Source organism: Mesorhizobium sp. M0062 (assembly GCF_040323125.1).
GTDB lineage: Bacteria > Pseudomonadota > Alphaproteobacteria > Rhizobiales > Rhizobiaceae > Mesorhizobium.
The window spans coordinates 57,672-103,259 of the sequence record NZ_JAMYUO010000023.1; the positions used below are offsets into that span (position 1 = coordinate 57,672).

A 45,588-nucleotide genomic window follows, 5' to 3' on the forward strand; every position below is an offset into this window, starting at 1 on the left:
ATCTGGATACAGCCAAGGCCTATGTCGCGTCTCAACGCTTCTTCTGGAACGCCGGCATCTTCTGCTTCAGTGCGCAAACCATGCTCGACGAGATGGCTTTGCATTGTCCCGAGGTGCTCCAGGCCGTCGCCGACAGCTACGAGAACGGCCGCGCCAGTCAATGCCAAGGCTTTGCCAAAATCGAACTCGCGCCTGAGCATTTCGGTTCCGCGCCGCGAATCTCGCTCGACCACGCTGTCATGGAGAAGACTAACAGACTTGCCGTGATTCCCTGCGACATGGATTGGAACGACATCGGATCTTGGAACGCAATGGCCGATTTGATCGCCCCCGACGAAAGCGGGAACAGGATACGCGGCGATGTGCACATGGTCGACACGACCGGCACCTATGTGAGCTCCGACAAGCGCGTCATCGGCACGGTGGGCGTAAGCGATCTGGTGATCGTGGATTCCCCGGACGCTTTGCTTGTCACATCCCGCGACCGCGTTCAGGACGTTAAGAAGCTCTTCGAGGGCCTCAAGGCTTCGGGACATGAAGCTCATCTGGTCCATAGCACGGTACACCGGCCCTGGGGTACCTATACGGTTCTGGAGGAAGGCGAGCGCTTCAAGATCAAACGCATCGAGGTGAAGCCCGGTCGCCAGTTGAGCCTGCAGATGCACTATCATCGTTCGGAGCACTGGGTCGTGGTCAGCGGCTCCGCCAAAATCGTCAATGGCGAGCAGGAGTTGTTCCTGGGGACAAACGAATCTACTTACATCCCCTGCGGCCATAAGCATCGGCTCGAAAACCCAGGCAGAATTGACCTGGTTATCATTGAAGTGCAGAGCGGCGATTATCTCGCCGAGGATGATATCGTTCGCTTCGACGACGAATATGGTCGAACGTAGATAACAGTACAAAAAACGTTAACGGCGAGCCGTCGCTCAAGGATCTCTGTCGTGGGTGCTGGGCCTGACATTGGCAAGCAGCGGGCCGAGCGTGTCATAGTATCCGCCCCGCACTGTCATCAGGCACTCGATCGTGGTCGAAACATCGGTGAGCGCTTGACAGCGCGCCGTCCGCGGTAACGAAAACTTCAGATCTTTCTTAGGCGGACCCATTGCTCAGCTGTTCAACGGCACAGCCGTATTTCAGCCTGTAGGCGGCAACGAAATCCTCATCGCTGCAGATGCAGCGGCCGCTGGAATCTTTGGCTTTCGGATCATGGAGGTAAGAACCAAAGGGGCGCGGTAGATTCACGCGAGTGCTGGTCGTCGGACTCATCGGAAAACCCGCACTATGCTTGACCAGGTCTGCGGCAAGCATGATCCCGGCAATCGCTGATTGAAAGGCCATCGGCACGGTTCGAAGGAGACGACTTCCATCGCCAAGCTGGGAGTCGGCCAGTTCCTCGAGTGGTGCCAGGCGCAGGGCGTGCGCGACATTCCTGACGGACCGCAAAGCGCCCACTTTCGATCGTTCAGGTCGGCGCAACCAACTCCCGAAAGCTGCCAGTCACGATGGCCGCACGTCAAAAATCCCAGGGACTCTCATCGAAATCGGAGGGAACTTGGAGCTCTGGTCAACACCATAGTGCCTGGGTGCGTGCTTTCAGCCTTGCGCCCCAAAGCGGCCCTTTGTTTTGCGATCCGCGCTGCGGCAGCGGCTGAGTTCAACGAGATCATAATCAGAAAGTTCGGCGTACGCGGGAAGTCACATCATCGGTCGAAAGTTCGTAGTCATGTGCATATGGGCGCGCCTCGACAAAGCCATCCGCATTTTCACCCTCTGCGATCTCATATCCAGATGGATCAAGCCAAACCATCCGTCCATCCCTCAGAATTGGGAGAACAGCGTATGTGCCTCGATTGCCCGTCGTTCCCGTCAGATTGACATCGACCCTACGCACTGGAAGGTTGGGGCCCGCAGCGGGACGACGGCTACGCGCCCATTCCAGATAATGATTTGGATCGATGAGATCGTCGCCACCAGCTTCCTCAAGTCCGGGCTGCTGATTCAACCAATCGACAAAAGCGGGTCGCAGTTGCTCGGCCTCAGCGCGTGATCTTGCCATTCCCTGTGAGAGGATAAACGCGACGAGGGGCTCGAGTGTACCCCAGCGTAGCAGTTCCTTAGCCCAGAACGCGAACCATGGGAGCTCTGTTACATCCTTCCAGTTTGCGAGACTCGGAACTTCAAACGGATCTGCAGACCGCTCCGTCCAGCGTCGCGCAACAACAGCACCGACAGCCACACCGAGACGAAACTCAAAATTGTCAGCTACGAAAATCTGCCAGTCGCGGAGATTGTCCGGCTGTGGGCCGGCCGCCCCAGCTGCCTTCATCCACCAACCAAGCACTCCCCGCCAGTTATTGAAGAGATTCTGTGATGTGATGCTATCGCGCACCAGATATCCGTAACCTTGATCGGTTGCGACTTCTCTGCCAAGGCCATTGAAGATTGCAAGCCGTTCATTGTCAGGGAGGTCGCCATACGCATCGGCATCTTCGAGTAGCTCAAGCAGCGTGTCGGCGACGATATCAAAACGTCGGCCCACCTGTGGCGTGAACCCATAACTATAAAGCTTTTTCCGTTCTGCTGCATCCGGGTAGACAGTTTCAACGACGCCGCGCCCGCGTTTGACGAATGCCCGCTCCATCCAATCTTCCAGACCGCTTGATACAAGTGCAAATGTGCGCTGCCAGATACTGGCAAGAATGCCCTCTGCCTGATCGCCGCTAAATTCTGCGCCATCTATTGCGCGAATTTCCTCGATCGCCGACAGGATTAAGCCATCGAGCTCATCTAGGGTGTCGGCCAGCTGCGCATGTCCAGACTCCTGAGCCGTTCCAGCATCTGGAGAAACATCAAGTGGAGCTGTCTCTTCCAGCCACGTGAGAAAATCGTCGTCGCTGTCGATACCTTCCAAGCGCGAAGCTTCGTCGTGTAACGTCTGGAGCAGTAGTGCCAGCGGGCTGTTGTGCTCGCCTCCGCCTGCGGCGTCTGCGGTGAGGCGACGGAGCAGTGCATCGTATTCCCGTTGACAGGCATTCATCTGATTGATCTGTGTCTGCCTCGGCCCAGCAGCTGTCGTAGATATGCCCACGGGTATGGCGACAAGGATCATACCCTCCATGCCGTTTGCCGCTCCCGGTCGCCCGGCCCGGCCGGCGAGGTTCCTGAACTCGAACGTGGACAGCGGGATCTCTTCCTGCCTCGGACGGGGCCGGCCGATGAACCGTGTCCGTTTGAGCGTGGGGAGGAAAATGATATCGAACGGCAGATTAACGCCCTCGGTCAGAGTGGCCGTTGCGACCGTAATGCGGCAGATGGACCGTTCGATGAGAGCAACCATCATGCGGCGCAGGCGCTGTGGCATTTGGCCATGGTTCGTCGCGATACCGTGGTCGAGTAATTTGACTTCGTGAGAGTCTTCCCCGCAGTAGTCTATGCATACGACGCGTGCCTCAGCGAAGAGCGCGGCGTCGTCGCCATCCTGCGGCGGAGTAAAGCGCGGTGCATCCGCCCAGTCGTCGAGGGAAAGGGCCTCCGCGAACCATCGCATGGTATCTTCGGGGCTCTGCGGAATGGATATGAGAATGCGTCGGTCCGTGAGATGCAGCGCGTACCATAGAAGGGCATTCTGGGTGTTGTGGTTGAGACTGTTGCGTATACGCGGTGGGGCCTGCGGCATGGGTGGTATGCGAAGCGAGATGTACAGGCCTTCCTCTCGCCCGCGCACTGCGAGCAGCCTGTCATTCAGCATGTCGAGAGTGAGACGCGGGGTCCTGTTATTATTGCGCACTTCAAAGATGCCAACCGCCTGGCGGGTGCTGCGATAGTAACTTCCAACTGCTTCCGCCTCGGCATCAGATTGTATCCAACGTGCCACGGGGTCCGCAGCTCCGCCTGCAACAGCCGTCAGTGCGATCCGCACGATATCCGGCTTACGCGCGATGATTTTCGAAACCAAATTTTCGAGGCGCAAAGCACGGCTACTGTGGTTAGCCAGATTTTCCTGGTCACGCACACTGCCCTCGACCACGACCTGGTGTGCTTCATCCACAATAAGCAGACGGAGCCTCGCGAGAAGCATGGGGCCAACATAGCGAAGAAGCGCATCGGCCTTTTCAACCGTCGCAATCAGGACGGTAGGCAAGTTTGTTATGAGCCATGCATCGGTGATGCCCCAGTCGGCGCCGCCGTATAGCCCGGTGACCAGAAACTCACGTCCCAGTTCTGACGTGAGCTTGGCCTCGACCTCACCTGCAAGCGCACGGGACGGCACAAGATACAGCGCAAGAGGGGCTATTCCATCGTTCGGCGCCATGAGCAGAAGTTCTTTGACGATTGCCATGTTGGCGATCATCGTTTTGCCTGATCCGGTAGGCGTGCATAAGGCAAAAGACGACTCATTGAGAAGCCGTTCAATGCCCTGCTGCTGTGATGACCAGAGGAGTCCGCGACCGCGTTCATACTGCACGCGCGCGAAGCGCTCGAGATAATTACTGTTTACCGGTCTGAGTGCACCCAGGGCTCGCATGGACCCATAGATCGTGGATTTTCCATAGCGCTCACACGCTGATCGCAGGAAGAACGCGAGGACCGCCACGTCATCGGGCGCTGCCCGTACGAGGAATTTTTCAATGCGCCGAAGGTGGCTCAGGGCCGCGTCGAAGCGAGCGTCATCTCCTCTCCGGAGGGAATGAGAAGCAAGACCAAGGCAGCGCACGAGTTCGACGGTTGCCAGCCATGACATGTCTTCGGCGCTGGCATCTGCGAAGTAGGTAGCTCCGGCTTCGCGTGTTGTCAGCTGCGGATGGGCGTCCCAGAAAGCTGCGCACTTTTCGACAACGACATTGAAATTAGCGCTTAGGAAGGTCGCAAAGAGTTGAAGTCCGATGTCGGTATAATCCGTCTGACGAAGTAGGCCGGTGGCCATCGCAGGAAGACCGCCCAGCTGATATGCGCCGGCCCCAAAGAGCGCGAGCGGGATCGTATTGCGGAGTTCGTCGTCTGATCGTGCCAGCCACTCGAACAGTTCGCCAGCACGTCTGTAGGCGAGCTTTGCCTCAGAGTCGCTGCCTCCTTCAAGTGTGCCCAGAATCTGAGCGGCGTGTATTAGGCGCATTGCCTGGGACAGGGTTTCCGCAGAGTCCGCCGCGGGCCACTCGAGAGTATCCACCCGCCAGCTGGTCTGTATTGAGCGCACAAACGAACGCGCCTGCAGCGGTGTCAGAACCTGGTCTTCTGCAAGGGCCGCACGGACGTTCTCGGCAATTTCGACACGGGCAGCGTCAGTCATCGTCATCATCATCGGCCCAGAGGCCATCATAAATGGCATCGATCAGCGCATCACCGTCCTTCAGAAGCAGCTCTACAACCTGAAGATCGCGGCCAGCGGTATATTCAGTCGGCATTTCCTCCCAGTCTATCAGTGGGGAACCTTTGGCACGCGCGGGCCCGGTTCCGCCAGCCAGGAGGATCAGGTCGGTTCGCTCTGATGGATCGGGATCAGTCGGGAGCAGGATGCGGTCGAGTGACTCGATCACGGTCTCAAACTCAGCCTTGGCGCACTCTTCAAGGATCATCTGGAGTTGCTTCACACCAGTAGGCACCTTGATGGCACGATTGATTTCAAACCAGACACCTCGACCATCCCGAATGACCTTGCCGTCGTCGTCGCGTTGCGCTTTCTTTGTATCCGGGTCCTTCACGGTATCGCCCAGCATAACCTTGTCGAGTTCGGAGTTATTCCACGTCGCACGCCACTTCGCTTCCCCCGCGATAAACCTTGTGACTTTTCCATCTTCATCAACGCAGATGGCAATAAAGTCATCGCCCTTGCGACCCTGTACTTGGCGTTGGCGGGCGGGGTCACGCACAAGCTGGAACAGATATTGCCGTGCGTCCTCGTGATTGCGGAAGAGGAAGACTGGCAGGAGCCATTCATGCTCCCCGACAAAACTGTAGGCCTGTGTTACCAAGCCAGAAATAACTTCGCCAAAAAGTCCACGCCTCGAAATTGGAGGAAGTGCGTTGGGGTACTGTGCGTTACAGCCGGACTCGCCATCGTCGGGGTGAAGGCTGATGCTGGCGAATTCGTGGAAGCACGTTCGTGCATCCAGATGGGCAGATTCAAAATACGGTGTGAGCCCCGCACGAACATGGTCGTCTGAAGGGATCAGCTGTTCGAGAAGGGTGTGGCCGTACTGCCCTTCAACAGACGGGAAGGGTTCCAGCCACTCATCGAGTAGCTCCTGAGGAGGTTTGACAGTATGCATATTTAATATTCTCGTCAGTATTCACCTCAGTCGTACTTACATAAAGGGCAGAAAGATTGCCATACTTGATGCGAAATTGACTGCGCCGATTGAGTGCGCGCGACGAGCCCACGGGTTTGTTCAACCTGCACCACTCTACCAGAAGGGCGGCTCGGCATCATCCGTTTCCGGGTTGAACAGTGGCGGCTCCCATGGCCGCACCTCTTCCTCGATGTGACGCTTAAGTTACTCTAACGGCGTGCGTGCCTTGTCGTAAAAAACGAATTATATCGGTACGCTGGCGCATTCAATAGTCGAGATTCATCTATGCCGCCCCAAAAGCATGTCCATCGACGACTGTTGCCATGCCGACTGAGGGCATAGATCAGGGAAACAAATCGCGCACTCGGACGAAAGGCTTACGCTCTTCGATCGAAATGCGCAGCTTGGCGGCGATGATCTCGTCCAAGGACAGCCGCCGGCTTAGCGCATCCACAATGTCCATGCCGTCAATCAGAAGTATCCGCTTCGCGGTGAAGTCACGGAGGCTGGGCGGTGTGAAGCCCGCATAGGACACATAGAGACCGCGGGCACCCTCCAACCGCTCACCGACCTTGCCTTGAAATGCATGCAATGCGCCGGCGTCCGTCGCGGCGTTCTTCCATTTCGCTTCTATGAGGAAGACCGAATTCCGGTGGACGAACGATCCATCGATCTGCTCGCCATGGCCGATCTTAAAGGATTTGCGCGCTTGCAAGCCCCAGGCGTCGAACCAACTTTTGAGGAAGCCTTCGAAGGCATAACCTCTGGAATGTGGCGCGTCGTTGATCGCGTGCAACATGTTGAAGCCTGCTTCCAGCGCGGCCTGGACACTCTCCCCTGGGGCATTCGACTTGGGTGGCGGCGCATGTGTCGACGTGGTGTCAACAGCTCCCGGGATGGGCTTGCCGCCGAACCTGACAACTAAGGCGTTCAGCCGCTGGCGACCTTGCGGCACTGGATCGTCGTGCCCGGCCATGTAGGCGACGAGATACTCCCACAGACCATGGAGCGCTTTGACGATGGCCCCTTTCTGCGCCTTCTGCATGAACGCACGCAGACGCTTCCCCTTCGAGTTGCCGTCGTTAATCAAGTAGGCGTCGTTGTAGATGTCGACACCAACTTCATCTCGGAAGAACTCCTGGTAGGTCCGGTTGGTGAAGTCCATCACGTAGCCGTCGCCGAACAGATCGCCTACCAACTTCAAATCTACCGCTTTGATATCCTCTACCACCGACTCGTCCTACCTATCCTCGCCCCTCTTTGATTTTGGACTGGCGGACGTCGGCCGCGCAATTCGGATACGCGAGTCTCCAGGGTCACTTACACGCGACGCACTGACCACTGATCGGCTATTCTGCTTTCGGGATACAGCGAGATCAGCTTGGACGGCGGAAAGGGGTCGGATGCAGAACGGCAACTTTCCTCTGTGCAAAACCCGAAACCCGACAGTCCGCTTCCGGCCTAAAAGCTCCCGCATCGGCGAGGTAAAAGCAAGCAGATCGCTCAGCCTCGAAGTGGCCGACCAAAGCGCCGTCCCGCCGTTAGGACTTTCCCGTTGTCAGCGCCACGAGATTGTCTTTGAGAATTCCAGCGGCTTCCGCTTCGGGGATTTGCCAGATGTCGGATAGCATCTTCAATGCTTGCCAGGAATCCCTTGGCTGAAGTGGCCGGCTGCCTTCTAGAGCGAATGGACCGTCGGTCTCCGTGAGAACGCGGTTGCGCGGCAAGGCTCTTGCAATCGCCTTCCCATTTTCTGACTTCAACATGGAAGGGCCGCAGCTGAACCAGCACCCTTGGTCGACCGCCCGCCTAAGCTGTCGTTGAGATCCGCTGAACCAATGCAAGATGGGAATGCCGGCCGCGGCCTGTTTGGATAGACAATCCAGAACCTCGTCAGCGGCTCGGCGGCTGTGAATAGACAGGATCTTGCCGCCGAGGTCAGCTGCGATGGCCAAGATAGCGGAGAAAACGCGCTCTTGAGCCGCCTTCGAGGTTCGCAGGTGCTCGGAGCCATCGAGGCCGACTTCGCCAAAGTACCTTGTCTCGGATGCAAAATGCCTGAACAGGGGCAATTCCCCCTCGCGCTCAAGGGCGAGCTCGGGGTGCAGTCCCAAGGCTGTGCGGATTCGTGCCCGGTTCGCGCACAATGCTGACGTTGACTTCCACGCCTTTGGCGTCGTGGTCACGCAGAGGACATAGGCCCCTGATTTGTCCGCATCTTCGACCGCAAGCTCGGGATACCGATAGAGATCGAGATGGCAATGAAAATCGATCACATCTTGAAGCCACTGTCCGTGAGGTATCTGCCGACCTCCATTAGACCGCGTCGATGGACATCGACAAGGGCCGATCGGCGATCGATATCGGCAGGCAGAGGCCCTGACTGGGCGACCCAGGCGTCAAGATTCGCACCGTCGAGGCGTTTGACGGCAGTAAGCATGGCGACCAGGTCGTCACGAGTATCCTCGACGGTCATCACGTCGAGAAGGCTGGCAGATTGGTAGAGTGTCCTGTCATCCACGTCGCCTTCGTAGAGAGACGCGCGCCTGATGAGACAGGGAACGCAGCGGCCGCATTGTTGGCCCTCCCGCTTCCATTTCCCGCACGAGACCGTTTCCGAGGCAATGGCTTGGAAAAGCTGTACGCCATTCACCGATCGCACCATCTGGCCTTTTGTCCAGGTCGCATATGGATTGTCGATCGTAGCCGGAATGCCGACCACCCCAAAAATAGCCTGGACGCCGTCTAAGAAAAAAGGATGCGTCGTCCGCGTGCTGTGCGACCCGATCCGTCTCGGCGTTAGTGGTGCGTTCAGTGCAATCAGACCGTTTTCCGGGACTTGCAGCGGGATCGGCCGGCCGCCAACCAGCCTTGATTTCACGTCACAAACCAATGCAGCAATAGCTATGAAGAGAAAGCTTCGGGAGCGCATCGATATCTCCGACGTGCGCTCCGAGTTTGGCCAGGCATTGACCGATACGTGTTGAAGGGTCTGCGGCAAGCGTCCAACGATGCCGTTTTGGACCGATTTGTCGCCGGTGTAGGCATGAGATACCAGGATCGGGCGGGCGCTGTCCTCGACGAGGCGGAACGTAGCAATGGTGCTGTCCAGACCGCCTGAGAACAGAGAAACGAGATCACCGGCAACAAGGTTTATCCGACTTTGATGCTGCCGGATGACTGAGGGAACGGGAGGAGCCTCTCCGCCGCCTTCAAAGTGAAAACGCCACTGATCGCCGCTCAGAAAACTGAGCAGACGCTGGAGCCGGGGTTTTACCGCATTCCACGGTCCTGGAGTTCTCAGCGGCAGGCAGATTTCGATATCCCTGCTCCAGCTGTCCGCGGCGTCCTCTCTCAGCACGAATGTGTCGGCCGCAGTGACGGCAAGCGCGATAGATACAAAATCCACCGCCGTCGCAGACGGCTGCACTCCGAAACGTAAAAAGAGGTCTTTGACCTGGTTTCCGATGGCGACGGCGCCTGCAATTGGGGCTGAACCGCCATAAAGGAGAACGTGCAATTCATTGGGCGGGCAGTCGGCGGGAAAAGTCTTCTTGTCCAAAAAAAAGCGGCACAGCGTCACTCATTGCCCTCCCATTCGGCCCAGATGGCGTCCATGGCTAGCCGCTCTTTCGCCTCAACTTGTGCCCGCGTCATGTTCTGTATCCCGTTGGCCAAAGCAGGCGACAAGTGCCGGTCGACCGCGGCATGGACAATGTCGAAGAGTTCGTTCTCCGCCTCTATCGTGCGATCCTGGTCGGGAGCCTTGTTCCAGGCGTCGCCCGCGTCGTTGACAATGTCCTGAAAGATGATCCTCGTGAAAAACTCGATTAGGACGGCGATCAACGCATCGTCGTCAAGGTCGGCAGGTTCGAACGACGCGGTCTCGGGCAACACTTCGGCCAAGGCCTCTTGTACCGCTATCCGGATGAGGTCAGCGTCTGCATTCTCCGGGGCGAGTGCCTGCGCAATGGCCTGAATCGCCTCGGCCAAGGGACGGCCATTGAGCGATGATAGGTCTATTCCCGCAAACTCAGCGCCAGTCCCGCCTTGCTGAAGATCGTTGAGCACCCCGACGAGCGCGCCGCCGGCCGTGTATGCAGTACCAAACCGCCTCGGCCCGACTGCGACACCTCCTGTTGCGTTTCGCGCATATTTGCCCAGCGCGGCTGAAAGCGAACCGCCACCGGCGCCGGCCAAAGCCCGGCCGAACTCTGTACGAAAGCCCCGGAACCGCTGTCCCTCTGGCGCAGGCACTGGTTGGCCTGGATTGGCGTCGGCGTGCGGCGGGACCATTGGGCTGGTGCTCTTGCGCCCCTTAGCTGATGAAGATGTCCCCATGCCCTTTTTTCACTCCTCCCACCACGCCTTGTCCTTGAGCATCGTTGAGACCCATCCCGGGGTCTTTGGAAGCTGCAATGATCTGAAAAAGCGGTTGAGCAATTCGGCCGAGGCTGCAGATCTGTCGGCAACCAATGTCGCTCCCCGAAAATCCATTCGTGCCCGCGACCAATCAGAGTCTTTTCTCATCACCTCGATGACCGCTTCCATCACCAGGATCATGTCCCCTGGCTGCAGGCTGTCCAACGCCGCCTTCGCAGCGGGCGAAGACACTGACCGGATCTGAAGGAGCGTTTCGACGGCTTTTGCAGCGCCGCCGGCGAGAGAACCGGATCGCATGCGAAGCGGAACAGTCTCACGGGCGAGGTAGACTGCAGGCCGCAGATCAACACCAGCCAGGCCAGGAGCCAGCTTCGCCCATTCCATCAGAAATGGCGCATGTTTCGTCCATTTCTCGGGCAAGTCAGCGATCGTTTCGCCTGGCTTGGCTTGTTCAAGGCTGGCCAGGACAGCGGGCTTTCCGCGGGGGCTGGCGTTGATCAGATTATGGAGCTCTTCCGTCGCATCGATGTCGGTGCAACGCTCGAACAACGCCAGTTTGGTGATCATCGCCTCATCGATAGGCATCGCGCGGCGACGAGCAACGTTGGCCCGCATCCTCACCACGTTGAGCATGCGCTTCACGGTGCGGGGGTTGCCTAAGACGCCGGGCGACAGAGCCAGGATCGGCGCCATTCTGTCGGCCATGTCCCACGCAGCCGCCAGCTCCTTCGACGCCTGCACGCCTGACTGAGTCAGCATCTCCTCGATTGTGAAGTCGCCATCATCCTTCCACGAGGTCCGGAGCCGGTCGATGAGGTATTGCCGTAGTTTCTCGACTGCCGCGTCGTCCAGATCGGACCGGCTCGCAAGCAGCAAAATAAGGTATGCCCGGACCTCCTGAATGCCCGCCCTTGGCACCCTGACCGGAACCTGGATCAGCTTATCCAGATAGTCGGTGATGTGGCGCTGCGAGGGACTGTTGAAATGTTGACTGACGGCGTGTCGGATCATGTCCTCGTCAGCGGCCACAACGAATGCGCTGTTGGGCATGAACAGGAAAAGCCGCACAGCCTCCATGGTCTCGATGGCGTTTCGGGGCAAACAGCGGTCGAGGTTGTCGATGAAGACGACCATCGTTTTCCCGAGGTCCTGGAGAATACCTTTGAATTCTGCGCGAAATGCGTCGATCTCGTCGGGCGGGCCCCTCTCTTCCGGCTCGCGCAACAGCGACGCGCCCCGTGACTCTACGTCTGAGGCGGCTTCCTTGACGGCTTCGAGATTTTTGTCGTCTTCCGACCCCGAAAAAAGCGCGCCCGCGGCTGTCACACCTTTGGAGATCGCTCCGAAGGTGGGCACACCCATAGCCCAGGCGCCGGCCTCAAGCGCCACGCCCAAGAACCGCAGTTTGTTCACGCGCCCGATCAACGACTTCGCTCGGTCTTTCAGGGCAGGGGGGGCAGCCTTTACGAGCGCCCCGGAGATCACGCACATCAGCGCGGCGCGCGCGTCGTCGAAGTCCTGATACATCCAAGCATCGAACTTGATGACGAGATAGCGATCCGGAGCCTTGTCCAATTCGCGCTCGACAAGGCGAAGTGTAGTTGACTTTCCGATTCCCCAACCGCCGAACACGCCGACAGAAAGTGGCAACAATTTCAGGTCAGAGAGAAGGTCTACGACCATCTCCGCAACTTCCGAATAGTTCAAAAAATCGACGTCGGTATCCGAATCGGACCACATAAGAAGTTTCCAAGCCCAAGCGGCGGTTGTGCTGCTTGTCCGGCCATGTGTCAATTGGCAGCCCGGCTTTTGAATATTAGCATTTATGGCCGCTGCTGTAGGGGATTGGGGTATTGGAGCTTGCTCAACATGCGACCGAGCGAGTACTGATCGAGCATTGAGCAGCTTGAGGGTGAAGAATGGCTAGAATCTACGGCAATCGGTGGGAGGGGATAGACGGGAACCTTGGCGAAGGAGGACAAGGTCACGTCATAAAGGTCATCGATCGGCAAAACCCGGGCGATGGCCCTTTCGCCCTCAAGCGCATTCTAAACCCAAAGCGGGCCGACCGCTTCCGCAATGAGGTGGACGCGATCAAGCGGCTGAAGCATCCGAATGTGATCGAGCTGCTGGATCACTCTGCTCTCGACGCACAGCCGCAGGACGGGACGAAGCAGTATATCGTCATGCCGGTTGCAGAAGGGGGCGACCTCGGCAAATCGGCGGCCCAGTTCGTCGGCGATCTTGGGCGCACTCTCGGCGTTGCGAAGCAGGTAGCGGCGGGCCTCAAGGCTGCGCACGACGCCTCGATCATTCACAGAGATATCAAGCCAGCCAACATCCTACTAACCGGCAATGGCGATGAAGTCTGGATATCTGACTTCGGCATTTGCCTGATCGAGGACGGTAGACAACGCAATACCCCGTCGGGCGAAGTTGTCGGGCCGGCGCTGTTCATGGCGCCGGAGCTCGAGCACGGCGGGCAGCTCGATGTGACGGCTGCCGCCGATGTCTATTCGCTTGGCAAGGTCATCTTGTTTCTTTTCACAGGCGTTCGGCTGCCTCGAGAGAGCCTAAGCGATCCGAAATATGCCCCGACGCTCGCCGCACCTGGCTTGGAAGGCCTTCGCCTGCTGCTTACGCAAATGATCTGCCCGCTTCCGCGGATATCGACCATGGACACTATCATTATGCGCCTCGACCAGCTCCAGAGCATCCGAAATGGTGGAGGATCGGGGCTTTCAAAGCGGGGTCTAACCGCGCTGGAAGACTTCAAGCAGACAGCGGCAACAGAAGCGCAGCGAAAGCTCGAGGAGAGCGCCGAGCGCACAAGATCCGAAGACCTGATCAATGCGGTCGCCGCGGCGATTTTGGCGGCGCTGACGCGACAATTCCAGGCGGGAGCCGCTGCAATCCACACGGACGGTGCCATCAACTCCATCGTTCAAGAGGTGAGGATTGGATCCCAAATCAAGATTGGTCGCTATCTGTTCATGCCAATAAGTGGCATCGAAATTACATTTCAGAACGCAGTTGGGAAATATGCAAGGATTTGGGCCCTACAGATGTTTGTCTGCCGAAAGATAGGCTTCCATGGCGGCGGCTTGTTCGTTCTGCCATACCTCGAATTGAGAGAATCTGACGGACGGCCCGTGAAGGGTTGCTCGGCCTTTCTTCGCAAAACAGGTTCCAAATCGGATCCGAGTTTCGAAGTCACCGATTCACCAACCGTGTTGGAAATAGACCCTAAAGGGTGGGATGGCGACGACCAGGTCATTCGCGATTTCGCCGAGGAGGCGACATCAGCACTTCCGGACCTCGTGAAAGGAGATTGGAACCAATTTCATCAAATGCCTAAGCCCGATGGGCCAAGAGAGCGTCGGTAAGGCTCTAAGAGGCTGGTCGTATCGTTGCAACTCTCAGAGGCCTTGAGCGAAAGTCGCGTAAACGAATCGATCGCGGTGATCGGGCTTCGACCTCAGAAATAGGGCACGCAGTCCAACAAGGCGGCCGGAAACCTGCGAGCCATCCAGATCCTGCTTTGAGATCGGATCAGAAACGGCGCCACTTCCAGAGTGGAGCCGTGAATGCACTTGATCTCGGACGCTGAGTTCAGCTGCGTCATTCCCGGAAGGAGACGGGGGCTTGGGCAAACCCAATCATAGCATTGAACAGCAAATCAAATTTGTATGATGTAGACCACTACAACGCTACTCTGGAGCGTATCGTGTTCGCTTGCTTTGGGCATTCATGGGCTTGTGGTCGAATGAGCCTAGGCACATTGTACCTGCCAGCTACCTACGACGGTGGCGTCGGGTTCACGAAATGGCAAATCGTGCCTGGGGCAGGCCCAGAGAAGCGGCTACTCCTCAAAATCGACGTGCAGACTGCTGATCAATGAAATCGCGGCCATACTGTACGATTTCTTGGCTTTCAGTTTAGCATCGAAGGCGCCGTTTTAAGGCTCCTTACAGCTTTTGCTGGCCGAAACCAGTCGGTCCGCTCCCGGCCCATACAAGTTATTCGCTCGTCGCCCTTCGCGATGACACTTCTTGGCGCCCCAGTCTTCCAAGCCTGCAACGTTCACTGCATCGCACGGGCGCGTATATTGGGTATCTTCGATATTCTGAAACGTCACGTCATGCTGCTTCCATCTACTACCAAACAGTGGAGGCTGTGCCCGTGACACCGACGAAGCTCCTTGTCGGCCAGATCGTAGTTGTGTTCGCCATCGTCATCGTTGGCGTATGGGCGGCAACGCAATGGTGCGCCCACATGCTGGACTATCAGCCGCAGCTTGGCGCGCCATGGTTTGCCGCGGCGGCCCGGCCGATCTACAAGCCGTGGAAACTGTTCGAATGGTGGTTTCACTTCGACGCCTATGCGCCTGAGGTCTTCGACAAGGCCGGCATGCTTGCCGGAGCCAGCGGATTCTTGGGGTGTGCGGCCGCAATAGCTGGCTCCCTCTGGCGCGCGCGGCAGAGGGGGTTGGTCACCACCTACGGTTCCTCACGATGGGCCGTGGCTCGGGAAATCGAGAAGGCAGGCCTGTTTGAGCCGGCCGGCGTTTTCCTTGGCAAACTGAAGGATCACTATCTGCGACATGACGGGCCGGAACATGTCATGGCCTTTGCGCCGACACGTTCGGGCAAGGGCGTGGGATTGGTCGTTCCAACGCTTCTTTCCTGGACCGGCTCGGCCGTCATTCACGACATCAAAGGCGAGAACTGGCAGCTGACTTCCGGCTGGCGGTCGAAGTTCTCTTTCTGCCTCCTGTTCAATCCGACCGACTCGAGAACGGCGCGCTATAACCCGCTGCTGGAAGTGCGCAGGGGTTCAGATGAGGTCCGCGACGTTCAGAACATCGCGGACATTCTCGTCGATCCGGAAGGCGCGCTGGAGCGGCGGAATCATTGGGAGAAGACTAGTCATTCACTCTTGGTCGGGGCCATCTTGCACGTGCTCTACGCGGAAGAAGAAAAGACGCTCGCCCGCGTCGCCACTTTCCTGTCGGATCCGCAACGCTCGTTTGCCACGACACTGCTGCGGATGATGACCACCAACCACCTCGGCACGGCGGACAAACCTCGGGTCCATCCCGTCGTGGCCTCGGCGGCTCGCGAGGTGCTTAACAAATCAGAGAACGAGCGCTCAGGCGTTCTCTCGACCGCCATGTCGTTTCTCGGTCTCTATCGTGATCCGACCGTGGCCGCGGCAACATCGGCCTGCGACTGGCGCATTGCCGATCTCATGGATGCGGAACGACCGATGTCGCTCTATCTAGTGGTGCCGCCATCGGATATCTCGCGCACCAAGCCACTGGTGCGACTGGTGCTCAATCAGATCGGCAGGCGACTGACGGAGCGGCTGGAAGGTGACCCGAAGAAGAGCCGCAAGTACCAACTGCTAATGATGCTGGACGAATTTCCGGCTCTTGGCCGCCTCGACTTCTTCGAGACCGCGCTCGCCTTCATGGCGGGTTACGGCATCCGCGCCTATCTGATCGCGCAATCCTTGAACCAGATCTCCAAAGCCTATGGCGAGAACAACGCCATTCTCGACAATTGCCATGTGCGCATTGCCTTTTCCTCCAACGACGAGCGCACGGCCAAACGCATCTCGGATGCGCTCGGTACGGCGACGGAACTCAGGTCCATGCGCAACTACGCCGGCCACCGGCTGGCGCCCTGGCTCTCGCACGTCATGGTCAGTCGCCAGGAGACCGCTCGCCCGCTGCTGACGCCTGGCGAGGTGCTGCAGTTGCCGCAAGCTGACGAATTAATCCTTGTTTCGGGGTTGCCGCCGATCCGCGCCCAGAAGTTGCGTTATTATCAGGATCCGAATTTCACCGAACGGGTGCTGCCGGCGCCGGTGTTGCGCGACGGTCTGTACGCGGACTGTCCTGCGTCGCGCCCCGACGATTGGAGCGGACTAGCCCGCAGTGTTGACCGCCGTCTCGCTGCCGATGACGAAAACGCCGGCGAGGCAATCGAAGAAGAGGGCGGCGTGCAACAGCAGCGTCATCCAGGCCTGCCTGAAGAACACGTCGTCGTCTCTCAGGAGCCTGATCAAGACGACCTCTTCAATCTGGCGGACGATGACGCCGAGGCACTCGCAGACAAGCGCGTCATGGACCGGGTTTCCACCGCAGCCAGCGCCTACGGTATCAACGAGGGAAGGGGCGACGACAAGGACATCATCCCCGGCTTCTAAGCGCTTTCGCAGCTCAGGCGTAGCTCAGCGTAGATAACGCCCATAAGCGATTTTGCGGATCTCGACGATGTTCGTTGCCGCCGCCGGCGCATCAGGCCGGCCAGTCGGAACGAGCCCCATGAAGCCGCATCGCATTCGCCACCAGTTTCTGCTCGAACCCGCGTTAAGCGCGAAGCTGGAAACCCTCAGTAGCAACCCGTCGACCACAAAATCGGCGATCGTCGCGAAAGCGGTCGAGGCCTTCATCGAACGGCGTGGTGAAAACGAGCTCGACCAGCGCTACGGCAAGCGGCTGGACCGTCTTTCCCGCGATCTCGACCATGTCAGGCGCGACGCCGAAATAACTCTGGAGAGCCTGGCGCTCTTAATCCGCTTTTCAATCACGCTTCATGCGCACACGCCAATTCCGGATCGGGCGACACAGGCGATCGCCCAAGAGCGCTTTGACAAATTCGTCGAGCAGGTCGGTCGCCAGATAGCCTCCGGGAAGCGCTCGCTTGGCAACGGCAATGGCAATGGAGGCGAAGGATGAGCTCTCATCCCGCAGCGGACCACCGCCGCCGAGCCATGCTGCGCACAGCCATGGGCGCCGCGATCACCGAGGCCCTTGCCGATCCGACCGTCATCGAGGTGATGGTCAACCCCGACGGCGCGCTGAGGCTCGACCGGTTGGGAGAAGGCCGGGTCGATACAGGCGTGCATATGCATCCTGCCGAGGCGGAACGCATCATCCGGCTCGTCGCCTCCCATGTACGCGCCGAGGCGCATGCAGATAGTCCGATTGTCAGTGCCGAATTGCCATCAGGCGAGCGCTTCGAGGGTCTGCTACCGCCGGTCGTGCTGGCGCCATGCTTCGCCATCCGCAAACCGGCGGCAAAACTCTACACGCTGGCCAACTACGTCGCCGATCGCGTCATCCTCCCGCTGCAGGCTGATGCCCTGAGGAAGGCAGTGCGCGAGCGGCGCAACATCCTGGTCGCCGGCGGCACATCGTCGGGCAAAACGACACTTACCAATGCTCTACTGGCAGAAGTCGCCGAATGCGATGAGCGGGTGATCCTGATTGAGGACACCCGCGAGCTGCAATGCGCGGCCAAGGACTGCGTTGCCATGAGGACGAGGCGGGGCTCCATCACACTCGCCGATCTCGTACGCTCGACCTTACGACTGAGGCCCGACCGCATCATCGTCGGCGAAGTCAGAGGCGCGGAAGCGCTCGATTTGCTGAAGGCATGGAACACCGGACATCCCGGCGGCATTGCCACCGTTCACGCCAATTCGGCACGCTCCGCACTCTATCGTATTGAGCAGCTCGCCCAGGAAGCCGTTGTCACCGTTCCCCGCCGGCTGATCGCCGATGCCGTCGACTTGGTCATCTTTATTGCCGGAAGAGGACCCGCGCGCCGCGTTGACGCGATCGCCGAGGTCACGGGTCTCGACGGCAGCGGCGATTACGCCGTCACCCCGCTCACACTTCCGCAACTCCAGCAGCTCTGAAAGGTCACCTCATGCGCAAGAAGCTTCGCTTTCTTTCGTTCGCCGCCGTCGCGCTTCTTCTCACGGCCCAGGCCCACGCTGCCGGCTCCGGCATGCCGTGGGAACAGCCGCTGCAGCAGATTCTGGAATCGGTGCAGGGGCCGGTCGCCAAGATCCTCGCGGTGATCATCATCATCACCACCGGTCTGACCCTTGCCTTCGGCGACACGGCGGGCGGTTTCCGCCGGCTGATCCAGATCGTCTTCGGCCTGTCGATCGCCTTCGCGGCCTCGAGCTTCTTTCTTTCCTTCTTCTCCTTTGGCGGCGGGGCAGTCGTCTGATGAGCACCGAAGAGCAGCATATCGAAGGCTTCGAGGTTCTGGTCCATCGGGCGCTCACCGAGCCGATCCTGCTCGGCGGCGCGCCGCGGGCGGTGGCGATCCTCAATGGCACGGTGGCCGCGGCCATCGGCCTAGGCCTGCAGCAGTGGATTGCCGGTCTGATCCTCTGGATCGCCGGCCACACGCTCGCGGTCTTTGCCGCACGGCGTGATCCGGATTTTGCCAGCGTGCTTGTCCGTCATCTTCGTCAAAAGGGCTGGCTTGCATGCTGAAGCTTTCCGAATACCGCGGCAAAGCCGACCGGCTTGCCGACCATCTGCCCTGGGCAGCACTCGTCGCGCCCGGCATCGTGCTCAACAAGGATGGCAGCTTCCAACGGACATTGCGGTTTCGTGGCCCCGACCTTGAAAGCGCGACGGAGGCCGAACTCATCGGCATATGCGCGCGGGCAAACAATGCGCTGAGAAGGCTCGGCTCTGGCTGGGCATTATTCTTCGAGGCCGAGCGCATCGAAGCGCTGGGCTATGCGAGCTCGGCCCTTCCCGATGCTGCCTCATGGCTGATCGATGAGGAACGGCGCGCGGCCTTCGAGGGCAAGGTCGCGCATTTCGAGAGCATCTATCATCTGACCTTGGTCTTCATGCCTGGGCCCGATGGCCAAGCGCGCGCGGAAAGTGCTCTCGTCGACTCGCATGACTTGGGAGGGGAAAGAGACTGGCGCCAGGAGCTTGCCCGGTTCCGAGACGAGACTGACCGCGTTCTCGATCTTCTTTCGGGCTTCGTGCCCGAGGTGCGCGCGCTCGACGATGCCGAGACCCTGACGTACCTGCACGGCACGATCTCGACACGCCGTCATCCGGTCGCCGTGCCGGAAACGCCAATGTATCTCGACGGCGTCCTGGTTGACGCGCCGCTGACCGGCGGCCTAGAGCCGATGCTGGGCGAGCAGCATCTGCGCACGCTCACAGTTCTCGGCTTTCCGAACGTCACCCGGCCAGGAATCCTTGATGCGCTCAATAACCAGGATTTCGCCTATCGCTGGGTGACGCGCTTCATTCCACTCGACAAGGCGGAAGCCACGAAGACGCTGACTCGGCTCCGGCGGCAGTGGTTTGCCAAGCGCAAATCGATCGCGGCTATTCTGCGCGAGGTGGTGACCAACGAACCGGTGCCTCTCGTCGACAGCGACGCCGACAACAAGGCGCTCGATGCCGATGCAGCACTGCAGGCATTGGGCGGCGATCATGTCGGCTTCGGCTATCTCACCACAACGGTGACGGTGTGGGATCAGAACCGTAAAGCCGCCGCGGAAAAGCTTCGCGCCGTCGAGCGGATCGTCAACGGGCTCGGCTTCACCACCATTCGCGAAAGCATCAATGCCGTCGAAGCGTGGCTTGGTTCATTGCCGGGTCATGTCTACGCCAACGTTCGCCAGCCGCTCGTTCACACGCTTAACCTTGCCCATCTCGTGCCGCTGTCGTCCGTGTGGGCAGGTCCAGCGGAGAACGAGCACCTTGCCGAGGTCACCGGCGATCACGCTCCGCCGCTTCTTTTCGCCGAAACCAGCGGCTCGACGCCGTTTCGGCTTTCGACCCATATCGGCGATGTCGGCCACATGCTGATTGTCGGGCCGACCGGTGCCGGCAAGTCGGTTCTGCTTGCCCTGATCGCTTTGCAGTTCCGGCGCTACGCTGGCGCGCAAATCTATGTCTTCGACAAAGGCAATTCGGCCCGCGCCGCCGCGCTTGCCATGGGCGGCGACCACCATGCGTTGGGTGCGAATGGTGCGCTTGGTTTCCAGCCGCTGCGCCACATCGACGACCCGGCCACACAGAGCTGGGCGGCCGAATGGATCGCCGGCCTCATTGCCCACGAGAATGTCACCGTCACCCCGGAGGTGAAGGAGGCAATCTGGTCGGCGCTCACCAGCCTCGCCACCGCGCCGGCGCAGGAACGCACGCTGACTGGCCTGTCGGTCCTGCTTCAGTCCAATGCGCTCAAATCGGCATTGATGCCCTACACGCTCGACGGACCATTCGGCCGACTGCTCGATGCCGATGACGACCGGCTGGCCATCTCGGATGTGCAGTGTTTCGAAACCCAGGAGCTGATGCACAGCCAAGGCGCTGTGCTGCCTGTGCTCACCTATCTGTTCCATCGTCTTGAGGACCGGTTTGACGGGCGGCCGACGCTGCTCATGCTCGACGAGGCCTGGGTCTATCTCGACAACCCGCTCTTTGCCGCCCGCATCCGCGAATGGCTTAAGGTGCTGCGTAAGAAAAACGTCTCCGTCATCTTCGCGACGCAGTCGCTTGCCGACATCGCCGGCTCTTCTATCGCACCCGCAATCATCGAGAGCTGCCCGCAGCGCATTTTTCTCCCCAATGATCGTGCGGTGGAGCCGCAGGCACGGGCAGCCTATGAGCGCTTCGGTCTTAATGAGCGACAGATCGAATTGGTCGCCCGCGCCACGCCGAAGCGCCACTACTATCTGCAGTCGCGCCGCGGCAATCGCCTCTTCGAGCTCGGGCTAGGCCCGATCGCTCTTGCGCTTTGCGGCGCCTCCGACCCGGCCGCGCAGACCCTGATCGACAATATTCTTTCCGAAGAAGGGCAGGGCAGCTTTGCCGCCCGTTTCTTCAGTGCGCGCGGCCTGGATTGGGCTGCCGAGCTTCTCCAGCAATTTCCTCAACCTAACAAGGAGCAATCGTCATGATCGGACGCCGCCTTTTTACTAGCCTGGTCACCGTTTCCCTGATTGCCAAACCGATGGCTGACTACGTCCAGCCGGCCTATGCGCTCATCGTGTTTGACCCGTCCAACTATACGCAAAATGTGCTGTCGGCAGCACGCGCATTGGAGCAGATCAACAACCAAATCCAGTCGCTTCAGAACCAGGCGACCATGCTGCAGAACATGGCGCGCAACCTTCAGCGCCTGGATTTCTCTTCCGTGGGCCAGCTTACCGGCTCGCTCCAACGGATTGACGGTCTGATGACCCAGGCGAGCGGCCTGAGCTTCGATCTCGACAAGCTGCAGGACCAGTGGCTCCAGCAATATCCGGAAAGCTACGACGCCACCATCAAGGTCAGCGATGTGGCGAGCGCCGCGCGCGAGCGCTGGCAGAGCGCCATGCAGGCGTTCCGCCAGACCATGAGCGCGCAGTCGCAGATCGTCGAGAACGTGCAGGCCGATGGCGACCTGCTTACCGATCTCGTCAATCGTAGTCAGGGCGCGGCAGGTGCCCTCGAGGCAAGCCAGGCTACCAATCAGCTGATCGCGCTTTCGACCAAGCAGCAGATGCAGATCCAGACGCTGCTTGCGACCCAGTTCCGGGCCGAGGCCGAGGATGCGGCGCGCAAGGCGCAGTCTGAGGAAGCCGCTCGCGAGACGACGAAGCGTTTCCTGGGCACCGGCACGGCCTATCCCGGCAACTGATCGGCAGTTCTTTAAGACAACGAGGAAGGCGGCTACATGAACGACCTCGGAGTCATCGATCGCTTCATGGAGACCTTTACCCGCTATATCGATAGCGGGTTCGGTCTGCTTTCGGGCGACGTCGCCTTTCTCACCACAATTCTGATCGGCATTGACATCACGCTCGCGGGCTTGGTCTGGGCGTTCGGCGGCGAGCCCAACATTCTCGGCCGGCTTGTTCGCAAAGTGCTCTATGTCGGCGCCTTCGCCTTCGTCCTGAACAGTTTCAAGAACCTCGCCGACATAATTTACCGCTCCTTTGCCGGTCTCGGCATCAACGCATCGGCCGGCAACCTGTCCGCCGACAGTCTCCTGCGGCCAGGCCGCATTGCCGCGGCCGGCTTCGAGGGCGCCTGGCCGCTCCTCAATCAAGCGAGCCAGCTAGTAGGCTTCCCCGAGATCTTCGGTAACGCGCTCACCATCTTCGTGCTGCTTCTGGCCTGGTTCCTGGTCCTCATCGCCTTCTTCATTCTTTCCATCCAGCTCTTCATCACCATCCTCGAGTTCAAGCTCACCACGCTGGCCGGCTTCGTCCTGGTGCCCTTCGCGCTCTGGAACCGTTCGGCGTTTCTGGCCGAGCGCGTGCTCGGCAATGTGATTTCGTCGGGCATCAAGGTGATGGTGCTTGCCGTCATCGTCGGCATCGGCTCCACGCTCTTTGGCGAGTTCGCTTCCGCCCTGCAGGGCCAGGAGCCGGACCTGGCGGCGGCCATGTCTCAGGTGCTGGGTGCGCTGGCGCTGCTTGGGCTCGGCATTTTCGGCCCCGGGATTGCCTCGGGTCTCGTTTCCGGCGCGCCGCAGCTTGGCGCCGGCGCGGCACTTGGAACAACGGCGGCCGCAGCTGGATCAACGCTCGTTGCCGGAGGCGCTGCGTTTGCCGGCGCGCGCATGGCAACAGGCGGCGGCCTCGCCGCAGTCCGTGCCGGCGCCGCCATGGGGTCCGCTGCCACCGTCGCCTGGCAAACGGGGCGCGCGACATCGCCCGAGTCCGGGCTGTCCGGGGTAGCTGCTGGGCTGCAGGGGGTTGCGAGTGCCGCTAGCGGCGCCGCGATGCGGGGAATGCGATCCGCAGCAGAACCATTCCGCCGTAGTGCCGACGCCGGTCGCGATGCCGGCTGGATGACCGGCGGCATGCCGACCAGCTCGATGAGCGGAAGCTCTCCAGTTGTAGCTCCCGCGGCCGCGCCTGCCTGGGCAAGGCGTCTGCGTTCCGAACAGACCGCACGCGCCCATCGCAATGCTGCCACGCAGGCGGTGCGCGATGGAGATCGGGGCGGAAGCGGCGCCAATCCCTCCCTCAATGACAAGGAAGACTAGATGCTCTTCAAGCGACCCGTTCAGCGTTATGGAAAGACGCCCGAACCCGTAACACCCTACCAGAAGGCCAGCCAACTCTGGGATGAGCGCATCGGCACGGCGCGCGTCCAGGCCAAGAACTGGCGCTTCATGGCCTTTGGCTGCCTGGCTCTGACGACGGGGCTTTCCGGTGGGCTTCTGTGGCAGTCGATGCAGGGCCGCGTCGTGCCTTATGTCGTCGAGGTCGACCGCTTTGGCGAGGCGCACGCGGTCGGGCCGGCAGTCCAAAACTACCAGCCCGACGATGCCCAGATCGCCTGGCATCTCAGCCGCTTCATCCAGAATGTTCGTTCGGTTTCCACCGATGCGGTTCTGGTGCGGCAGAATTGGCTGTCGGCCTACGACTTTGCCACCGACCGAGCGGCGCTCTTCCTCAACGAATATGCCAAGGCGAACGACCCTTTCGGCCAAATCGGCACGCGCAGCGTGTCAGTACAGGTGACCAGCGTGGTCAGGGCTTCCGACAGCTCGTTCCAGGTCAAATGGACCGAGCAGGTGTTCGAGCGCGGCAGCCTCGCCAGCACGACGCGCTGGATCGGGATCCTCACCATCCTCATCCGCCCGCCTAGGACAACCGAGCAGCTGCGCAAGAACCCGCTCGGCGTCTTCATCAACGCCATCGACTGGTCGCGCGAGCTCGACAGCGCCGCGCCAACCCCCGTTTCCCCTAAGGAGCCCGCCAATGACAAATAGAGCCCCATTGCTTCGTGCTGCCTCGATCCTGTCGGCGTCTGTTGCGGTTCTTTCGGCCTGTGCCTCGAAGCCAGTGCCGCCGCCTCAGATTTCCTATGACCACGAGGACTTCAAACCAGCCGCGATCGAGAAGGCGCCGGAGAAGCCGGTCAAGGTCGTGGAAGTGCCGAAACCGTTACCGTTGCCTGGTCAGTTGATGCCCGCACCCGGCAAGCCCGCCCCAGATAAGCGCTCGCCGGAAGAACAGGTCGCCGATGCCAACAAGGCGGCGACGCAACAACCCACCAAGTTTGGCTATGTCAATGCGGTGCAGGTTTACCCCTTTGCCGACGGCGCGCTCTACCAGCTCTACGCCGCGCCGGAGCGCGTCACCGATATCTCATTGCAGCGGGGCGAGAAGCTGACCTCGGTCTCAGCCGGCGATACGGTCCGTTGGGTGATCGGTGACACCGTTAGTGGCTCAGGCGATGACCAGCGCACTCATGTGCTGGTGAAGCCATTCGCGCCGGGGCTTGCCACCAATCTGGTCATCACGACGGACAGGCGATCCTATCACCTGCAGCTTCAAAGCACTGAGAAAACTGCCATGGCGGCGCTCTCCTGGATTTACAGCGAAGACCAACTCGTGGCGCTTCGGCGGCGCAACGCTCAGGCCGAGGCTGAAATGCCCGCGGCCTCGAACGTGGCACTCGAAAACATCCGCTTCCGCTATTCGATCACCGGCGACACGCCGCCGTGGAGACCGACGCGCGCCTTCGATGATGGCAGCAAGGTCTATATCGAGTTCCCGCGCCGCATCGACCAAGGTGAGGCGCCGCCGCTCTTCATCGTCGGAGCCGACGGCGATAACCAGCTCGTGAACTACCGGATGCGCGGCAACTACTACGTCGTCGATCGCCTCTTTGCTGCCGCCGAACTGCGGCTTGGCACCAAACAGCAGCAGGTGGTGCGCATTACGAGAACCGACGGTCGGCAACCGCCGCGGCGGGTTTCGCTGTTTTCGCGTGTTGGCAGATAAGGGGAGGCTCATGAACGATACTTCCCATCCGAATGCTCTGCCGAAGCTCAATCCCGAACAGCTGCAGCTGAGAGCCTCGCCCCGCCGAGCGGTGCGGTTCAGGCGCGGCATAATCGTTGCGATCGCTGCTGTTGGTTCCGGCGCTGTTTTTGGCGTCACGATGATGGCGCTGCGGGGACCCGCATTGCGCCTGAAACAGCAGGCCGAAGAGCTCTACAGCACGGACCGCAAGCCGACCGCCGAGGGACTTGAAACGCTGCCCAAGGACTATTCCGGGAGCAAGCCGAAGGCTCCGGTGCTTGGACCGCCGCTGCCTGGGGATCTCGGCCGTCCTATTCTCGAGCACCAGCGCCAGCTTGGCATCGCACCAGGGCAAGACGTTTCCGCCGAGGCCCAGCGGCTTGCACAACAAGCGGTTGAGGCGCGCGAGTCGCAAGTCCTCTTCCGCATCGAAAACCGGCCCCAGCAGACGGAAGCTTTTGGCAATGGGCAGGGCGGACGTTCGCCTTTCGAGACGGCGTCTCCGCAGCCAAATACAGAAGGCCAGCGAGCTTCCGTCGCGCCGGCCGAGGGCGACCCGAACAATCAACAGCGCAAGCTCGATTTCATCGATCAACGGAACACCGGCGGGATCTACAACCCGCATACACTGCAGACGCCGGCTTCGCCCTATCAGATCATGGCCGGTAGCGTGATCGCTGCAAGCCTGATCACCGGCATCAATTCCGATCTGCCCGGCCTTGTCGTCGCCCAGATCACCGAGAATGTGCACGACAGCGTCACCGGCAGCATCCTGCTCATCCCGCAGGGCTCACGGCTGATCGGCACCTACGACAGCGTTGTAGCCTTTGGGCAAAGGCGCGCTCTGTTGGTGTGGCAACGCATCGTGATGCCGGACGGCTCATCTATCGAAATCGACAATCTGCCCGTGACCGACGCGGCCGGCTATGCCGGGCTCGAGGACAAAGTGGATTTCCATACTTGGCAGCTGATCAAGGGCGTCGCGGTGGCCACATTGCTGGGGGTTGGTACCGAGTTGAGCTTTGGGGAAAATGAAAGCGACTTGGTCAAGGCAATTCGTGAATCCGCCCAGCAGAACGTCAGTCAAGCCGGCCAACGGATCACGGAAAAGAACCTGAACGTCCAACCCACGATCACCGTCCGCCCTGGTTGGCCGTTGCGCGTCGTCGTGCACAAGGACCTCGTGTTGCGGCCATATACGGGGTGAACAGGAGGACTTGATGGCTAATTTGAAACTCGGAAAACTTCCGGACCGGACGCCTTCGAAGATCACCATCACCGTTGGCGCCGACTTGAGCCAAGCACTCAACGACTATGCCGCACTTTACCGTCAGACCTATGGCGAGTCCGAAACCGTGGCTGAACTGATTCCCTTTATGCTGGTCGGGTTCCTGGAAGGCGACCGGGCGTTTGCCAAGGCCAGAAAAGAAGGTCTGCCGGGCGCTGGCGTGTCGGAGAAACCACGACGGCAATCATCTTCCAAGCTGGACAACGGGTAGCGCTTGGTGTCGCTTGGTCGCACGCTAGGTTCTTGATCCTGACCGCGTTGCGGCCGGTCCCAGCGAGCGCTTCGCAAAATTGAGATCAGGCTTTCGCTTTACGCGTTGAGGTAGGTTTCTTGGCCGGAGCAGCCTTCCTTCCCAAGCTAACGATTTTGCCAGCGCTTATCAGGCGGCCGAATAGTTCAGGGCGACCACGGGATAGCCTTCGCCAGTCCCCACCTCGCCTGGGCCGCGGTCAGTCTCCCAGGCCATAGCAGCCCTCAAAGCAGCGTCGCCCAGACCGGACGGTCCTCTACAGCGGCGGCAGATACGAAGCCCTGACGCGGACAATGTGGCGGCGAGGCGGCGCCGATGACAAGGATCGGCTGGTTAGCCCACTGGTCGAAGAGGTCATAAATGGGTGGGAGCGGTTGACCTTGTCGTCCTCGGCAAGCGGTTAGCCGCGGTGCGCCATCGGCCGGCTCAATCGGCTCACGTCAGAAAGGCATACCCATCAAGGCTAGAATAGAAACGAACAGGGTCTGCTTCGATATCCAATTCGAAGACCGTCAGGACGCGGGCACTCTGAGTGCGGTCCTTGACCTTCATGCGGAACCGCGCAATCTCGTACTCACCCGCCGGCCATATGGCGCCGGCCGATACGTTCTCGATCAATATCTCCAGCACGCCAGCCGCAGCGTTGGAGAGCGGCGCCTTTGACACATTGTCACCCTTTGCCGCAGATGTGAAGTCGAAGGCCTCCTCCTCGAAGCTGATCTTTGCCCGCACCTTATCGATTCGCGCTGCGGCGCTGAGCCTCGCGGAAAGACCAAACCCAATTTCGTCGTTCGCGTCCGGCCGACCGCCCTTCAACCTTATCGCATTCCCCATAACGTCGCTGATCTGCGCCAGGAAGCCGTCAATCTTCGCGACGATCGACTGCCGAAAGTCCGAGGCGACTGCCTGTACCGCCGCGGGCTGCATCCTGAGATCCTGCAGGCTGCTCAGATAGGCCTCCACCTGGATTTTGAGCGCCATGATCTTCTTCTCATCGTCCGGCGAAAGTGTTTCGTCTTGATAGGTTCGCACCTCGAAAGGACGACCGTCATTGCAACGCCAGTAAAGGACCGGGTTCGCCCACCCAGGAGATCCTATCGACGTCGTTGCGGCGATCTGCGATCGGGCTTCAGTGACAGCCTCGTCGATAGTGGTACCGGGATTGAGCAGCGCCCCGTAAAATCTGCCGCTGAAAGATACTGCCGCCGCCGATTCCAAATCGAACTGCATCGCGACGACCGCCGACACATTCGAGAGACTTCCCGGGCTGACCAACCGCTGCGCTATTCCGTTGAATGCCGTGGTTGCATACGGAGCTCCTGCAATCGGAGGCGGAAGCGCCGCTGTCGAACATCCGGTGATGACGACAAGATTTACAGAAGGGCAATTCTTTAACATCGAGTCGAACGTGAATGCGTCGAGAGGATCCAGGCCTCCATCCTCCGCCTGGAGGCAAAGAAACGCACGCGGCGTAGGATCACCGCCAATCTGCCCGACGCCCCCGTGCCCTGCAAAGTGCAGGACGTGGTAGCCGCCACTCAACAGCCGCTTGTTCAATTCGCCACGCGTCGGTGGGGTACACTGATCGATCGACACAAGGCGGTTCGCGTCCAGTTCCTTCAACGCCTCCCTGACGGTTGCAGTTTCTTTCGCGACGTCGGCCGGCGGCCACCCTTGTGGGCTTGCCGCAACCACCAAGATGCGCAGTGGCGGTGAGAGCGGAACGGTCTTTCGGTCCGGCTTGGCAACGAGGGTCCTGCTTACAGGCGTCCGCATGGCTGATGCGTAGAACCCGCTTCCGGGTGTGTAGATGGTCTCGAAGGGAATTTCGGACAGGCGAACGCCCTGCTGCGGTCCGTCTAGCGAAAGAGTGGAAAATACGATGCGAAGGGTCCGATTGTTGTCGGAAGATATCTGAAGCGCTGCGTCGAGAGCTGCCTGCACGGCAGGATTGGTGACGGATTTGTAGACCGCTTCACCGATACGTTGCATTTCCCCCAAATTGCCCCCATTGCCGAAGTTTGCCTTGTCGCGGATCGCTGCCAGGTCCGCTGCCGCGAACACAGCTTCGGGCCGCCCCTTCGGTCCAGCGGATGCGGCTATGGGTGTTTCGAGTATCTGAAGCGCCAACTGTCCGTCGATGCCTGGCGTTATCTGCAGCCTGAACTCGTCATACGGCATCTGTAGTCACTCCGATTTAAAGCTCTCGGCAGTCGAGGATAAGTCGGAGAAGCGCGACCGCTCTTCGTCATAGCTTTCCCCCAAAGCCTTCCCCATCTCGGTATCCCCGAACGTTTTCAATTTTTCCTGCAAGTCGGTCGCCAGCCTGGCAGCCAGCTGGGCCTGAACCTCGGCCGCATGCTGCATCGGGTCGATCGTACTTCCGAGTCTCAGGGGTCTGTATCCGTCCTCGCGAATCACCAGCGAGAAACTCTCTGTTGGGGTCAACGTCCCAGCGCGCGCAAGCCGGGCGACGGCGGTGTTGTATGCCCTGAGAACGTTTCCACGTTCGGCTATCAACTCGGAATAGAATTCGCCCCAGAACGCAGCGACACCGCTCTCGTCGACGTCCGACCGGTTGACGATGCTGGTGGGCAGGCGAACGGACTGCGGTGCATGCGCAAAGCCAACTAGGCCGGATATGTCGTAGTTGCGCTGCGAAAAACCGGTGCTGATGCACAGCAGCCTGGTCGATACCGGCAGACCGCGGGAGACCTGCGAGGCGCGGATCCAGTTCGTCAGCCCGGTTGTCTCGTCACGGAGAACTACGGCGCCTTCGCCGCCCACGATGCCTCCGTGACCCATGAAGTGAATGATATGCGGATCGAATTCTTGCACGACTTCCATCACGCTCGTTCCGGTCGCACGCCTGGCTTCCCTCACGTCGTAGAATTGCGAATCCGCAGATTCCCGCAGAATGGACCTGTCGCGCTCATTGAAGGCGATATCGTCGTGCGCATTAGACGAAACAAGCAGCATGCGGAGCGGCGGCACGACCGTGAGCGGCGGTGGTCTGAGCGACGACGGCACTAGACGAGCGACCGAGAATCCCACCGGGTTCAGATTCAAGCGCAGAAGCGATTCCCAAGGTAGGAGGTCGACACCCACGTTACCACTCTGGATCATGAGTTGGACCGGCTCATTCGCCATCGCGACCTTTTGCTGGGCCTCCGGTGGCACCAATCCCCACAGCCAGTCTGAGGCCAGCCCCGACGACGGATCGCTCGACCACGGCGGCAGGCTGACAAACATTCCTTCCGATGCCGGCAGGGCGGACATCTCCTCCTCTGAGGCGGCCCATGCGACAAAATAGGCTTCTTCCGAGCCAAAAACCTGCTCGGGAGATATGGAGGAGCCTCTCGCGTTTGGCAGGCTGCTTTCGCGAGTGAAGCGGACGATCAGGTCCATGTTGGTCATCCTTTCTATTGTTGCAGCGACCTACTCAACTCTTGCGACACGAAACGATCAATCCTGGATTTGCGTGCTGAGGGGGAAGAGGCGAGGGGATCATTTATGCTGCGTTTGCCCTTGGGAGCATTGTGCTCGAGAAGCTGGATAGCGTTGGTCGAGAGGGCATCTATTTCCTTGTCCAGGGAGTTGTTCACGATCGCGTCGTTGATTGCGATCCTCACCACCGAAACGGCGTGGCGGGGGGCGATGCCGAACTGGGAGTTGAGTTGCCTTAGCGAGGTGGCGCCCTTCGTGATCGCGTCCTCGTGCTCCTTCGAGTACTCCACCAGGGAACGCAACGTCGCGCCCTCCATGGCGGGTATCGCCGAATCCATCACTCCAGCGATGACCAGCGGGATGTCGGCCAGGTAGTCGTTCAGGGCCGCGGAATCTTCATACAGCGGCTTCCAATCGGCTTCCAGCGCGTCGGCATGCTGTTCGAGTGCGCTGCGGAAGGTCGCGTCCGGCGAGGCCGCGCCCATAGTCCTGATGTATTGGGTGCACAGCATTACTCGGATATAATGGTTTGGGTGTGCGTCACCCGGGATGATCTGCATCACCTGGTTAGGAGGAAGGATCAGTATATTGCGCAGCATGTACGCGAAGGCGGGACCCGAAAAATGCAGCGCGAGCAGATCAGGAAATATCTCCGAGGCCCACCCCAGCCAACGCCTCTGGCGAGGCTGCGGCAACGCGGTGCCTTCGAACGCCTTGGAAAGATTCGTCTTGATCGCCGAGAGCAGTTTCAGATCGGCATCGATCTCGTGGCCGACCTCGTGACAGATAGAGAGGAATTCCCACACGTTTGCCGTCTGGTCATAAGGCACTTCCACCACGGGAATCGGAAGGGTACTGCCTGCGAGTTCCTCGCTTTGCCCGTCATTCGGACGGGTACCGCGAGCCCAGGTCATCGCAGAAAGTTCTGGACTGAGGTAGGTGAGGGGCGGCTCTCTCACGTCTTCCGCGGCGATCCATCCCTTGGCCTTCGCAGCCCCGATCGCGGCGTCATAGCAGTCGATCGCGATTATGTCGGCCGCCCGCAGACGCTTGCGGAAGCGGTCGGACCTGCGCTGGTCGAACTTCCTGCGGAAGAAATCCCAGGCCCGTTGCGCCGACCCAATCGCCATCAAAATGTCGTACAGACCGGATTCGTATAAGGACTGGTCGTTTTCAGATGGTAGGTTGCCGAGCAGCGTGTCGTACCTGCTGCTAAAGGCGGCAATCAAATCGGCGATCGCCTCCATCTGGCTCCAGTGCAAGTTCGAATCGAGATCGGTCTCGGCGAGAGTCTTCCACTCCGCGACTTCCGCCGGCAGTTCCTTTGTTCGCCGCTCGAGCTCCCGCCTTCTCAGGCGCAGAAGGTCCATGTTCAGACGATCTCCCCGCCGCTCACCTCTAGCAGCTTCTTCTTGACGTCGTCCGCAGCGATGCCTTCGTCCCAATCCTCGTCGAAGACCTTGGCGTAGTAGCCGGCTAGGTGCTTTGACGTCAGGAGTACGCCCGCCTCACGCGCCTTCGTAATCGAATTGGCGCTCCAATTTGTCGAGGAGACCGCCACATGTGTGCGGTCGACTATGACCCCCTTGTTGTGGAGGTGTGTAAAGAATTTGAGGTTCAGCGCCTTCAGACAGTCCTTGAGCCCGACCGCGTCCAAGGTCTCCACGGTAAGATTCCAGTTCTTCGGGAACGTGGCGCTCGCCATTATCCGCACGTCGACTCCTTTGTCGCGGCGCTCCGCCACGATTTGGAGCAGATCGTCGACCTTGTCGCCCGCCAGGATGTATTGTTGTTGCAGAATGATGCTTTCTTCGGCCTTCTCCAGGCGATCCGAGATCACATCGAAGTAGTTATCGGGGGAAAATATCGGCATGACGTCTACGGAGCCGTCGAACTTGTCGATCTCGAAAACTTTCTGCGGATAGGAAACAAGCTCTGCGGGCACCATTAGCGCCTCGACAATGTCGTCCTCGTCGACCGATACTAGTGCGCCGGGCCCACCAAGATCGGGGATGTTCCAGTCGGCGTCGAACACGGAGGTAAAGAACTTGGAAATTTCCGCGTCGTCCATGCGGAGCATCCATTCGCGATTTCCCTTCTTGAAAGGGTCCCCCTGCTCAATGAGTGGTATCGAAGTTTTGGCCCAGTTCGCGCTCTCGACGACAACGGTCTTGCCGTCGATCACGACGAATTTTTGGTGGCAGACCGTAAAGACACCACGCCCGCCGCTCGACGGCGCCGGCCTGACCTCGAAGCCGTCGTCCTCGAGCGCATCAAGCACCTCGCGTTCTTCGGGATGGGTGCCCCCGCGGTCGTACATGAGACGAATTTTGGCACCCTTTTCGTGTGCCTTCTTGACGAGCTCGACCATGTAGTCGGCATGAATCTCATAGACGTATACAAGCAACGTATGCTTGGCCTCTTCTAGCGCCGCAGAGATCAATCGGTACGTGCAATCGGGGCTCACGCCCGCCTCGAATGACGAGACGCTGAGGGGGGTGATTGGAAAATCGATCTTTGGAATGCGGGTCGGCTGGAATTTCCCTAGCAACTGGCCTTGCTGAAGTGCGTCGACCTGATCAGCGACCTTCTTCAAGCGTGCGAAATCGACCTGAACCATATCCCCCCCTTGAATTTGGCCGTTCATGATCGCTGCCCTTCGCGACACCCGCATGACCGAACAATTGAGCAAAACACCGTCCCAGAACATACTGGACGTGGAAAAATAATCATATGCCATTCTAAATAGAAAGGCATTCTATGCTTGTTCCCGCGAAGATCAATCCCCCTTTGTCGATTTGCCACTGCCGGCCGGCGCCTTCCATTCGCGAAGTCCGCTTCAACGACCGAAGCCGCGACCTTCGCGGCCTGTAGCCAATCTGCGTCCCTGCGTTCGAGATCGTCGAGGATGGCTTCGACGAGACGTGGCGTCGAAGCGTGAATCGAACCGATCTCCGAACCCATGGCACTTAGGAGCTTCGTGTCGAGCCTGCGGGCGAAGTCTGAGCCGCGTTCGATCTTGCGTGTGTCGGGGGCGATCCGCCTGACTATGAATCCGTGTGCCGTGTGCAGAAAGGGATCCGGCGCGCGCGTAGGGGCGTTAACGATGTCGTCGAACCTGTTCGTTCTGCCGGCGTTCCCCACTGCCAAATCCCATCCGGATGGAAGAAGCGCCTTGGCTTCGCGAGCGATGCGTCCCCCGCGCCATCTCGCCACGGCGACGAAGCGTGGTCGGCCTAGGCTACCTCCGCCCTTGGTGATGCGTGCGTAACGCTAGATCGAAGAACCAACGGGAAAACCTGCGAGCAGCGCCGACCCCGCATCCTCCGAAGGTTCTGCGTCGGGACGCCTGTCGATCTCTTCCCAGAACGACTTTCGCTCCTGGTCGCTGACCATGACATAGTCCCGCATCCACATCTCCCTCTCGTCGAGCAGCGTCGGACCAGGATCTAGCAGTCCCGCACGGTAGCCCTCGAAAATCGCGGTTGCGGCTTCGTGGTCTTGGATGCGGAAGTCGGCTAGACGCACGCTGACCGCGAGCCTCAGGACGTCCGATGCGTAAGGGATTTCGGCCGCCGTCCGCATCCAGTCTTCGTAATCGGTTTTATGCTTGACGATTGACATCGATTGTGCGGTTAGCGAGGTTTTGTAGCCGATCGAATTTCGTGGCGAGAGGATTGGGAATCTGAATCCGGCTGGCCGCGAGCGCTGCTGCGGTGTGCGCGTACCCAGCACGGACCAGCAGTTGCCGTGTCTCCCTCGGAAACTTCGTCAATCTCGTCGGTACCCTGGCCGCTTCAGCGGTCATCTGCGGCGTAAACTCCAGCGGATTGCCCTTGCCATAGCTGTCTACCGTCTTGCCGATCCCCCAATAGGCCACCGTTCTGGCCTGCGATTTTTCAAGACCATGCAAGATGCGAACCCGGGTGTTGATACCTTGTTGAAGCGAGACATCTAGCACCCTGCGAAATTGTGAGTACCAGTTCGTGAACGGTCGGGCGATCGGTTGCGTAGCCGCTCCGCCATCGCTGACTAAGAGCGTCCGATAACGTTTCCAAATCGGTTCGAGACCGAGATTGTCGTATACACCCCCGTCGGTCAGGAACAGTCGTTTGGTGAAGGCCGACGCCGTCAACGTTGAAGGTTCGCCCCACGATTTGATACTGGACTTGGGGGGCTTGATCCTCGTGGGCGAAAGCAACGGAGGAAAACCGGCCGAGGCTGCCACGGCAAGAGTCAGCTTCAGATTGGGCTCAGTCCATTTTCCGACCCGCCATTCCGCCGCGTATTCCTTAGCGAAACGCCACAGCACGCCGGTCTGCAGGCTCGTGGAGGTGAAGACGAATTGGGGGTGATCGGGAAGGTCCCTCAGCGTCTTCGAATGAAACACTGTCCGCTCATAGGCGCCTGCGGCCACGTTGGCGGCGTGCACGAACGGAATGAAGCCCAACAGGATCGCCGGCACGTCGACATGCTTCCTGGCGAGCCGGAGTAGGGGCTCCGAAACCTTCGCGTTGAAGTTAGTGGCGACGCCATTAGCAAAACCCAACTCTGACCAACCCGCAGCCAGGATGCCTGCGGCGAGCGATCCGCCCGAAACGCTCGATATCCGGTTGATGGCGGGTAACAAGCCGACTTCGTTCAATCGGATCAGGCTTCCAAGGTGAAACAGCATTGCGCGAAAACCGCCGCCCGATAGACACAGTCCGATGCCGTCTTCGAGCTTCGGACCTCCCAAGACGTCGGTAACTTCGAAGGGCGCCTGTTCTGGATCGTGCTGCGTCTCGTCGGACATTGAGGATCCTCCAAATCGCGAAGACGGCCACCAGTCGGAATGATTTTGGCGGAGCGAGCAATCCCTTGCGATGTAGGGAGAATTCCACGTCTGCTAAGAAAAAGCGATGGCGAAACCAGCGATGAAGACGTGAATATTCAGTCGGAAGGAATTTCAAGGAATGTTACTAACGTGAACTTGCCTGCTAACAGTCAAGGATACACCGATCATGTTCTATCATGCGGTGGCCGACAATCTGACCGTCACGGCGCGCGTTGTCTGCAAGAAATCGATCAACTGAAACTCTGGCAAGGAGCTAACTTGCACAGTTTCAGGTACCAGTCAGCCTCCGCCCAATTTCGGTGATTCAATGGCCGCTACGGTTTTGGTTGGGTGTTGTTGAAACTTGCAACTACCATTTAAAACTCGATAAACTTCAGGCAGGTGGATATCAGCTGGTGGTAGTGCTTGATCACGACGGGGTCGAGTGCCTTGGTGATTTCGGCGTAGGTCTTGCGCTCGAAAAGGCATGGAGCGCTGCGCCAGTTCTGATTCAAGCGTACTAAGCAGCGTCTCGTTACTGGCCTGGGCTGAAGTCGTCTCGAAGAAATCGATCTCCTTGCGGCGATATGCCTGCCGTTTTTTCTCGGCGTGCAGGGCATAGTCCGGAAAGGGCGACGTTCCGTCGGCGTTGAGCGCGAAATCCTCATGCACGGTTTCGGTCTGCGGATAATAGAAATCGGGATGTAGATGGCGGACCGTGCCGTCATCGTCCTCTACCGCGATCTGCCGCTCATACGCGAAGCTGACGGAATGCTGCCAAAGCCAGTTGGCGATCTTCTGTTCCTGCAGCGACTTTACAATCACGCCCGGCAGGGAGCCGATAGTGGCCTTACCCTTCCTGAGGCTATCCGACACATAGCGGCGGTAGTCGGCCTGGGCGTCAAAAAACTCGACTGGGATGTCGGCCTTGGGATGAACCACGAGAAGGTCGCTCCACAGTCGGGCGAATTCCGGATCACTATCGACGAGGCTTTGGACGATTGCCTCAATGACCCTCGTTTGAGTTCATCGGCTGCGCTCTTGTTGTAGGCCAGAAGCAGGATCTCGTCAGGCCGATAGAGCTTCTTCTCCAGAACAGCGACCTTGCCGACCATCGTCGCGGATTTGCCGGACCCTGCGGAGGCAACGAGCAGGTTGTTGTCTTCCAGGCGGATGCAGGCCTCGCGCTGCTGGCGGGAAAACGAACCCCCGTCGAGGTCGTCGAAGAATGTCTGGAACTTTGGCAATTCAGATCTGACGAACGCTTCATTGTAAGCGTGGCGAACAGCCGGATCGGTTAGCATGGCGAATGAGGCAGGGAGGGATGCTTTGAGCCCCGCAGGCATTAAGTTTGGGTTGAGAAGCGGGTGAGAGAGGGCGCCTGCCGCGGCGCCAGGGACGCTGGCAATGGCTCTGCCGAGATCGGCCTGGGCAACATACTGCCTATTGCCTTCGGTGATCTCCCGAAGTCTGTCGTCGACATCGAGGAAGCACTCTCTCTCGTTATCGATCAGACCAAAGATATGAGTGTTGATGAAGGCGTGAAGGTCTGCGGGCAGTTGTGCGGCCGCGTCACCCGATAGTGCCCGACAGCGTGACTGCTCTGCCGCGAGCTCGTATCTCGACTGTATGCCACAAGAGGGCCTTGCCGGTCGAAATCGCCACAATGTCAAGGCAGCTAAACTCGACTTCCCTATCTTGAGCCAGCCGGAAATGTCCCGACAGTTTCGGGTCCAGGGTCAGCTTCCATTTTCCCGCCGAAAACAACCGCGCAAAGAAGCCAGGGCGGTAGGTGCGCAAGCGGCCAGATAGCAATCTTGTCAAGGCCACACTCGATACGCTCGGCAAATAAGAGATCCCGACGCCGACCTATCACGGAGAGATTGAGATGTTCAAATCACCGTGGAAAGCAACGTTGAATTGCACGCTGGCGTGTCCCATCGGTGGCATGCCATTTGCCGCTGCAGTGTGATCCGTTGCTACTGGCGCTCACTTGTCGTGTCCTTGGGTTTCGGTTCTTGCAACAGGGTGGCTGGATACTGGCCTTCAAGCTCGTCGATAGCCGAGTGTGCTTGCTTGGGCCTTCTCGGCGGCAGCGTGATCAATACAGTGACCTTTGTCGCCACCTCTTCGAGGGTAGCGGTCAGACGGTTTAACTGCGAGGCGGTTGCTGCGAGTTCCGGGCCGTAACGGGTAACGAGATATTCTCGGTTCTGGCTGAGGGACTGAAGATGCTTGGCCGTTTTGGCGCGAAGTCGCAGCCCCGACTCCAAAGCATGTTCCGTCCGCGCCGACAGGTCGTGCTGCATCCTACGGATCTGGTTGGGATTGAGCCCAAAGTGGAGCAAAAGCGCAGTCAGATAGAGTTCAATCGCATGGATTGCCGCCATTCTGAACGGCGCTCGGGAAAGCGGCTTGCCGGGTCGGCCGAGTTGAAGGAGATGGCATGCTGCTCTACGGTATTCTTCCGCCAGGGTGTGAACCTGCTGTGCGGATGCAAGCTCACCAGGATATTTGCGTTCTTCGAGCGTCATTTTGGCGCAATGTAACGTAGTGGGTGAGTTTGAAACACCACTACCCTTTTTTAATAAGATATTACAAGCTGCCAAATTTGGCGCATAATTGCATCGGGGCATACGAATTGGGGCGTCTATTCGATGATCGATTCAGATGTATTCGACTTTGTCGAACGCTGCCGGAAGCACACGGCAACCGGGCCGCTATTGAGCGATCTTCTCGATACCGTGCGAAACCTGGGCTTCGAGCACCTGATCCTGAGCGGTGTTCCCCTTGGCGGCCAAAAGCTTGCCCCAATGGTTGAACTGAACGGCTGGCCTGAGGGTTGGTTCGGACGTTATATCGAGGCAGAGCATGCAGCAGTTGACGGCGTCTGCATCTACTCGGCAAAAACTTTGAAGCCATTCCTCTGGGCCGAAGTGCCGGCAAAATGGTCTGACACAGAGGCTTCCCGACGCGTTGCAGGCGAGGCGACGGAGTTCGGCATCTGGAGCGGCTTCGCTGTGCCGATGCTTAGCGTCCATCATTGGCAATCAGTGCTGTCCTTCGCCTCTTCGCAAAAGGCGTGCAGTCTGTCGCCCCGCCAACAGGTGCAACTGGTAACGATGGCGGTCTACGCCGGCATGTCAATCCAGGCGTTGGCGCACGTCGATGGCGAGTTTGATAGCGTACTTACAGAGCGGGAAAAGGAAGTGCTCCTGTGGGCAGCGGCCGGCAAAACCTTGTCGGAGACGTCCCAAATCCTCGGCATGACCGAGCGCACGGTTAAATGGCATGCAACGCAGGCACGTGACGCCTTTGGCGTCGGCACAACCACGCAAGCGGTCGTTGAGGCGGTTCGCAGGCGGCTAATCCACCCATAGGCCTGTCAACTGTCCGATCGGACAGGTGACGTACTTTAGCGCGGCTGCAACTATCCTTCTGGGGAAGGATAGGGGATCGCGCGATGATTGCTGTTCATGTCGTCAATGCGCTTAATAAGCACCTCTATGAAAGCGAGTTCGACGAGTTTTTGCGCCGCCGGCACGACTTCTTCGTGCATCAGAAGCGCTGGCGCCCTCCAAGCCCCGACGGTCGGGAGCTGGACCAGTTCGATACGGACGCGGCGACGTACCTGCTGGGTCTCGAAGATGGTCGTGTGGTGACCTCAGCTCGATTGATCCCAACGAGCGAGCCGCACATGGTCTCGGAGGTCTTTCCTCACATGTGTGAAAGGTCGGGCGTTCCCCGACGTTCCGATTGGGCTGAGTGGACGCGCACCTTCGTCGTTCCCGGCAAGCGTTCAACCGGCTTGAGAGGCACGCTGACACAGCTGTGCTGCGCGGTGATGGAATACGCGCTCGACGAGGGCCTCGGCGCTGTCGGCGGCGTCCAGGAAACCTACTTCATGCCTCACCACGGCGCGCTGAAGTGGCGAGCCGAGCCCCTGGGCATGGCCAGGGAAGAAAATGGCGAATGGTACATCGTCGCCTACATCGAGGTGAATGAGGCCGCACTTGCCAGCGTCCGCAAGATCCTTGGTATCGATTATTCGCTACTGGTCCGACGCGGAACCCAGCTACCGTTTATCGAAGGGATCCAGGCACTTGAAGGCCAACGGCGCGCATGTGCTTAGCAATACTGACCTTAGGAGGATGAGATGAAAAAGCTTGCTCTAGCTATCTTCACAACCACGGCGTTGGCGGCGCTTACATTCGGTTCTCAAGCCCAGCAGGTGAATGTCTCAGGATGCGCGGAGAAGGGCGTTGAAAGCGGCTGTGTCGTGCTGAAAGACAAGGACCAGCTTTACAACATTACGCATGCCAGCCCGAAGCCAATTCCTGGCACGTACGGGACCGTGACGGGCACTGTCAGTGGTGACGCCGACATCTGCCAGCAGGGCACCTTGCTCAAAGCTGCGGAATGGAAGCCAGATCCAGAGAAGAAATGCGACAACAGCCAATAGTCTACGAGCGAACTATCGGCACCTGAACAGTGTTGGTGAATCGACAGAGTTATCCATGGCGCCCGCAGGTGGCGATCGTAGTGGAAACGGTCTGAAGTCACTATCAATCCGCGCGCAGGACGAGCAGTCCAGAGATGGGCTATTGGTTGATGCAAGTTACTATTGAAACAGTCGGAATGGCCAGACGAATTGTACCTATAACGCTGATTGCTGACTATTCCGACCCAGACTTTGAAGGTTGGTAATCATTTCTTGCAAATTGGTCGACAGTGCGTAATGTGGCCAACGGATTAAATATTAGGTGGGGCAGGTTGCTTGGCTGTCGAAGTAAAAATTATGGGCCGCCCTGCGGCTAGCATAGGTGGCCGCTCGATCAGCATCCCGGCAAAGGGATACGCTCTGATCGCCCTACTTTCATCCACCCGAAATTTTACAGCGCAGGTTCAGGAAATCAGGTCCATGCTTTGGCCGCAGTCCACGGAACGAGCTTCCGCGGCTGCGCTCCGGCAACTGTCAGTTCGTATTCGCCGGCAAACTGCTGGGGTAGACATCGTGCCATCAGCCGGGTCCATGCGATCCTTGGCGCTTTCCGAGATTTCTCTTGACGTGGTCAGTTTGCGGCAAAATTTGAAATTGGTTGGGGTCACAAAGCATATCGAGAATCGAGCGGAAGAGAAGGCAAATCTTTTGCTCGAAACCTACCGCGAAGAGCTTCTTGAAGGCATTGAGTTTGGGTGGGGCCTCGAAGAAGAGTTGGTGGAATGGGTTTCAATAGAACGTGCTTGGTATAAGAAGCAGGTTCTAAACGCCTTACGCCGTATCTTGGCAACAGCAACCTTACCGATGTTGTTGGCTGACGCGATTGCCGAACGACTCCTTGATGATGATCCCGCGGACCAGGCCGCTTGGACCCAGAAACTCAAGGATGCGCTAGCCAACCGTGGAAACAACACGCCCGAACTCACCTATGCACGCTGCCTCAAAGCCTACCGAGGTGAGAGAGGGCGCTTTCCGCCACCGCAACTCGAAGAACTAAGGGACAAGCTGGCACGCTCGCGCCTGTCTGGTCGGCCGGACATCGCTTCGGCGTCATCCTGTGGAGATTCGGCGACAAAAAGGAAGGGCGAGCGACCGCTCCTACTGCTGACGCGAGCGCTGAATGGGTTCGGGCTGGATACCGTCGACGCGTCTCTCTACGAGAAGATCGTTTTCTCCCTCTCCAACTATCGGGCTCTTGATATTGTGGAGTGCGGCACAGGGAACTGGCCCTCGCACTCGAGCGCTGCCGAAGCGTACGCATTCCACGTTGCGCCTCGAACGACAACTCAGCTTGGCTTCTGGCTCAGCATGGTCAATCCACGACAACGGAGCGAGTCATCTTCGCGTCTTTCCGGACAATTGCTTTGGACCGGGTCTATCGAGAAGGAAGGCGGCAGTTCAAGCGCGTTTGATCGCCAACTTACGCTGATCACAAGGGCGATTGTCGGTGAAATAGAGCGAGCGGAGCGGGATAATTTCGGGAGCGATGACGCCCCCGCGAATAAGTTTCGCCAGTTTCTCAAGTACCAGCGACAAAGCTTGGCTTGGTGATGCGAGCCCGATTGGGGTGTCGGCCGGTCATCCGGGGCGTTGCAACGTCGCTTGTCCGTCAGCAGCGCCCCGCCACCCGGCCAGCTGTGGGATGGCGATGTCGAAAAATGGAGGGGTGAATGAAGGGCCTTTTGCTTGGCAAGTGGGGTGCGTCGGTAGCCGCATTGGTGGCTGTTTTGGTGGCGACGAATGTCGGTTTTCAAAACGTTGGTTTCAAAGCCGATCTCCTGACCAGCGTCATCCCGAACCTCCTTGCCAGTTTTCTTGCGATCGCGGCCGTCACGGAACGAGCAACGGCCGTCCTGACTGAGATTTGGTTTGGAGAGCAGCGCAAGCAGCAAGAGGAAAGGGTCAGGGTGGCCGGCAAGGATTTTAACGCCAAGCGCGTCGCCTTGGAGAAGGCTCTCAACACTCACGAAGAAGTCATCAAGGAAGCTTTCCGGTCAAGTAAGCCCGCGGCGATGGCCCATGCGAAGGACATCGTAGTTGGGCCGGATAACCTGCTCGCAGGAGCGCGGGAACAAATCAGTAACCAGGGTAAAGTATTGGAAACCGTCAATGTTGATCTGGCGGTTACCGAGAGCAAGATTGATCTTGAGAGATTGGCGCTGTCGTTTTTGATTTCGTTGGCGGTCAGCCTGGTCGGCGTACGGGTCCTGGCGCCAATGTTCGCGCCTATGCCGAGCGGATGTCAATTGGCCGCGTTCAAGGCAGTCGACGTGCTTTTGACTGCCGGGCTGCTTGCCGGCGGCACGAGTGCGATCACCGCGATTTCGGATTTGCTCGGCAGTTACATGAACGCCAGCCGAAAGCGAGCGATGGAGAATGGATGAGGGGTGGACGGCACAAAAGCGGACTATGGCGAATGACGCTTTTGGTAGCAAGCGCGGTTCTCACGCCTACATGACGGCCGGCGCGACGCGCTTGCTGATTGCAATTTGGGGCGAAATGAAAACGCAAGTCGCCGTAATGTGACGGCGGCACCTCAAAATGATGCCCCGAAGCGCAAATCGAACATCGCGACCACGAAAGCCGGTGACCGTGAAATCGCGAGTTCGCTCGCACGATGGAGGAGACAGGGTTCATTCGCACGGGCTATTGCTGAATCGGGATTGGATGCATTTCGAGTTTCATTTCGAAGCGCTCATGAAGATTGCGGAAGGCGGATACGCCCCTCAACCACCGAGTTGTGAACAAGCAAATCGAGCCACGTTTGGTCGCCGATGATGGCAGCCAGCATCTCCATTCACCGCTATCAGAGGGCAGGGACAATGTCGGGCAGCAATGAGAACATTTCACGGAAGCAAAAAATGGTACAGCCGCTTGTGGCCGCGGCGAAAAGCGTGGCCACAAGCAAGAACTGGGGGTTGGACAACCTCGCCCAGGACCCAAAGCTGATTGAAACAGCCATCAGAAACGGCCGAAGAAATTCGACGGCTTGACGGAAATGGCGAGCACGATGTTCGAGAAACTGAGCAAATATTCGGGAACGACTTGCGGCCGGCATATTGGTTGGAAGAGGGGGCTGCGCGGTCATGTGCGGTCTGCAAGATCGAAGCTTCGGGTATCGACTACGAGGGCAATTCTGGCTCGTGGAGTGGCACGGGCTTTCTTGTCGCGCCGGGAATTCTCTGCACAAACCATGATGTCATCAACAACCGCGACGTCGCGGCGCGGAGCCGAGGTTTGTTTGACTTCGCCGCACTTCCCGACGGTAGCGTGCGACAAGTGTCAACCGTCAGGCTACGGCCGGACAAGTTGTTTTGGACAAGCCCAGTAGTAGCCGAGGATGGAAGCGGTGGGCTTGACGCCATGTTTGTCGCGGTGGACGGTGACCCCGGCACAACCTTCAGCCACATGTCGCTGTTGCGGCAAACGTTCAGCGTTGGCGACAAGGACAAGCTAAATATCATTCAGCACCCGAGTGGCCGGCTGAAGGAAGTCGCCATCAGGGACAACACAGTAACTTGGCAGGATGCTCGTGTCGTTCGTTACGAATCGGACACCGAGGCGGGAAGCTCGGGGGAGCCGGTGGCGCTTCACCACGCGGCGCAAGAAAAGTCGAATGAGGGTATCAAATTCTCGGCGCTTGCAACCGCCATCGAACAGGATTCTCAAAATGGCGACAAGAATGCTCGACAACTTATGACGCTGTTTCGCGGCGCTGACGAACTCATGGGGTTCTTCGGCTCACTTGGCAGGACTGTTTCCGGCAACGGTGGAATGGAGCGGGTCGTCAGTGCATATTCCGGCGAGGATCAGGACGTCGACATCGGCTTCTGGAATATCGAGTGGTTCAACAGGCGCTGGGAGGAGAAGCTCGACAGCGTCGCGCGGATAGTCGTCGAGATGAATCTCGACATCTGGGTTTTCGTTGAATCGAGCCAGGAAGCGACTGATGCTTTGGCCCGACACCTCGCCGAAAAATACAATGTGTTAACCTGGCGAGTATTCGCGAGCCAAGACGCGGCACCAGAGCTGCAAATCACGACTGTCATGTGGAATTCGGCGACAGTCGAGGTCTCGCAGCTAGCCTGGCCCGAGAAAGTCCACCGTTGGTTTAATGTTTCCAGCCGGGATTTCGGTTCGCTCGGCCTCGAAGCGGTGCATGGCAAAGTATTCGACAGGTTTCCGGCTCTCTTTCAGGTCAACACCAGGCTGGCCGGTGCAGCGTCACGTTTCAATCTCGTCCCAATCCACCTCAAGGCAAAGGACGAGGGAAGCTGCGCCGCCGCATGGCGTCGCGGCTGCTGGCTGCGGCTGTAGCCGAACTCGCTAATGACGAGAGCCACGATACCGATTGGTTGATCGGGGGCGACGCAAACGCGTCGCTCGAGTCGGGGGACTTGAATGATTTGCTTGGTGCCGGCTTGGTGCCGCTGACTGCCAAGGATGCGGCTGACAATCAAATCACGTATATCAAGGCGCCTTTCAAATCCCTCATCGACCACCTTTTCCTATCGCCAAATCTGGTGCCAAGCGACGACGATTTTATGATCATCGCACTCGACCGGACGATGGAGAGGTTCTGGAGATATCGGACCACAGGCCGATCCTTGTCAGGCTTTCGGGTGGATCGACGCCTCAACTCGTGGATACCAAGGTTGCTTCCCAGCTCACCGACAACGAGCGTGCTCGTCTTTGGCGAGGGCTAGAGACGCCAGCTCGGTCTTCCGTTGCACCGCATGTCATTGACCGGCCGTACTACGACAGCGCTGCGGACAAGGTTGCGAAAGAGGCCTATTGGGGGAGAGTCAGGCCAGAACTGCCAAACTTCACGGAGGCTGTCATCGAGCTTCTTGCGCAGACGCACACCAGGCCACTGAACTACCAGCCCTCCAAGTACGTCTACCCTTGGTCAATCTAAGGCGGAACGGCAAATTTCGCGGCATCTACTCCGGCTTCGAAGCCGATCCCGAAATCTTCATTCAAGCGGACATCGAAGTCGAACGCCACCGGCTCGAAGCCAAAAAAGCGCTGCTTGAGCGAGGTTTGTTGGAGTCATCCGGGCTGGAGGCGACGATCGAAGCCGGTTCCCGTACAATTGCGAGCACGTGGTGCCACAAAGCTGGTTCGAGAAGAAGGAGCCGATGCGCGGCGATCTGCATCACCTGTTCTCCTGGGAAACACGTTGCAACAGCTTCCGATCAAACTGCCCCCTCGTGCAGCACACACTTGAACGGACGATGCAAGACTGCGGCCGTGTTGAAGAGGAGACATTCGAGCCAAAGGGTGGCAAGGGCGCGGTCGCGCGCGCGACGCTCTATTTCATGCTGCGCTATCCGGGCATTATCGGCCGGCGCTACGATGGCGGGAGGTTCAAGACATTGCTGGCTTGGCATACGACCGAAGCGCCAGACGAATGGGAGTTGCATCGCAACGCAGCTATTTCCGAAATGCAAGGCAACCGCAATCCGCTGATCGATTGGACTGGGCGACAGCGCAGCGCTCGTATTGACCGGCTGACGTGCACCGACCTCGCGTTTTCCGACTGCATGTGTTTGCGGCAAACTGGGGTAGTCCGTGTCAACCAAACATTGTCGCGTGCGCGCTGAACGGATGAATGCGGCGGCACGTATATGCATTCATTTCCCCTGACTCAGGAATCCGCTTGCTGCGAACATTCAAAGGGCGTCCGCGTCGAACACTTGTCCCGCGTTAGGGAAATGTGGATCAAAGCGTGACAGGCAGTTACCTCAAACTTCCGTAGGGAATGTCGCGTTTCAATCGGCTCGCGTCAAACAACGCGGTTTCGCGGACAAGCCAAACAGCCAAGCCGAAGCAAATGGCCATGCTCGCCACATTGGCTGAGACCTGCAATGTGTTGGGTATGGGGGTTGTGTGCGTCAAGTTCTGCAAAATGGGGCAGCCATGATGCTGGCCATGCGGCTTGGCGCAGAGCGAGCTTCTTGTGCTCGCGCAGGTCGTCCATGTTGATGTATCGGTTGGCCTCCATCCAGTTTTCAT

At 59.0% G+C, this 45,588-nt stretch carries 40 protein-coding genes and 1 pseudogene (1 of these 41 cut by a window edge); 23 read left to right on the plus strand and 18 right to left on the minus strand.

Annotation, left to right across the window (positions count from 1 at the left end; genetic code table 11):
• Positions 1 to 893 carry the 3' portion of a mannose-1-phosphate guanylyltransferase/mannose-6-phosphate isomerase gene (locus NKJ64_RS23350; protein ID WP_023753786.1) on the plus strand. It extends 523 nt beyond the left edge of the window, so 893 of the gene's 1,416 nt are visible here — the last part of the coding sequence; its start codon lies beyond the left edge, outside the window; it ends in the stop codon at positions 891 to 893.
• Between the two features lie 199 nt (positions 894 to 1,092).
• On the opposite strand, the gene NKJ64_RS23355 is transcribed toward NKJ64_RS23350, so the two are convergent.
• From NKJ64_RS23355 to NKJ64_RS23390, 8 genes are all read right to left on the minus strand, one after another.
• A complete protein-coding gene (locus NKJ64_RS23355) occupies positions 1,093 to 1,341 on the minus strand; it encodes a hypothetical protein (RefSeq protein ID WP_023685513.1) in 249 nt (82 codons plus the stop codon).
• Between the two features lie 331 nt (positions 1,342 to 1,672).
• Positions 1,673 to 5,290 carry a DEAD/DEAH box helicase gene (locus NKJ64_RS23360; protein WP_156939305.1) on the minus strand — a complete coding sequence of 1,206 codons (3,618 nt, stop codon included), beginning with the start codon at positions 5,288 to 5,290 and terminating at the stop codon, positions 1,673 to 1,675.
• On the minus strand, positions 5,283 to 6,269 hold the full coding sequence (locus NKJ64_RS23365) for a hypothetical protein (protein ID WP_023796275.1): 987 nt from the start codon (positions 6,267 to 6,269) through the stop codon (positions 5,283 to 5,285). Before NKJ64_RS23365 ends, NKJ64_RS23360 begins: the two co-directional genes overlap by 8 nt.
• 364 nt (positions 6,270 to 6,633) lie before the next feature.
• Complete coding sequence (locus NKJ64_RS23370; RefSeq protein WP_245263155.1) at positions 6,634 to 7,521, minus strand: restriction endonuclease; 888 nt, start codon at positions 7,519 to 7,521, stop codon at positions 6,634 to 6,636.
• A 310-nt stretch (positions 7,522 to 7,831) separates the two neighbouring features.
• The gene (gene qatD / locus NKJ64_RS23375; RefSeq protein WP_023753792.1) at positions 7,832 to 8,566 is read right to left on the minus strand and encodes a Qat anti-phage system TatD family nuclease QatD; all 735 of its coding nucleotides are present in this window, start codon (positions 8,564 to 8,566) and stop codon (positions 7,832 to 7,834) included.
• Positions 8,563 to 9,873, minus strand: a complete 1,311-nt coding sequence (gene qatC / locus NKJ64_RS23380; RefSeq protein WP_023685508.1) for a Qat anti-phage system QueC-like protein QatC — start codon at positions 9,871 to 9,873, stop codon at positions 8,563 to 8,565. The genes qatD and qatC overlap by 4 nt, the downstream gene beginning before the upstream one ends.
• Positions 9,870 to 10,586 carry a Qat anti-phage system associated protein QatB gene (locus tag NKJ64_RS23385; RefSeq protein WP_031204379.1) on the minus strand — a complete coding sequence of 239 codons (717 nt, stop codon included), beginning with the start codon at positions 10,584 to 10,586 and terminating at the stop codon, positions 9,870 to 9,872. Before NKJ64_RS23385 ends, qatC begins: the two co-directional genes overlap by 4 nt.
• A gap of 54 nt (positions 10,587 to 10,640) precedes the next feature.
• Positions 10,641 to 12,413: a KAP family P-loop NTPase fold protein gene (locus NKJ64_RS23390; RefSeq protein ID WP_023685506.1), complete on the minus strand. Its 1,773-nt coding sequence runs from the start codon at positions 12,411 to 12,413 to the stop codon at positions 10,641 to 10,643.
• A 179-nt stretch (positions 12,414 to 12,592) separates the two neighbouring features.
• Between NKJ64_RS23390 and NKJ64_RS23395 the strand changes: the two genes are divergently transcribed.
• The 13 genes from NKJ64_RS23395 to NKJ64_RS23455 all read left to right on the plus strand — a co-directional run bounded on the left by NKJ64_RS23395 (position 12,593) and on the right by NKJ64_RS23455 (position 26,767).
• Positions 12,593 to 14,059 (plus strand): serine/threonine-protein kinase, encoded by a 1,467-nt coding sequence (locus NKJ64_RS23395; RefSeq protein ID WP_023685505.1) that lies wholly within the window; start codon positions 12,593 to 12,595, stop codon positions 14,057 to 14,059.
• A gap of 796 nt (positions 14,060 to 14,855) precedes the next feature.
• Positions 14,856 to 16,886, plus strand: coding sequence for a conjugal transfer protein TraG (locus NKJ64_RS23400; protein ID WP_352463427.1), 2,031 nt, complete (start codon positions 14,856 to 14,858; stop codon positions 16,884 to 16,886).
• Positions 16,887 to 17,004: 118 nt separating this feature from the next.
• A complete protein-coding gene (locus NKJ64_RS23405) occupies positions 17,005 to 17,418 on the plus strand; it encodes a hypothetical protein (protein WP_031204377.1) in 414 nt (137 codons plus the stop codon).
• Complete coding sequence (gene trbB / locus NKJ64_RS23410) at positions 17,415 to 18,383, plus strand: P-type conjugative transfer ATPase TrbB (protein ID WP_031204376.1); 969 nt, start codon at positions 17,415 to 17,417, stop codon at positions 18,381 to 18,383. The genes NKJ64_RS23405 and trbB overlap by 4 nt, the downstream gene beginning before the upstream one ends.
• A gap of 11 nt (positions 18,384 to 18,394) precedes the next feature.
• Positions 18,395 to 18,703, plus strand: a complete 309-nt coding sequence (locus NKJ64_RS23415) for a TrbC/VirB2 family type IV secretion system protein (RefSeq protein WP_023669260.1) — start codon at positions 18,395 to 18,397, stop codon at positions 18,701 to 18,703.
• Positions 18,703 to 18,975, plus strand: coding sequence for a VirB3 family type IV secretion system protein (locus NKJ64_RS23420; protein WP_023685500.1), 273 nt, complete (start codon positions 18,703 to 18,705; stop codon positions 18,973 to 18,975). Before NKJ64_RS23415 ends, NKJ64_RS23420 begins: the two co-directional genes overlap by 1 nt.
• A complete protein-coding gene (trbE, locus tag NKJ64_RS23425) occupies positions 18,969 to 21,419 on the plus strand; it encodes a conjugal transfer protein TrbE (RefSeq protein WP_023685499.1) in 2,451 nt (816 codons plus the stop codon). The genes NKJ64_RS23420 and trbE overlap by 7 nt, the downstream gene beginning before the upstream one ends.
• On the plus strand, positions 21,416 to 22,141 hold the full coding sequence (gene trbJ, locus NKJ64_RS23430; RefSeq protein WP_023685498.1) for a P-type conjugative transfer protein TrbJ: 726 nt from the start codon (positions 21,416 to 21,418) through the stop codon (positions 22,139 to 22,141). Before trbE ends, trbJ begins: the two co-directional genes overlap by 4 nt.
• A 36-nt stretch (positions 22,142 to 22,177) precedes the next feature.
• Entirely contained in the window at positions 22,178 to 23,497 is a 1,320-nt protein-coding gene (gene trbL, locus NKJ64_RS23435; RefSeq protein WP_352463428.1) for a P-type conjugative transfer protein TrbL, read from the plus strand.
• The gene (trbF, locus tag NKJ64_RS23440) at positions 23,498 to 24,229 is read left to right on the plus strand and encodes a conjugal transfer protein TrbF (protein WP_023685994.1); all 732 of its coding nucleotides are present in this window, start codon (positions 23,498 to 23,500) and stop codon (positions 24,227 to 24,229) included.
• Positions 24,219 to 25,247, plus strand: coding sequence for a P-type conjugative transfer protein TrbG (gene trbG, locus NKJ64_RS23445; RefSeq protein WP_031204545.1), 1,029 nt, complete (start codon positions 24,219 to 24,221; stop codon positions 25,245 to 25,247). The genes trbF and trbG overlap by 11 nt, the downstream gene beginning before the upstream one ends.
• 10 nt (positions 25,248 to 25,257) lie before the next feature.
• Entirely contained in the window at positions 25,258 to 26,475 is a 1,218-nt protein-coding gene (locus NKJ64_RS23450) for a TraB/TrbI/VirB10 family type IV secretion system protein (RefSeq protein WP_023685996.1), read from the plus strand.
• A gap of 13 nt (positions 26,476 to 26,488) precedes the next feature.
• Positions 26,489 to 26,767: a DUF2274 domain-containing protein gene (locus NKJ64_RS23455; RefSeq protein ID WP_023685997.1), complete on the plus strand. Its 279-nt coding sequence runs from the start codon at positions 26,489 to 26,491 to the stop codon at positions 26,765 to 26,767.
• A gap of 474 nt (positions 26,768 to 27,241) precedes the next feature.
• On the opposite strand, the gene NKJ64_RS23460 is transcribed toward NKJ64_RS23455, so the two are convergent.
• From NKJ64_RS23460 to NKJ64_RS23495, 8 genes and pseudogenes are all read right to left on the minus strand, one after another.
• A complete protein-coding gene (locus NKJ64_RS23460; RefSeq protein ID WP_352463429.1) occupies positions 27,242 to 28,987 on the minus strand; it encodes a CHAT domain-containing protein in 1,746 nt (581 codons plus the stop codon).
• A 6-nt stretch (positions 28,988 to 28,993) separates the two neighbouring features.
• The gene (locus NKJ64_RS23465) at positions 28,994 to 30,214 is read right to left on the minus strand and encodes a CHAT domain-containing protein (protein WP_198031567.1); all 1,221 of its coding nucleotides are present in this window, start codon (positions 30,212 to 30,214) and stop codon (positions 28,994 to 28,996) included.
• 14 nt (positions 30,215 to 30,228) lie between these two features.
• Positions 30,229 to 31,623, minus strand: coding sequence for a hypothetical protein (locus NKJ64_RS23470; protein ID WP_352463430.1), 1,395 nt, complete (start codon positions 31,621 to 31,623; stop codon positions 30,229 to 30,231).
• Between the two features lie 2 nt (positions 31,624 to 31,625).
• The gene (locus tag NKJ64_RS23475) at positions 31,626 to 32,900 is read right to left on the minus strand and encodes a phospholipase D-like domain-containing protein (protein ID WP_031204547.1); all 1,275 of its coding nucleotides are present in this window, start codon (positions 32,898 to 32,900) and stop codon (positions 31,626 to 31,628) included.
• 626 nt (positions 32,901 to 33,526) lie between these two features.
• Entirely contained in the window at positions 33,527 to 33,877 is a 351-nt protein-coding gene (locus tag NKJ64_RS23480; protein ID WP_352463431.1) for a hypothetical protein, read from the minus strand.
• Positions 33,858 to 35,048 carry a patatin-like phospholipase family protein gene (locus tag NKJ64_RS23485; RefSeq protein WP_352463432.1) on the minus strand — a complete coding sequence of 397 codons (1,191 nt, stop codon included), beginning with the start codon at positions 35,046 to 35,048 and terminating at the stop codon, positions 33,858 to 33,860. Before NKJ64_RS23485 ends, NKJ64_RS23480 begins: the two co-directional genes overlap by 20 nt.
• Positions 35,049 to 35,369: 321 nt before the next feature.
• Complete coding sequence (locus NKJ64_RS23490; protein ID WP_245263180.1) at positions 35,370 to 36,011, minus strand: hypothetical protein; 642 nt, start codon at positions 36,009 to 36,011, stop codon at positions 35,370 to 35,372.
• Between the two features lie 131 nt (positions 36,012 to 36,142).
• Positions 36,143 to 36,415 (minus strand): annotated as a pseudogene (locus NKJ64_RS23495) (UvrD-helicase domain-containing protein); the annotation flags it as partial.
• Positions 36,416 to 36,436: 21 nt separating this feature from the next.
• Between NKJ64_RS23495 and NKJ64_RS23500 the strand changes: the two are divergent.
• Entirely contained in the window at positions 36,437 to 36,652 is a 216-nt protein-coding gene (locus NKJ64_RS23500) for a hypothetical protein (RefSeq protein ID WP_023686006.1), read from the plus strand.
• A gap of 396 nt (positions 36,653 to 37,048) precedes the next feature.
• On the opposite strand, the gene NKJ64_RS23505 is transcribed toward NKJ64_RS23500, so the two are convergent.
• Positions 37,049 to 37,603, minus strand: a complete 555-nt coding sequence (locus NKJ64_RS23505; RefSeq protein ID WP_245263178.1) for a hypothetical protein — start codon at positions 37,601 to 37,603, stop codon at positions 37,049 to 37,051.
• Positions 37,604 to 37,726: 123 nt separating this feature from the next.
• On the opposite strand from NKJ64_RS23505, the gene NKJ64_RS23510 reads away from it, so the two are divergent.
• The 8 genes from NKJ64_RS23510 to NKJ64_RS23545 all read left to right on the plus strand — a co-directional run bounded on the left by NKJ64_RS23510 (position 37,727) and on the right by NKJ64_RS23545 (position 45,176).
• Entirely contained in the window at positions 37,727 to 38,449 is a 723-nt protein-coding gene (locus NKJ64_RS23510; protein WP_023686009.1) for a LuxR family transcriptional regulator, read from the plus strand.
• Positions 38,450 to 38,532: 83 nt separating this feature from the next.
• Positions 38,533 to 39,201 carry an acyl-homoserine-lactone synthase gene (locus NKJ64_RS23515; protein ID WP_023686010.1) on the plus strand — a complete coding sequence of 223 codons (669 nt, stop codon included), beginning with the start codon at positions 38,533 to 38,535 and terminating at the stop codon, positions 39,199 to 39,201.
• Positions 39,202 to 39,225: 24 nt separating this feature from the next.
• Positions 39,226 to 39,531: a hypothetical protein gene (locus NKJ64_RS23520; protein ID WP_023686011.1), complete on the plus strand. Its 306-nt coding sequence runs from the start codon at positions 39,226 to 39,228 to the stop codon at positions 39,529 to 39,531.
• 315 nt (positions 39,532 to 39,846) lie between these two features.
• Positions 39,847 to 41,121 carry an AfsR/SARP family transcriptional regulator gene (locus tag NKJ64_RS23525; RefSeq protein WP_156939324.1) on the plus strand — a complete coding sequence of 425 codons (1,275 nt, stop codon included), beginning with the start codon at positions 39,847 to 39,849 and terminating at the stop codon, positions 41,119 to 41,121.
• Positions 41,122 to 41,240: 119 nt separating this feature from the next.
• Positions 41,241 to 41,954, plus strand: coding sequence for a hypothetical protein (locus tag NKJ64_RS23530; protein ID WP_023686013.1), 714 nt, complete (start codon positions 41,241 to 41,243; stop codon positions 41,952 to 41,954).
• Positions 41,955 to 42,519: 565 nt separating this feature from the next.
• Positions 42,520 to 43,887, plus strand: a complete 1,368-nt coding sequence (locus NKJ64_RS23535; RefSeq protein ID WP_084634084.1) for a trypsin-like peptidase domain-containing protein — start codon at positions 42,520 to 42,522, stop codon at positions 43,885 to 43,887.
• Positions 43,857 to 44,276 (plus strand): endonuclease/exonuclease/phosphatase family protein, encoded by a 420-nt coding sequence (locus NKJ64_RS23540; RefSeq protein WP_023686018.1) that lies wholly within the window; start codon positions 43,857 to 43,859, stop codon positions 44,274 to 44,276. Before NKJ64_RS23535 ends, NKJ64_RS23540 begins: the two co-directional genes overlap by 31 nt.
• A gap of 348 nt (positions 44,277 to 44,624) precedes the next feature.
• Complete coding sequence (locus NKJ64_RS23545; RefSeq protein ID WP_352463433.1) at positions 44,625 to 45,176, plus strand: endonuclease; 552 nt, start codon at positions 44,625 to 44,627, stop codon at positions 45,174 to 45,176.
• A gap of 182 nt (positions 45,177 to 45,358) precedes the next feature.
• Here NKJ64_RS23545 and NKJ64_RS23550 read toward each other — a convergent pair.
• Positions 45,359 to 45,588 (minus strand): hypothetical protein (locus NKJ64_RS23550; protein ID WP_352463434.1); only part of this gene is annotated, 230 nt, incomplete at its 5' end.

Excerpts from the sequence above, each read along its gene's own strand:
- NKJ64_RS23355 (WP_023685513.1), bottom strand. The coding sequence starts at position 1,341 with ATGGCCTTTCAATCAGCGATTGCCGGGATCATGCTTGCCGCAGACCTG.
- NKJ64_RS23360 (WP_156939305.1), bottom strand. The coding sequence starts at position 5,290 with ATGACTGACGCTGCCCGTGTCGAAATTGCCGAGAACGTCCGTGCGGCC.
- NKJ64_RS23365 (WP_023796275.1), bottom strand. The coding sequence starts at position 6,269 with ATGCATACTGTCAAACCTCCTCAGGAGCTACTCGATGAGTGGCTGGAA.
- NKJ64_RS23385 (WP_031204379.1), bottom strand. The coding sequence starts at position 10,586 with ATGGTCCCGCCGCACGCCGACGCCAATCCAGGCCAACCAGTGCCTGCG.
- NKJ64_RS23390 (WP_023685506.1), bottom strand. The coding sequence starts at position 12,413 with ATGTGGTCCGATTCGGATACCGACGTCGATTTTTTGAACTATTCGGAA.
- NKJ64_RS23395 (WP_023685505.1), top strand. The coding sequence starts at position 12,593 with ATGGCTAGAATCTACGGCAATCGGTGGGAGGGGATAGACGGGAACCTT.
- NKJ64_RS23405 (WP_031204377.1), top strand. The coding sequence starts at position 17,005 with ATGAAGCCGCATCGCATTCGCCACCAGTTTCTGCTCGAACCCGCGTTA.
- trbB (WP_031204376.1), top strand. The coding sequence starts at position 17,415 with ATGAGCTCTCATCCCGCAGCGGACCACCGCCGCCGAGCCATGCTGCGC.
- NKJ64_RS23415 (WP_023669260.1), top strand. The coding sequence starts at position 18,395 with ATGCGCAAGAAGCTTCGCTTTCTTTCGTTCGCCGCCGTCGCGCTTCTT.
- NKJ64_RS23420 (WP_023685500.1), top strand. The coding sequence starts at position 18,703 with ATGAGCACCGAAGAGCAGCATATCGAAGGCTTCGAGGTTCTGGTCCAT.
- trbE (WP_023685499.1), top strand. The coding sequence starts at position 18,969 with ATGCTGAAGCTTTCCGAATACCGCGGCAAAGCCGACCGGCTTGCCGAC.
- trbJ (WP_023685498.1), top strand. The coding sequence starts at position 21,416 with ATGATCGGACGCCGCCTTTTTACTAGCCTGGTCACCGTTTCCCTGATT.
- trbL (WP_352463428.1), top strand. The coding sequence starts at position 22,178 with ATGAACGACCTCGGAGTCATCGATCGCTTCATGGAGACCTTTACCCGC.
- trbF (WP_023685994.1), top strand. The coding sequence starts at position 23,498 with ATGCTCTTCAAGCGACCCGTTCAGCGTTATGGAAAGACGCCCGAACCC.
- trbG (WP_031204545.1), top strand. The coding sequence starts at position 24,219 with ATGACAAATAGAGCCCCATTGCTTCGTGCTGCCTCGATCCTGTCGGCG.
- NKJ64_RS23450 (WP_023685996.1), top strand. The coding sequence starts at position 25,258 with ATGAACGATACTTCCCATCCGAATGCTCTGCCGAAGCTCAATCCCGAA.
- NKJ64_RS23455 (WP_023685997.1), top strand. The coding sequence starts at position 26,489 with ATGGCTAATTTGAAACTCGGAAAACTTCCGGACCGGACGCCTTCGAAG.
- NKJ64_RS23460 (WP_352463429.1), bottom strand. The coding sequence starts at position 28,987 with ATGCCGTATGACGAGTTCAGGCTGCAGATAACGCCAGGCATCGACGGA.
- NKJ64_RS23465 (WP_198031567.1), bottom strand. The coding sequence starts at position 30,214 with ATGGACCTGATCGTCCGCTTCACTCGCGAAAGCAGCCTGCCAAACGCG.
- NKJ64_RS23470 (WP_352463430.1), bottom strand. The coding sequence starts at position 31,623 with ATGGACCTTCTGCGCCTGAGAAGGCGGGAGCTCGAGCGGCGAACAAAG.
- NKJ64_RS23475 (WP_031204547.1), bottom strand. The coding sequence starts at position 32,900 with ATGAACGGCCAAATTCAAGGGGGGGATATGGTTCAGGTCGATTTCGCA.
- NKJ64_RS23480 (WP_352463431.1), bottom strand. The coding sequence starts at position 33,877 with ATGTCAATCGTCAAGCATAAAACCGATTACGAAGACTGGATGCGGACG.
- NKJ64_RS23485 (WP_352463432.1), bottom strand. The coding sequence starts at position 35,048 with ATGTCCGACGAGACGCAGCACGATCCAGAACAGGCGCCCTTCGAAGTT.
- NKJ64_RS23505 (WP_245263178.1), bottom strand. The coding sequence starts at position 37,603 with ATGACGCTCGAAGAACGCAAATATCCTGGTGAGCTTGCATCCGCACAG.
- NKJ64_RS23510 (WP_023686009.1), top strand. The coding sequence starts at position 37,727 with ATGATCGATTCAGATGTATTCGACTTTGTCGAACGCTGCCGGAAGCAC.
- NKJ64_RS23515 (WP_023686010.1), top strand. The coding sequence starts at position 38,533 with ATGATTGCTGTTCATGTCGTCAATGCGCTTAATAAGCACCTCTATGAA.
- NKJ64_RS23520 (WP_023686011.1), top strand. The coding sequence starts at position 39,226 with ATGAAAAAGCTTGCTCTAGCTATCTTCACAACCACGGCGTTGGCGGCG.
- NKJ64_RS23530 (WP_023686013.1), top strand. The coding sequence starts at position 41,241 with ATGAAGGGCCTTTTGCTTGGCAAGTGGGGTGCGTCGGTAGCCGCATTG.
- NKJ64_RS23540 (WP_023686018.1), top strand. The coding sequence starts at position 43,857 with ATGGCGTCGCGGCTGCTGGCTGCGGCTGTAGCCGAACTCGCTAATGAC.